Origin of the sequence: Halomonas sp. DP8Y7-1, from assembly GCF_019801685.1 — a bacterium.
Taxonomy (GTDB): Bacteria; Pseudomonadota; Gammaproteobacteria; order Pseudomonadales; family Halomonadaceae; genus Halomonas; species Halomonas litopenaei_A.
The window spans coordinates 167,211-224,005 of record NZ_JAHVIN010000009.1; the positions used below are offsets into that span (position 1 = coordinate 167,211).

Annotated in this window: 53 protein-coding genes (2 of these 53 cut by a window edge); 34 read left to right on the plus strand and 19 right to left on the minus strand. The window is 63.2% G+C overall.

The annotated features are described in order from the left end of the window. Window positions 1-1,302, minus strand: partial view of an insulinase family protein gene (locus tag KUV41_RS12855; RefSeq protein ID WP_261396040.1) — the 5' end (the start) only. It extends 1,635 nt beyond the left edge of the window; only the first 1,302 of its 2,937 coding nucleotides appear in the window; its start codon is at window positions 1,300-1,302; its stop codon lies off the left edge, out of view. 8 nt (window positions 1,303-1,310) lie between these two features. Then, complete coding sequence (locus KUV41_RS12860) at window positions 1,311-1,985, minus strand: SOS response-associated peptidase (RefSeq protein WP_206940457.1); 675 nt, start codon at window positions 1,983-1,985, stop codon at window positions 1,311-1,313. A 189-nt stretch (window positions 1,986-2,174) separates the two neighbouring features. On the opposite strand from KUV41_RS12860, the gene KUV41_RS12865 reads away from it, so the two are divergent. Beyond that, on the plus strand, window positions 2,175-2,795 hold the full coding sequence (locus KUV41_RS12865; protein WP_206940455.1) for a TetR/AcrR family transcriptional regulator: 621 nt from the start codon (window positions 2,175-2,177) through the stop codon (window positions 2,793-2,795). Then, entirely contained in the window at window positions 2,792-3,499 is a 708-nt protein-coding gene (locus KUV41_RS12870) for a 1-acyl-sn-glycerol-3-phosphate acyltransferase (RefSeq protein WP_315857905.1), read from the plus strand. The genes KUV41_RS12865 and KUV41_RS12870 overlap by 4 nt, the downstream gene beginning before the upstream one ends. 166 nt (window positions 3,500-3,665) lie before the next feature. On the opposite strand, the gene KUV41_RS12875 is transcribed toward KUV41_RS12870, so the two are convergent. Together KUV41_RS12875 and KUV41_RS12880 are read right to left on the minus strand one after the other, a co-directional pair. Further along, complete coding sequence (locus KUV41_RS12875) at window positions 3,666-4,955, minus strand: HlyC/CorC family transporter (protein ID WP_222486442.1); 1,290 nt, start codon at window positions 4,953-4,955, stop codon at window positions 3,666-3,668. A gap of 217 nt (window positions 4,956-5,172) precedes the next feature. After that, window positions 5,173-5,973: an inner membrane protein YpjD gene (locus tag KUV41_RS12880; protein WP_206940451.1), complete on the minus strand. Its 801-nt coding sequence runs from the start codon at window positions 5,971-5,973 to the stop codon at window positions 5,173-5,175. Between the two features lie 463 nt (window positions 5,974-6,436). On the opposite strand from KUV41_RS12880, the gene ffh reads away from it, so the two are divergent. The 11 genes from ffh to recJ all read left to right on the plus strand — a co-directional run bounded on the left by ffh (window position 6,437) and on the right by recJ (window position 17,785). Continuing rightward, on the plus strand, window positions 6,437-7,846 hold the full coding sequence (ffh, locus tag KUV41_RS12885) for a signal recognition particle protein (protein ID WP_206940442.1): 1,410 nt from the start codon (window positions 6,437-6,439) through the stop codon (window positions 7,844-7,846). Between the two features lie 206 nt (window positions 7,847-8,052). After that, a complete protein-coding gene (gene rpsP, locus KUV41_RS12890; protein ID WP_206940440.1) occupies window positions 8,053-8,301 on the plus strand; it encodes a 30S ribosomal protein S16 in 249 nt (82 codons plus the stop codon). Window positions 8,302-8,351: 50 nt separating this feature from the next. Beyond that, window positions 8,352-8,921, plus strand: a complete 570-nt coding sequence (rimM, locus tag KUV41_RS12895; RefSeq protein WP_206940438.1) for a ribosome maturation factor RimM — start codon at window positions 8,352-8,354, stop codon at window positions 8,919-8,921. A gap of 42 nt (window positions 8,922-8,963) precedes the next feature. Continuing rightward, the gene (gene trmD / locus KUV41_RS12900) at window positions 8,964-9,770 is read left to right on the plus strand and encodes a tRNA (guanosine(37)-N1)-methyltransferase TrmD (protein ID WP_206940436.1); all 807 of its coding nucleotides are present in this window, start codon (window positions 8,964-8,966) and stop codon (window positions 9,768-9,770) included. 110 nt (window positions 9,771-9,880) lie between these two features. Beyond that, window positions 9,881-10,237, plus strand: a complete 357-nt coding sequence (gene rplS / locus KUV41_RS12905; RefSeq protein WP_045991330.1) for a 50S ribosomal protein L19 — start codon at window positions 9,881-9,883, stop codon at window positions 10,235-10,237. A gap of 283 nt (window positions 10,238-10,520) precedes the next feature. Beyond that, a complete protein-coding gene (gene xerD, locus KUV41_RS12910; protein WP_222486443.1) occupies window positions 10,521-11,417 on the plus strand; it encodes a site-specific tyrosine recombinase XerD in 897 nt (298 codons plus the stop codon). A 3-nt stretch (window positions 11,418-11,420) separates the two neighbouring features. Further along, a complete protein-coding gene (locus KUV41_RS12915; RefSeq protein ID WP_206940432.1) occupies window positions 11,421-12,173 on the plus strand; it encodes a DsbC family protein in 753 nt (250 codons plus the stop codon). 152 nt (window positions 12,174-12,325) lie between these two features. Further along, a complete protein-coding gene (locus KUV41_RS12920) occupies window positions 12,326-13,642 on the plus strand; it encodes a homoserine dehydrogenase (protein WP_206940846.1) in 1,317 nt (438 codons plus the stop codon). Window positions 13,643-13,730: 88 nt separating this feature from the next. Continuing rightward, window positions 13,731-15,122: a threonine synthase gene (gene thrC, locus KUV41_RS12925; RefSeq protein ID WP_206940429.1), complete on the plus strand. Its 1,392-nt coding sequence runs from the start codon at window positions 13,731-13,733 to the stop codon at window positions 15,120-15,122. Window positions 15,123-15,187: 65 nt separating this feature from the next. Beyond that, a complete protein-coding gene (locus tag KUV41_RS12930) occupies window positions 15,188-15,805 on the plus strand; it encodes a glutathione S-transferase family protein (RefSeq protein ID WP_222486444.1) in 618 nt (205 codons plus the stop codon). A 168-nt stretch (window positions 15,806-15,973) separates the two neighbouring features. Next, window positions 15,974-17,785, plus strand: coding sequence for a single-stranded-DNA-specific exonuclease RecJ (gene recJ, locus KUV41_RS12935; protein ID WP_222486445.1), 1,812 nt, complete (start codon window positions 15,974-15,976; stop codon window positions 17,783-17,785). A gap of 166 nt (window positions 17,786-17,951) precedes the next feature. Here recJ and KUV41_RS12940 read toward each other — a convergent pair whose 3' ends face one another. The 3 genes from KUV41_RS12940 to KUV41_RS12950 all read right to left on the minus strand — a co-directional run bounded on the left by KUV41_RS12940 (window position 17,952) and on the right by KUV41_RS12950 (window position 21,747). Beyond that, window positions 17,952-18,392 carry a VOC family protein gene (locus tag KUV41_RS12940; RefSeq protein ID WP_222486446.1) on the minus strand — a complete coding sequence of 147 codons (441 nt, stop codon included), beginning with the start codon at window positions 18,390-18,392 and terminating at the stop codon, window positions 17,952-17,954. 140 nt (window positions 18,393-18,532) lie between these two features. After that, window positions 18,533-21,238, minus strand: a complete 2,706-nt coding sequence (locus KUV41_RS12945) for a heavy metal translocating P-type ATPase (RefSeq protein WP_409995805.1) — start codon at window positions 21,236-21,238, stop codon at window positions 18,533-18,535. Window positions 21,239-21,282: 44 nt separating this feature from the next. Next, window positions 21,283-21,747, minus strand: a complete 465-nt coding sequence (locus KUV41_RS12950; RefSeq protein ID WP_222486447.1) for a MerR family transcriptional regulator — start codon at window positions 21,745-21,747, stop codon at window positions 21,283-21,285. Window positions 21,748-22,062: 315 nt separating this feature from the next. On the opposite strand from KUV41_RS12950, the gene KUV41_RS12955 reads away from it, so the two are divergent. The 3 genes from KUV41_RS12955 (at window position 22,063) to KUV41_RS12965 (ending at window position 26,912) form a co-directional block, all read left to right on the plus strand. Then, complete coding sequence (locus KUV41_RS12955; protein WP_206940419.1) at window positions 22,063-23,385, plus strand: OmpP1/FadL family transporter; 1,323 nt, start codon at window positions 22,063-22,065, stop codon at window positions 23,383-23,385. A gap of 448 nt (window positions 23,386-23,833) precedes the next feature. Next, window positions 23,834-25,771 (plus strand): TonB-dependent receptor domain-containing protein, encoded by a 1,938-nt coding sequence (locus tag KUV41_RS12960; RefSeq protein ID WP_222486448.1) that lies wholly within the window; start codon window positions 23,834-23,836, stop codon window positions 25,769-25,771. A gap of 61 nt (window positions 25,772-25,832) precedes the next feature. After that, entirely contained in the window at window positions 25,833-26,912 is a 1,080-nt protein-coding gene (locus KUV41_RS12965; protein WP_222486449.1) for an MBL fold metallo-hydrolase, read from the plus strand. A gap of 95 nt (window positions 26,913-27,007) precedes the next feature. Here the strand turns inward: KUV41_RS12965 and KUV41_RS12970 are convergent, their stop codons facing one another. From KUV41_RS12970 to KUV41_RS12990, 5 genes are all read right to left on the minus strand, one after another. Continuing rightward, entirely contained in the window at window positions 27,008-28,642 is a 1,635-nt protein-coding gene (locus KUV41_RS12970; protein WP_222486450.1) for an ABC transporter ATP-binding protein, read from the minus strand. Between the two features lie 20 nt (window positions 28,643-28,662). Then, complete coding sequence (locus tag KUV41_RS12975) at window positions 28,663-29,544, minus strand: ABC transporter permease (RefSeq protein ID WP_222486451.1); 882 nt, start codon at window positions 29,542-29,544, stop codon at window positions 28,663-28,665. 9 nt (window positions 29,545-29,553) lie between these two features. Then, window positions 29,554-30,480 carry an oligopeptide ABC transporter permease OppB gene (oppB, locus tag KUV41_RS12980; RefSeq protein WP_222164021.1) on the minus strand — a complete coding sequence of 309 codons (927 nt, stop codon included), beginning with the start codon at window positions 30,478-30,480 and terminating at the stop codon, window positions 29,554-29,556. A gap of 112 nt (window positions 30,481-30,592) precedes the next feature. Further along, window positions 30,593-32,218: a peptide ABC transporter substrate-binding protein gene (locus tag KUV41_RS12985; protein ID WP_222486452.1), complete on the minus strand. Its 1,626-nt coding sequence runs from the start codon at window positions 32,216-32,218 to the stop codon at window positions 30,593-30,595. A gap of 95 nt (window positions 32,219-32,313) precedes the next feature. After that, window positions 32,314-33,945 carry a peptide ABC transporter substrate-binding protein gene (locus tag KUV41_RS12990; RefSeq protein ID WP_222486453.1) on the minus strand — a complete coding sequence of 544 codons (1,632 nt, stop codon included), beginning with the start codon at window positions 33,943-33,945 and terminating at the stop codon, window positions 32,314-32,316. 362 nt (window positions 33,946-34,307) lie between these two features. Between KUV41_RS12990 and prfB the strand changes: the two genes are divergently transcribed. From prfB to KUV41_RS13025, 7 genes are all read left to right on the plus strand, one after another. Beyond that, a protein-coding gene (prfB, locus tag KUV41_RS12995; RefSeq protein ID WP_347401316.1) for a peptide chain release factor 2 occupies window positions 34,308-35,406 on the plus strand; the annotation gives its coding sequence in 2 pieces (ribosomal slippage) (window positions 34,308-34,382 and window positions 34,384-35,406; 1,098 coding nt in all). Window positions 35,407-35,542: 136 nt separating this feature from the next. Then, entirely contained in the window at window positions 35,543-37,072 is a 1,530-nt protein-coding gene (lysS, locus tag KUV41_RS13000; protein ID WP_222164023.1) for a lysine--tRNA ligase, read from the plus strand. Between the two features lie 144 nt (window positions 37,073-37,216). After that, window positions 37,217-37,603 carry a hypothetical protein gene (locus KUV41_RS13005; protein WP_206940401.1) on the plus strand — a complete coding sequence of 129 codons (387 nt, stop codon included), beginning with the start codon at window positions 37,217-37,219 and terminating at the stop codon, window positions 37,601-37,603. Window positions 37,604-37,734: 131 nt separating this feature from the next. After that, a complete protein-coding gene (locus KUV41_RS13010; protein ID WP_222486454.1) occupies window positions 37,735-39,165 on the plus strand; it encodes an MFS transporter in 1,431 nt (476 codons plus the stop codon). A gap of 155 nt (window positions 39,166-39,320) precedes the next feature. Next, window positions 39,321-39,632 carry a BolA family protein gene (locus KUV41_RS13015; RefSeq protein ID WP_222238901.1) on the plus strand — a complete coding sequence of 104 codons (312 nt, stop codon included), beginning with the start codon at window positions 39,321-39,323 and terminating at the stop codon, window positions 39,630-39,632. Then, the gene (locus KUV41_RS13020; RefSeq protein ID WP_222486455.1) at window positions 39,629-40,522 is read left to right on the plus strand and encodes a hypothetical protein; all 894 of its coding nucleotides are present in this window, start codon (window positions 39,629-39,631) and stop codon (window positions 40,520-40,522) included. The genes KUV41_RS13015 and KUV41_RS13020 overlap by 4 nt, the downstream gene beginning before the upstream one ends. Beyond that, the gene (locus KUV41_RS13025) at window positions 40,519-41,046 is read left to right on the plus strand and encodes a GNAT family N-acetyltransferase (protein WP_206940394.1); all 528 of its coding nucleotides are present in this window, start codon (window positions 40,519-40,521) and stop codon (window positions 41,044-41,046) included. Before KUV41_RS13020 ends, KUV41_RS13025 begins: the two co-directional genes overlap by 4 nt. 145 nt (window positions 41,047-41,191) lie before the next feature. Here the strand turns inward: KUV41_RS13025 and zapB are convergent, their stop codons facing one another. Next, entirely contained in the window at window positions 41,192-41,413 is a 222-nt protein-coding gene (gene zapB, locus KUV41_RS13030) for a cell division protein ZapB (RefSeq protein ID WP_222486456.1), read from the minus strand. Between the two features lie 193 nt (window positions 41,414-41,606). Continuing rightward, window positions 41,607-42,233, minus strand: coding sequence for a 16S rRNA (guanine(966)-N(2))-methyltransferase RsmD (gene rsmD, locus KUV41_RS13035; RefSeq protein WP_222486457.1), 627 nt, complete (start codon window positions 42,231-42,233; stop codon window positions 41,607-41,609). 499 nt (window positions 42,234-42,732) lie between these two features. Here rsmD and ftsY point away from each other — a divergent pair, with 499 nt between their 5' ends. From ftsY to rpoH, 4 genes are all read left to right on the plus strand, one after another. Next, the gene (ftsY, locus tag KUV41_RS13040; protein ID WP_409995806.1) at window positions 42,733-44,094 is read left to right on the plus strand and encodes a signal recognition particle-docking protein FtsY; all 1,362 of its coding nucleotides are present in this window, start codon (window positions 42,733-42,735) and stop codon (window positions 44,092-44,094) included. Beyond that, window positions 44,091-44,759 (plus strand): cell division ATP-binding protein FtsE, encoded by a 669-nt coding sequence (gene ftsE, locus KUV41_RS13045; protein ID WP_206940388.1) that lies wholly within the window; start codon window positions 44,091-44,093, stop codon window positions 44,757-44,759. The genes ftsY and ftsE overlap by 4 nt, the downstream gene beginning before the upstream one ends. 2 nt (window positions 44,760-44,761) lie before the next feature. After that, window positions 44,762-45,820 carry a permease-like cell division protein FtsX gene (ftsX, locus tag KUV41_RS13050; RefSeq protein WP_261396043.1) on the plus strand — a complete coding sequence of 353 codons (1,059 nt, stop codon included), beginning with the start codon at window positions 44,762-44,764 and terminating at the stop codon, window positions 45,818-45,820. Window positions 45,821-46,003: 183 nt separating this feature from the next. Next, window positions 46,004-46,870 (plus strand): RNA polymerase sigma factor RpoH, encoded by an 867-nt coding sequence (gene rpoH / locus KUV41_RS13055; protein ID WP_206940385.1) that lies wholly within the window; start codon window positions 46,004-46,006, stop codon window positions 46,868-46,870. 155 nt (window positions 46,871-47,025) lie between these two features. On the opposite strand, the gene slmA is transcribed toward rpoH, so the two are convergent. The 5 genes from slmA to coaBC all read right to left on the minus strand — a co-directional run bounded on the left by slmA (window position 47,026) and on the right by coaBC (window position 52,007). Beyond that, window positions 47,026-47,634, minus strand: a complete 609-nt coding sequence (slmA, locus tag KUV41_RS13060; protein WP_206940382.1) for a nucleoid occlusion factor SlmA — start codon at window positions 47,632-47,634, stop codon at window positions 47,026-47,028. Between the two features lie 129 nt (window positions 47,635-47,763). After that, on the minus strand, window positions 47,764-48,669 hold the full coding sequence (gene argB, locus KUV41_RS13065; RefSeq protein ID WP_206940380.1) for an acetylglutamate kinase: 906 nt from the start codon (window positions 48,667-48,669) through the stop codon (window positions 47,764-47,766). Between the two features lie 22 nt (window positions 48,670-48,691). Then, window positions 48,692-50,074, minus strand: a complete 1,383-nt coding sequence (locus KUV41_RS13070) for a phosphomannomutase/phosphoglucomutase (RefSeq protein WP_206940377.1) — start codon at window positions 50,072-50,074, stop codon at window positions 48,692-48,694. A gap of 48 nt (window positions 50,075-50,122) precedes the next feature. After that, window positions 50,123-50,563, minus strand: a complete 441-nt coding sequence (dut, locus tag KUV41_RS13075; protein ID WP_374107049.1) for a dUTP diphosphatase — start codon at window positions 50,561-50,563, stop codon at window positions 50,123-50,125. Between the two features lie 142 nt (window positions 50,564-50,705). Beyond that, a complete protein-coding gene (coaBC, locus tag KUV41_RS13080; protein WP_222486459.1) occupies window positions 50,706-52,007 on the minus strand; it encodes a bifunctional phosphopantothenoylcysteine decarboxylase/phosphopantothenate--cysteine ligase CoaBC in 1,302 nt (433 codons plus the stop codon). 329 nt (window positions 52,008-52,336) lie between these two features. Here coaBC and radC point away from each other — a divergent pair, with 329 nt between their 5' ends. The 7 genes from radC to KUV41_RS13115 all read left to right on the plus strand — a co-directional run. Further along, window positions 52,337-53,011, plus strand: a complete 675-nt coding sequence (gene radC, locus KUV41_RS13085) for a RadC family protein (RefSeq protein WP_206940371.1) — start codon at window positions 52,337-52,339, stop codon at window positions 53,009-53,011. A gap of 419 nt (window positions 53,012-53,430) precedes the next feature. Further along, a complete protein-coding gene (rpmB, locus tag KUV41_RS13090; protein ID WP_206940369.1) occupies window positions 53,431-53,667 on the plus strand; it encodes a 50S ribosomal protein L28 in 237 nt (78 codons plus the stop codon). Window positions 53,668-53,778: 111 nt separating this feature from the next. Then, complete coding sequence (rpmG, locus tag KUV41_RS13095) at window positions 53,779-53,934, plus strand: 50S ribosomal protein L33 (RefSeq protein ID WP_016856547.1); 156 nt, start codon at window positions 53,779-53,781, stop codon at window positions 53,932-53,934. Between the two features lie 151 nt (window positions 53,935-54,085). Then, entirely contained in the window at window positions 54,086-54,949 is an 864-nt protein-coding gene (gene mutM / locus KUV41_RS13100) for a bifunctional DNA-formamidopyrimidine glycosylase/DNA-(apurinic or apyrimidinic site) lyase (RefSeq protein WP_222486460.1), read from the plus strand. Window positions 54,950-54,997: 48 nt separating this feature from the next. Further along, the gene (locus tag KUV41_RS13105) at window positions 54,998-56,188 is read left to right on the plus strand and encodes a class I SAM-dependent rRNA methyltransferase (protein ID WP_206940365.1); all 1,191 of its coding nucleotides are present in this window, start codon (window positions 54,998-55,000) and stop codon (window positions 56,186-56,188) included. Between the two features lie 182 nt (window positions 56,189-56,370). Beyond that, a complete protein-coding gene (locus tag KUV41_RS13110) occupies window positions 56,371-56,700 on the plus strand; it encodes a DUF2007 domain-containing protein (protein WP_222238910.1) in 330 nt (109 codons plus the stop codon). Beyond that, window positions 56,700-56,795, plus strand: the 5' portion of a protein-coding gene (locus KUV41_RS13115) for an acyl-CoA thioesterase (protein ID WP_222486461.1). It continues 360 nt past the right edge of the window; only the first 96 of its 456 coding nucleotides appear in the window; it begins with the start codon at window positions 56,700-56,702; its stop codon lies beyond the right edge, outside the window. Before KUV41_RS13110 ends, KUV41_RS13115 begins: the two co-directional genes overlap by 1 nt.

A 56,795-nucleotide genomic window follows, 5' to 3' on the forward strand; every position in this document is an offset into this window, starting at 1 on the left:
CATGGCCTCATCCAGCGCATCGCCGTGCTGCTGGAACTGGAACGCTTGTTCCGAAAGACTGGCCTGTTCGTCATAGCGATCATCGCTGACGCCCTCTTCGCGAATGCGCTCGATGGCGGCAAACAGGCTGGCCTGAATGCGCTCGAGCTGCTGGCGGCCTTCCGGTGTCAGGCTGATATCCACCGCCAGCAATGCATGCTGGCCATCACCGCGGGTCACTCCCGCTGACAGGCCATCGGCCCAGCCAGCATCACGCAGTCGACTCAGCAGGCTGCCGGGCCCCTCGTGGCCGATCAGGTTGGCAATATAGCTGGCGGGCTTGCGCTGGTAGCTGAGGACCGGGTCGGGGACCGGAAACAAGAAGCTGACGCGACGGGCGTCACGCAACGAGTGGACCTCTGCCGCCAGCGGCAGTTTGGCCGTATCCACCAGCGGTGTGGTGATCTCGGGCGCCGTCAGGCCGCGATTTGGCACCTCAGCGAAGCGCTCTGCCACCATCCCCTGCAATTGATCGAGGGGCATCGGCGCGACCACCGCCAAATGCATGACGTTGGCGCCGTAGTGGTTCTGGTAGAAGCTCATGACCCGCTCTCGCAGGCTTGGCTCGCCCTCGGGGCGCTCTGCCAAGGTGTCCTTGCTGCCGACGGAGAAGCCAACGGTCGGGTTTGCCGGGTTAAGCAAGCCGTCGAGTACCTCGTTCTCACGACGGGCATCGTCGCGCAGCCGTGCCTGGTACTCGGAGTGGACGACATTGCGCTCACTGCCTAGCTGGTCTGCATTGAACAGCGGGTCGACGAAGAATCGGCTGAAGCGGTCCAGGGCGCCCTCAAAGGCGTCCGCTTCCACATCAAAGAAGTAGTTGGTGTTGAGCGACGCAGTGAAGGCGTTATGACGGCCACCGTGGCGACTGATGTAGCCCTGGTAGGCGTCTGCTTCAGGATAGGCCTCGGTGCCGAGAAACAGCATGTGCTCCAGCAGGTGAGCCAGTCCCTGCAGGTCGTCTGGATCCTGGGCACTGCCGACGGAGACGTTCAGCGACGCGGCGGCCTTGTCGGCCTCCGGGTCACTGACCAGCAGCACTTCGAGTCCGTTGTCGAGGGTCAGGACGCGATAATCCCGGTCGTCGTGAGGGCTGACGATGGGCGAGGTGGCCGCCGCAATGGACGTGGTGGCGGTAGCTGTCTCGGCGCTGCTGGACGGGGAAGCCTGATCCCCCGGAGCAGCCTGTGCCATGGGTAGCCAAATGCACGCCAGGGCGGTGGCGAGGCAGGGGGCGCCTCGCCTGATACGGATCGAAGCCATCACGTCTCCTAAAGTGTCTGTCGCCACATCTGCCCGATGGGGTGGGCGCAGGACGGATCCTGTTCCAATGGATTGTTCACTCGTCTTGATACCGGAAAAGCGCCCAACAGTTCCCCGGGAGGCGTGCGCAGCATCTGTTCCAGCGGCTCGCTGTCGCTGGCCGGGTCGAGCCAGGCCCGCGCCTGGTGCCGTTCGATGATGGCCGGCACGCGGTCGGTCAGCGGAGTCAACAGCTCGGGGCTGGGAACGGTGATCAAGGCGAACGAATCTGTATAGTCGGTCAAGGTAGTGTGAAACCTACACCAAAGCCCCGCCAACAGCAGTGGTCCCCGGTCCGCCCGGGTGATCAGAAAAGGCTGCTTGTAGTGGGGGCGGGGTTGCCAGGCATAGGCGCCGGACGCGGGCACCAGACAGCGCCGTGCCCGGAAGGCGTCGCGAAACATCGGCCGGGACTCGAGGCTTTCGGCGCGGGCGCAGTGCGGCGCGTGGTCGAGGACCTTGAGCCATGGCGGTGTCAGGCCCCAGAAGCCGGTGCCCAAGGTAAAGCGCCCTGCCTCCAGGCGGATGATCGACAAGGGGCGCCTTGGTGCCATGTTGACGCCGCTGATGGCCTGCACCGGTGCATCGAGGTCATCGAGCGCATGTTCGATGGCGCGAGCGGGGATATAGAGGCGGCCGGTCATGAGGACTCCTGCGATCTGGACGGTCAGCCTACCCAAGAGCTAGACGCCGCGAAAGTCTCGTTGACTGTGGTGAGCCGTGCATACCTCAACGTTCTGTCGAAAACAGTGTTCGATTAATGTATGCTCAGGAAAACGCCGCTTACCCAAGGTCGCCGATGCTCGGCGCGAGTGATACAGCGAGGAAGAGCAATGGCTCGTCCCAGACAGCACGCCCCCGAGGAGCTCCATGCCCAGGTGATGGCCGCCTGTGATGCCTGGCTGGCAGATCAGCCCGTGCATGCGCTGTCGCTGCGCTCGCTGGCACGCGAGGTAGGCTGTGCACCAAGCACCTTGCTCAAGCTTTACGGCAGCTTCAACAACCTGTTGCAACACGTCAATGTCGAGAGTCTTGCTCGACTGCGCACGGTGATGGAGCCGCTGCTGGTCGATACCACCGAGCCGGAGGCGCGCCTGCGCGCCCTCGCCCAGGGGTATTGGACTTTCGCCCGGGAGGACGCGCATCGCTGGCAGCTGATGTTCGACTATCCCCTGGCCCAGGAAGGTGAGCTGGATCAGCGTCAGACGGACATGATCGGCGCGCTCTTTGCGCGGGTCGAGGACACCTTGACCGAGTATCAGCCGGGTCTTCAGACCATCGAGGCCCAGCGCCTGGCCCGTACCCTGTGGGGCAGCGTGCATGGACTGGTTCAGCTGGGATTGAATGATCGACTCGGCTATTCCCAGGGCGGCGCCTTTGAAGTCGAGGAGCTGCTGGATCAGCTGCTATCCACCACCCTGGCGGGCCTTACGCAGACGAACAGGGTGTCGTGATCGAAATCTTCCTTTGGGGCCTGGTTGGCCTTATTGCCTGTCTCGCCGTCTGGCGCTTCTCTCGGACCCCCGCCGTCTACATCCGACGCCTGGTCTTTGCTCTCATTCACCTGCTGTATCGGCTTCGCTTCCAGGGGCGACGTTTCGTTCCTCCCCGTGGACCCGCCTTGGTAGTGTGCAATCACGTCAGTTTCATGGATGCCCTGGTGATGGGGGGCGGGAGCCCTCGGCCCCTGCGCTTCTTGATGGACCGGCCGATCTACGAGTCGATCTGGCTCAACTGGCTGTTCCGCATGGTGGGTGCCATTCCGGTGGAGTCGGATCGTCGCGACCCCGGCAACGTGCGGCGCGCGCTTGATGAAGTCAGTCGCGCGCTGCGCAATGGCGATGTGGTGATGCTGTTTCCGGAGGGGCGGCTTACCTCGGACGGCGAGATTCGGACCTTTCGTCGAGGATTGGATCTCATTCTGGCCAAGGATCCGGTGCCGGTGATACCGGCGGCGCTGTCCGGCCTGTGGGGGTCATGGACCTCCAATCGGCACGGCAAGGCGCTGGCCCACCTGCCCAGACGCTGCCGCGCCCGCGTCGCGCTGTACTTCGGAGAGCCCGTGCCCCCGGGGCAGGCCAGTCGCCAGCTGCTGGAAGCCCAGGTGCGTGAGTTGAAGGCCGAGGCCGACCGTTGGGTCGAGACAGGCAAGCCTTAGGGCGGCCGCCCTCCATTGAGGCTGAGCGGCCGCCCTCCATCGGGGCTAAGCGGTCGCCCTCCATCGGGGCTCGCTGTTGCGGGTCCTCTGGCAAAGGCGCTGGTAGACACGCAAAGGGACGGCCATGGCCGTCCCTTTCTGGTTGCGTTGTTGTCGCGGGCCTGTCTCAGGCGTCGGTATCGCTAAGCACGCGGCGGGTGCTGGGCCAGCAGCAGACCGAGGTGATCAGGTTGTCGCGCATCTCGAGAATTTCCATGCGGATATTGCCGATCTGCAGACAGGCGGGGCCGTCGGGGAAGGATTCCAGGTGCTCAAGGATGACGCCGTTGAGCGTTTTAGGGCCATCCGTGGGCAGATGCCACCCCAGCGACTTGTTGATATCGCGAATGTTGGCGGTGCCGTCGATCACATGGCTGCCGTCACTCTGGGGCAGCATGTCCTGCTCCTGGCCGGCCACGTCAGTGGTGAACTCCCCGACGATCTCCTCGAGGATATCTTCCAGCGTTACCAGCCCCTCCACGTCACCGTATTCGTCCACGACGATGCCGATGCGGCGTTTCTGCTTCTGGAAGTTCAGCAGCTGCGTGTGCAGTGGCGTTGATTCGGGGATGAAGTAGGGCTCCCGCGCCTCCTGAACGATGGCCGCCTTGGTCACTTCGGGCCGGGACAGAAAACGTGCGGCATTGCGCAGGTGCAGCATGCCAATGATGTTGTTGATGTCGCCCTTGAATACCGGCAGTCGCGTATGCTGGCTGGTGCGGATCTGGGTCAGGATATCTTCCAGACTGTCGTCCAGATCGATGCCCACCACCTCATGACGCGGGACCATGATGTCGTTCACCGTGACATTCTCCAGGTCCAGAATGGACAGCAGCATGGCCTGGTGGCGGTGGGGAATCAGGGTGCCCGCTTCGTGCACGACCGTACGTAGCTCGTCGCGGGTCAAGTGGTCGCCGCCGCCGTCAATGCTCTTGACGCCAAGGAGCCGGAGCAGTCCATTGGAGATCACGTTGACCACCCATACCAGCGGGTACAGGAGCTTGAGCAGGGGCTCGAGGATCATCGACGCCGGGTAGGCAATGCGCTCGGGTTTGACGGCGGCAAAGGTCTTGGGCGTGACCTCGGCGAAGATCAGCACCACGATGGTGAGGATGGCCGTTGAAATGGCCGGGCCGCTGACATCGCCGAAGAAGTGAATGGCGATGATGGTGGCAATCGACGCCGCCAGGTTATTGACGAAGTTGTTACCGATCAGGATGACGCCAATCAGCCTGTCTGGCCGTGCCAGCAGGCGCAGGACGCGCTTGGCGTTGCGTTGTCCGCTGTTGGCCTGGTGGCTTAGCCGGTAGCGGTTGATCGACATCATTCCCGTCTCGGAGCTGGAGAAGAAGCCCGACAGGGTGATCAGCAGAAAGAGCAGGCCGAACAGCAGGCCTACCGGAAAGTCGTCGTTCAAGACGTTGGATCCTTGGTCGCGGGTAAGGGACGAGTTGTAGGGGGTCGCTCAGGGAGTGTCAAGGTCGCCCCGGTCACGGCAAGGGCGGGTGCGTCGCCCTCGCAGGCCTTGTCAGGCTGTGCCAAGGCCCTGGCAGGATGCCGGATGTTTAGGCCTAACCCCATGTTTGTAGCACTCTTTATTCTTGGTGGTCAGCGTCGGGGTGACAGTCCTGCCATCAACTGTGCGCGAGCAGGATTTCCAGCACAAACTTGCTTCCGAAATAGGCGAGCAACAGGGCCAGGTAGCCCCCTAGGGTCCAGCGAACCGCACGCATGCCCCGCCACCCCAGACGATAGTGGCACAGCAGCAGGACCGCGAACACCAGCCACGCCAGCAGAGACAGGACCGTCTTGTGGACCAGGTGTTGGGCAAACATGTTGTCGAGGAACACGAAACCGCTGGCGATGGCCAGGGTCAGCAAGGCCTGGCCAACCCAGATCATCTCGAACAGTACCCGCTCCATGGTGGTGAGGGGCGGCAGCGCCTGCACCACTCCGCGTATCTTGTGGTGTTTCAGCGCCTTGTTCTGAATGCCCACCAAAATCGCCTGCAACGCAGCGATGGCCAGTACGGCAAAGGCGAGGGCGGAGCTGACGGCGTGAAAGGCGATACCCGGCGTCATGCCGTTCTGCCCGGTGGGTGTCGGGAGCTCGATGCCCAGCAGCAACACGATGCCGGCAAAGGGGAACAGCACCGCGGCGATATTGAGTACCGGCTTGAACAGGCTGGCACCGAGCAGGACGACGACGGCCAGCGCTGTCACCAGCACGGCGCTGGTGGATAGGCCAGGCAGCATCGAGCCTTCCAGCCCGATAAGGCCTCCCGCCACGACCAGGTGCAAGGCGGCAGCCAGGGTGCCAAAGCTGCGCACCAGAAGATCGCGAGGGGGAACTCGGCGAATCAGCGTCAAGCCTTGCCAGGAAGCGGCTGCCAGATAAAAGACAAAGGCCAGTAGGGCCAGAGGTAACGCCTGCATGCTGTGCTGTCCGTGCGCCACGCTGGCGCCAATGGGTAAGAAGTGAACCGTCGGGGCAGGGCGCTCTCCCTGTCCCCTGGCAATGACTATACCGGATCGTACCTCTTCTGACAGCCAGGGGCCGTGCGCCACGGCCTGGTGGCCAAGACCGGGCCGCCAGTGTCACTCGACAGAGCCAGTCAGCAGAGCCAGTCAATAGAGCCAGCCAACAGAGTCAGGGCGTCTGGCGCTGGTCGTCAACGCCAACCAGCGGGGCTCCCCGTCAGCAGAGGGGATGCGAGACCGGTCACGAGTCAGCGCATGGAGAGTCGGCGCCACAAGGCGTATAATTTGCCCCAACGTCAAGGCCGCGCAGGCATGCGGCCGCCTCGGAGGGTGGTTTGCGAGGCGCATAAGGCCGGTCGCACCAGCCATGTCGCGTCGCGCACGAGGCCAACGCATTCCGCGTATTTTGGAGAGTTCCATGTTTCAGAACTTGAGCGAGCGTCTTTCCCAGACGCTGAAGTCGATCAAGGGCCAGGCCCGCCTGACCGACGATAACATCAAGGACACCCTGCGCGAGGTGCGCAAGGCGCTGCTCGAGGCCGATGTCGCGCTGCCCGTGGTCAAGGCGTTCATCGAACGCGTGCGTGAGCGCGCTGTCGGCCAGGAAGTGTCGCGCAGCCTGTCGCCGGGCCAGCAATTCATCAAGATCGTCCAGCAAGAGCTCGAAGTCACCATGGGGGAGGCCAATGAAGGGCTTTCTCTCAAGGGGACGCCCGCGGTCGTGCTGATGGCGGGTCTGCAGGGGGCGGGTAAGACCACCTCCGTGGCCAAGCTCGGCAAGTACCTGCGCGAGCGTGAGAAGAAAAAGGTGCTGGTGGTATCCACCGACGTCTATCGTCCGGCGGCCATCGACCAGCTCGAGACATTGGCCAAGGAAGTCGACGTCGATTTCTTTCCGTCTCGCTCGGACCAGGCGCCGGTGGACATCGCCAACGCCGCCCTGAAGCACGCCAAGATCCAGTTCCACGACGTCGTGCTGGTCGATACCGCCGGCCGTTTGGCCATCGACGAAGCCATGATGGAGGAGATCAAGGGTCTCCATCAGGCCATCGAGCCGTCAGAGACGCTGTTCGTGGTCGACTCCATGACCGGCCAGGATGCTGCCAATACGGCCCGCGCCTTTGCCGACGCCCTGCCGCTTACCGGCGTGGTGTTGACCAAGGCCGACGGTGATGCCCGTGGCGGTGCGGCGCTGTCGGTGCGCCACGTGACGGGGCGCCCGATCAAGTTCATGGGGGTGGGCGAAAAGGTCGATGCCCTCGAGCCGTTCCATCCGGACCGGGTGGCCTCGCGCATTCTCGGCATGGGGGATGTGCTGTCCCTGATCGAGGAAGCCGAGCGTACCGTCGACAAGGGCAAGGCCGAACAGCTCGCCAAGAAGGTCAAGAAAGGCCAGGGCTTTGACCTTGAGGACTTTCGTGAACAGCTGCAGCAGCTCAAGAAGATGGGCGGCATGAGCGGACTGCTGGGCAAGTTGCCGGGCATGGGGCAGATGGCCGATATGGCTCAGGGCCCTGGACCCGAGAAGGAGCTGGGCAAGCTTGAGGCCCTGATCAACTCGATGACCCCCAAGGAGCGCCGCAACCCAGACATCATCAACGGGTCGCGCAAGCGCCGTATCGCTGCCGGTGCGGGCTTGCAGGTGCCCGACCTCAACCGCTTGCTGAAGCAGCACAAGCAGATGCAGAAGATGATGAAGAAGGCAGGCAAGAAGGGCGGCATGCAGAAAATGATGAGAGGCATGTCCGGAATGATGGGTGGCGGTGGCCCAGGCGGTCCCGGTGGTATGGGCGGAATGGGCGGCCCCGGCGGCATGCCCTGGCGCTGAGACCGCATTGATACCTGCTCCTGCCGGTGCCGGCCGTCAAGGCCGGTGAGGCAAAAAAGGTTCCCAAGGGGGGCGGTTTTCCGTAGAATACTGCCTCTTCGTTCGAGGACCGTGCATTGGCGCGGCCCTCGTCGTGAGCAAAACATCGGTGGCAGACCCGTCCGTCGCCGTTATCCGTAAAATCCCAACCGAAGGACAGTCAACGTATGGTTACCATTCGTCTGGCACGTGGTGGCGCCAAGAAGCGTCCCTTCTACCACCTCGCCGTGACCGACTCCCGCAATGCCCGTGATGGCCGTTTCATCGAGCGTCTGGGCTTCTTCAACCCGGTAGCACGTGGTCAGGAAGAGCGTCTGCGCATCGACCTGGATCGCATTGCTCACTGGCAGTCTCAGGGCGCGCAGCTGTCTGATCGCGTTGCCGAGCTGGTCAAGGAAGCACGCAAGCAGGCCTGAGGCGAACGCCTTGCCTGTGACAGTCCCGGTGTGAATGAGGTTTGACCCAGATGGCATCGCCCCAAGGCAACAACGCGTCGCCAGCGGCGCAAGACGATCGCCACAGCGATGATTACGTCGTGCTGGGCAAGCTGACCAGTCCTTACGGCATCAAGGGCTGGATGAAGGTGTATTCGTACACCTCGCCCATGGAAGGCATTCTTGATTATGCCGAGTGGGTGGTCCGTCACGACGGACAGCTTTCACGCCACCGCCTCAAGCAGGGGCGCAAGCAGGGACAAGGGCTGGTCGCCCAGCTGGAAGGCATCGATGACCGTGACCGGGCCGAAGTGATGGCCGGGGCGGACATTCTGCTGGCCAAGCAGGACCTGCCCGAGCTCGACAGTGAAGAGTACTACTGGCACCAGCTGGAAGGCCTGCGGGTCGTGACCCTCGAGGGGGTTGTGCTGGGCAAGGTGGCTTATCTGTTCGAGACCGGTGCCAATGACGTGATGGTCGTGAAGGGTAGCGATGCCCCGGACGACCGTGAACGTCTTCTCCCCTATCTGCCCGATGACGTGATCAAGCGCGTCGACCTGGGCGCTGGGGACATACTGGTCGACTGGGACCCGGAGTTTTGATCGCCTGGCGATCGAGCAGCGCGTTGACGGGAGATCAGTGAGATGTGGATTGGGGTGGTGTCACTCTTTCCGGACATGTTCGAGGCGATCACTCGCCACGGTGTGACCGGCAGGGCTGTAGACAAAGGCCAGGTGACGCTGGAGTTCTGGAATCCCCGGGACTACGCCACCGACCGCCATCGTACCGTGGATGACCGCCCCTACGGCGGAGGTCCGGGGATGCTGATGAAGGTCGACACCCTGCGTTGTGCAATCCACGCTGCTCGCGACCGGGCGCACGTCGCGACCGGGCAGCGACCCCGAGTGATCTATCTGTCGCCCCAGGGCCGCAGGCTGGATCAACAGGGCGCGCGTGAGTTGGCGTCAGGCCCGCCCCTGGTGGTAGTGGCAGGACGCTATGAAGGCATCGATGAACGTGTGGTCGAAGCGGACATCGATGAGGAGTGGTCCATTGGCGACTATGTGCTGAGTGGAGGTGAACTCCCGGCCATGGTGCTGATCGACACAGCGGCAAGGCTGGTGCCGGGTGTACTGGGGCATCAGGATTCCGCGGTCGAGGACTCCTTCAATGACGGTCTGCTGGACTGTCCGCACTATACCCGTCCGGAGGAAATCGACGGACGCAAGGTGCCGGATGTGCTGCTCAGCGGTCACCATGGACAGATTCGCCAGTGGCGAATGAAGCAGTCCCTGGGGCGTACCTGGTTGAGACGGCCTGACCTGCTCGAGGGCAGGGCTCTGTCAAAGGAGCAGCAGCGTCTGTTGAACGAGTTCATCGACGAATACGCCGACAAGGCGGAGGTGCAGGACGACGGTCACGAGGTCGACCGGGCGGCCAATCGCCGCTGACGGACCTGCGTCATCAACGACCCGAGCGCTCGAGCTTCGAGTGCCGGGATCACGATCCATCGGCATCCACGACCGATCGATGGATCACAACGATTTCAGGAGCAAGTGAAATGAGCAGCAAGAACAAGGTGATCCAGGCGCTCGAAGCCGAGCAGATGAGCAAGCAGGTGCCGGACTTCGCCCCGGGCGACACTATCGTCGTTCAGGTCAAGGTCAAGGAAGGTAACCGCGAGCGTCTGCAGGCGTTCGAGGGCGTTGTCATTGGCAAGCGTAACCGCGGTCTGAACTCCGCTTTCACCGTGCGCAAGATTTCTCACGGTGTTGGCGTCGAGCGTACTTTCCAGACCTACAGCCCGCTGGTTGACTCCATCAGCGTCAAGCGTCGCGGTGACGTGCGTCAGGCCAAGCTGTACTACCTCCGTGAGCGTAGCGGCAAGTCTGCACGTATCAAGGAAAAGCTGGCCTAAGACGCCTGAGGAAGCGCTGAATACATCAGCCGAGCGGATTGAGGCGCCAGGCGCCCGCAGCGCAGAACCCGGAGCCTATGCGGTATAGGTGAGGAGTTCGAGCAGCGCGCAACGCAGCGATTCGTCCGCGCAGGCATTTATGCAGTGTTTCCCCTAAGCGTCAGTCAGTCCGAGGGAGGACCTTCCTCCCTCTCCCGACACCCCGTCACCACCTCTGTGGGGCGGGGTGTTTGTGCATTGAGGCCCTGGCATTCGTCCGGTCGCCCAGGCAGCGAGGCAGGCAATGAGCGCAGGCCACGGTCAGATCATCGACACCTTTCTCGACACCCTGTGGCTGGAACAAGGGGTGAGCGACCATACCCTGAGTGCCTATCGTCATGACCTCGAGGCCTGGCAGGACTGGTTGGACGAGGCCGCTCTGACGCTGTTGGCACCGGGGGCAGAGAGTCTGCCGGCCTGGTTGGATCAGCGTCGCGAGGGAGGCTATCAGCTCAGCAGCAATGCCAGGCTGCTGTCGAGTCTCAGGCGGTTCTACCGCTGGGCCCTGGCGGAAGGCCTGATCGACGAGGACCCGTTGGTCAAGGTGCGTCTGCCCCGGGTGCGTCCCGCGTTACCGGATACCCTGGATGAGGACGAGGTCGAGCGCCTGCTGCAGGCGCCAGATGTGACCGCCGCCCTGGGGTTACGCGACCGGGCCATGCTCGAGGTGCTGTACGGTGCTGGGCTCAGGGTCAGCGAGCTGATCGGCCTGACCACAGATGCCATCAACCTGCGGCAAGGCGTGGTGCGCGTGCGCGGAAAGGGCCAGAAGGACAGGCTGGTGCCGCTGGGCGAAGAGGCATGCGACTGGCTGGAACGCTATCTGCGCCAGGGCAGATCTGAACTGATGAGCGATATCCAGAAGCCAGCGCTGTTTCCCGGAAGGCGGGACAACGCCATGACGCGCCAGACCTTTTGGCACCGAATCAAGCATTACGCCAGTGTTGCGGGTATCGACCGCCCCCTCTCTCCCCATACACTGAGGCATGCCTTTGCCACCCATCTTTTGAATCATGGGGCAAACTTGCGTGTCGTACAGATGCTGCTGGGGCACTCGGACCTGTCGACGACCCAGATATACACCCATGTGGCGCAGGCGCGACTGGAAGCCCTGCATGCCGATCATCATCCTCGAGGCTGACTCATGAATCGCCCCTCCTTCGCGACCCTGCTGACCAGCGTGCTTCCCGCCACGCTGCTCGCCACGTCCCTGGCCGCCGGCAGTGCCGTTGCCGCGCCGCCCGCTGCGCTCAACGAGCTGTCCGTGAATGGCCAGAAGATGCCGGTGAGCCAAGTGCTCGACACCCCGATGAGCGGGATCTACGAGGTTCGTCTGGAAACCGGTGAAACGTTCTACACCAACGCCAGCGGTAGCCATTTTCTGGTGGGCGATCTCTACGAGAATGCCGAGGACGGCCTGGTCAACTTGTCCGAGCAGAGCCGCAACGCCAGCCGCGCCGAGCGTCTGGCCGCCGTCGCCGAGTCCGACCAGATCGTCTACCGTGGGGTGGACGAGCCGAAGGCCACCATCCACGTCTTTACCGATTCGACCTGTCCCTATTGCCGCAAGCTGCACGAAGAGGTGCCGCGCTTGAACGAGCTGGGGATTCAGGTCAACTATCTGGCCTTCCCGCGCGGGGGCATGCAGAGCGAGGGTGCGCGTCAGCTCACTCAGGTGTGGTGTAGCGACAATCGCTCTGAAGCCATGACCGCGGCCAAAGAGGGAGAGGTTCCGAGCGACGCTGCAAGCTGCGACAATCCGGTCGAGCAGCAGTATCATCTGGGGCTCGAGCTCGGGGTCCAGGGGACGCCTGCCATCGTGTTGCCGGACGGCACCATGGTGCCTGGCTACGTTCCGGCGGAGCGCCTGGCCGAACGCCTGGGCATCGACGGCTGATCGCCAGCTGTCTGCAAGACGGACCAATAATGAGCGGGAGCGCTGGCGCGGCCGGTGCCTCGCGCATCGACAAGGCTCGACGCAGATTCGGGCCACCACGCATCGCTGACACAACTGCCGCCCGTGGCGGCAGCGAGTAAGGGAGAATGACATTGAAACCGGTAAGAGTGGGAATCTGTGGGCTAGGTACCGTCGGCGGCGGTACCTTCAACGTACTGACACGAAACGCCGATGAAATTGCCCGCAGGGCAGGGCGTCCGCTTGTCATTGAGCAGGTCGCCCATCGCAGCATCAACCCCGACTGTGATCTTACCGGTATCCGTACCACCAAGGATGTCTTCGAAGTCGCGACCAACCCGAACGTGGACGTGGTGGTCGAGCTGATCGGTGGCTACGAGGTGGCGCGTGACCTGGTCATGACGGCGATCGACAATGGCAAGCACGTGGTGACGGCCAACAAGGCGCTGATCGCCGTGCACGGCAACGAGATCTTCAAGGCCGCCCACGACAAGGGCGTGATTGTGGCGTTCGAAGCGGCGGTGGCCGGCGGCATCCCGGTCATCAAGTCCCTGCGTGAAGGTCTTGGGGCCAACCGCATCAGCTGGGTGGCTGGCATCATCAACGGTACCGGCAACTACATCCTGACCCACATGCGCGACGAAGGCCGTGCCTTTGAAGATGTGCTGGCCGAGGCCCAGGCGCTTGGCTATGCCGAGGCGGACCCGACCTTCGACGTCGAGGGCATCGATGCCGCGCACAAGCTGACCATTCTGGCGTCGATCGCCTACGGCGTGCCGCTGCAGTTCGAGAAGGCCTACACCGAAGGTATCTCGCGGATCACCGCAGAGGACGTCGAGCAGGCCGATAACCTGGGCTACATCATCAAGCACCTGGGGATTTCCAAGCGCACCGGCTGTGGCCTTGAGCTGCGGGTGCATCCGACCCTGATCCCCAAGGAGCGCCTGCTGGCCAGCGTGCACGGCGTGAAGAACGCCATCGCGGTGATGGGAGATGCGGTAGGCCCGACCCTGTATTACGGCGCGGGTGCCGGCGACGAGCCGACCGCCTCCGCCGTGGTCGCGGACTTGCTGGACGTTGCCCGCGATATCTCCACCGAGCACCGCTACCGGACCCCGTACCTGGCCTTCAGTGGCGTCAGCGACGACTGTGACGAGCTGCCGATCATGCCGATGGAGGAGATCACCACCGCCTACTATCTGCGTCTGCTGGCGGTTGATCGTCCCGGTGTGCTGGCTCGGGTGGCCACCATCCTGTCCGAGGAAGGCATCTCCATCGAGGCGCTGATCCAGAAGGAAGCGACCGAAGGTGAGCTGGTGCCGATTATCCTGATGACGCACCGCACCCTCGAGAAGCAGATGAACGAGGCCATCCGCCGGATCGAGGCCCTGGCCGACATCGCGGGTTCGGTGACCCGAATCCGTGTCGAGAGCCTCGACGAGCAGGATTGACGATGTCCATGGGGCGGCCGCGGCCATGCCCCATGGCGCTTCGCTGGACCCCTCAGGCCGCGCTGCAGCGGCGGCAAGGAATCACAAGATGCGCTATATCAGCACCCGTGGGCAGGCGCCCGCGCTGTCCTTTGAAGATGTCGTTCTCACCGGCATGGCCACTGATGGCGGCCTTTACGTGCCCGAGGACTTTCCCCAACTCAGCGCGGATGATCTGGCCGACATGGCCGGTCTCTCCTATGCCGAGATCGCCTTTCGTGTGATGAAGCCGTTTGTCGGCGGTGAGATCGACGACGACACCTTCCGCGGCCTGGTCCGGGACGCCTACGCCACCTTCAGCCACGATGCGGTCGTTCCGCTCAACCAGCTGGATGCCAACCACTTCCTGCTTGAGTTGTTCCACGGGCCGACGCTGGCGTTCAAGGACGTGGCACTGCAGCTGTTGGGCCGCATTCTCGATCACTTCCTGCAGAAGCGCGGCGAGCGCGCGGTGATCATGGGCGCCACGTCCGGGGATACCGGCTCTGCGGCCATTGAAGGCTGCCGCCACTGTGACAACCTGGATATCTTCATTCTTCACCCCCACAACCGGGTGTCGGAGGTGCAGCGCCGTCAGATGACCACGGTGCTGGCCGACAACGTCTTCAATGTCGCTATCGAAGGCAACTTCGATGACGCCCAGGCCATGGTCAAGGCGAGCTTCGCTGACCAGAGCTTCCTCGAGGGGACGCGGCTGGTAGCCGTCAACTCGATCAACTGGGCGCGTATCATGGCTCAGGTGGTGTATTACGTGGCGTCGGCGGTGGCCGTCGGGGCGCCCCAGCGCCAGGTCAGCTTCTGCGTGCCCTCGGCCAACTTCGGCAATGTCTTTGCCGGCTATGTGGCCTATCGCATGGGACTGCCGGTCAAGCAGTTCATCATCGCGACCAATGCCAACGACATTCTTCACCGCACCCTGGCCGACAATGACTTCTCCAAGAAGGACCTGCTGGCCACCCTGGCACCGTCCATGGACATCGTGGTGTCGTCCAACTTCGAGCGTCTGCTGTTTGAAGCCTACGAGCGGGACGGCGCAGCCGTCGATGCGCTGCTCACACGCTTCCAGCAGGAGCCGACCGCGTTGGCCGACGCGCCCCTGGGCCGACTGCGCGACATCTTCGCCAGCCATAGCGTCGATGACGCTACCATTCTGGAGGTGATCCGCGAGGCTCATCACCGGACCCAGGAAATTCTCGACCCGCATACCGCTACCGGCTACCGTGCCGCCGAGCGCGAGCGCAGGGATGCCGCCACGCCGATGATTACCCTGGCGACGGCCCATCCGGCCAAGTTCGCCGAGGCAGTGGTCAAGGCGGGCTTCCCTGGTGTGCCGCTTCCGCCACATATGGAAGACCTGCTGGAGCGTGAGGAACGCTACGAGGTGCTTCCCGCTAGACTCGAAGCGGTACAGGCCTTCGTGGCCGAGCATCGCCGCCGCTAGGCTTGCCCGTTCCGGTCGAGGCGAGGATCTTGCTTCGACCATTCCGTTTCGCCAGGGAGACAATCATGAAGCTTTGGGGACGCAGCAATTCGGTCAACGTGAAGAAGCCCATGTGGTGTGCCGCCGAGCTCGGTATCACGCTCGAACGGATCGACGTGGGAGGGCCCTTCGGAGGGCTGGATACGCCGGACTATCTGGCCAAGAATCCGAACGGGCTGATTCCCTGCCTCGAAGACGGCGACCTCGTCCTGTGGGAGTCCAATGCCATCGTGCGCTACCTGGCGGATGCCTACGGTAACGCTCAGCTGAACACGGCGACCCCGGCCGAGCGCGGTCGCTCGGGCATGTGGATGGACTGGGCCCTGGCCAGCTTGGCGGGGCCCTATCGTGACCTCATCATGAATCTGGTGCGGGGAACGCCCGAGACCCGTGATGATGCCGCGATCGAGCGCGGGCTGTCGGGGTTCGAAAAAGCACTGCGCCTGGCGGACGGGGTGCTGGCCAAGCAACCCTGGCTATCGGGTGATGCCTTTGGGTTGGCCGATATTCCGTTGGGGGCCTATGTCTATCTGTGGTTTGAGCTGGACATCGAACGCCCCACGCTTCCCCACCTGGAGGCCTGGTACGGCAAGCTGACCCAGCGCAGCGCCTACCGCGAACATGTGATGCTGCCGATCAGCTGAGGCCGATGACGCCTATCGCGTCCGGACGTCGGCACCACCATCGGGATACCCGGTGGTGGTGCCGGCGTCGCCTGCTGAGGGAGTGGCTGACCTGCCGAGGGGCCAATTTGTCCCGCTGACCCCGGATAGACGCCAGAACGTCACCTACCCCCATATCCCGAGAGTCCGATGTCTGAGTCTTCTGTGATCGACAGTGCCCCGCGCCCCTTTGTCGAGCCACGTCCGAGAATACAGCGCCGCCAGCGCAATGAATCCCTCTACCGTCAGGGCCTGGACGCTGGCCTGTCCGAGCTGCAGGCTCGCCTGCTGGCTGGCCGCCTGGTGGACTACGAAGGTGAGCTCGAGCCCCTGGTCGATCCCAGTCTGCGCTACCTGGTACACCCTGAACGCCTGGCCGATGCTCCGCGTGCCGCCGAGCGCATCGCCAGGGCGGTGGCCGAAGGGGAGCATATCGGTATTCTTACCGACTACGATGTCGACGGCATCACGTCCCACGTGGTGATCCGGCGCACCTTGAACGAGCTGTTTGGCGTACCGGCATCACGACTTCACAGCCTGATTGGTCACCGCATTCATGATGGGTATGGCATCAGCCTGCCGCTGGTGGAGCGTACCCTGCGGCTCAGTCCCCGCCCAAGCCTGGTGATCACCGCCGATTGCGGCAGTAGTGATGAAGCGCGTATTGCCCGGCTGAAGCAGGCCGGCATTGACGTGGTGGTGAGCGACCACCACGCATTGCCCGTGGAGGGTCCGCCGCCGTCGGCCTATGCCACGGTCAACCCGACCCGACAGGACTGTGACTATCCCGATGCCACCATCGCCGGCTGCATGGTGGCGTGGCTGTTGATGTCGCTGACGCGCCAGGCATTGATCGAGCAGGCGGTGCTGTCACCGTCGACGCCCAAGCTGTCGCCCTGGCTGTCCTATGTGGCCTTGGGCACGGTGGCCGATTGTGTCTCCCTGGGCGCAAGCGCCATCAATCGTGCTGTGGTTCGTCACGGTCTGGCCGTGATCAATCGCATGGGCGAGCCGTGCTGGCGAGTGATGGCCGAGCGGCTGGGAGCGGATAGCGTGCCCTTCGATGCCGAGACCCTGGGCTTCCAGATGGGGCCCCGCATCAACGCACGCTCGCGCCTGGATGATCCTTACGCCGCGTTGCATTTCATGCTGGCCAGCGATGACAGCGTGGCGCGGCGCCATCTTGAGACGCTGGATGCCGACAACCAGTCACGCAAGGCCATCGAGGCGGAGATGGTGGCTGATGCCAAGGCATTGGCCAGAGTGGCGCTGGAGGCCGATGACCCGATGATCATCGTGCATCTGGAGGAGGGGCATCCTGGCGTTCAGGGGATTGTCGCATCGCGCCTGGTGCAGGCCTATGGTCGTCCCACGCTGGTGCTCACTCCTGCGGCAGAAGCCGGTATGCTGACAGGTTCCGGGCGTTCAGTAGACGCCTTGCATCTGCGTGATGCGCTGCAACGTGCCTATCAGCTTGCCCCCGATGCTCTGGTCCGTTTTGGCGGCCATCGCGGTGCGGCTGGGGTCGGTGTGGTGCAGTCGCGTCTCGACGCCTTTCGAGGTGCGATGCTGACCGCGGTACGCGAACAGTTGGGCGAGCGGGAATTGGTACCCTGTATCGACACCGACGGGGAGCTCTCTGAACAGCAGTTACGTCTCGAGACCCTGGTCGAGATCGAGGGGCTCGGTCCCTTCGGTCGCGAGTTCGAGGCACCCCTGTTCGAGGGACGCTTTGTGGTGGAGCGGCTCAAGCCGGTAGGGGATGGCAGTCACCTGTCACTCGAACTGTCGTGTCAGGGGCTGACGCTGAAGGCCATCTGGTTTCGCTGTCTGACGCCCGGCCAACTGCCCGACTTTGATGTGGGGGCGACGTTGCACTGTGCCTACAAGCTCAATCGCAATCGCTACCGTGGGCGCGAAACCCTGCAGCTGATGGTCGAACACGCAGACCCCGTCGATTGATACCTTCCAAGCACAGGCCAGCGTCGAGCCCTGAACCGCGCCAGCTAGCTAAGTGAAACGGCTGTGATTGAGGTGGAACGGCCGTGATTGAGGTGGAACGGTCGTTCCCTGGGGGGACAGTGACGGGACAGTGAGGGGCTCGCCCCGGTGCTCAACGATGTCGCCGTCAGTAATGGGGCCAGACTCCCGGGGTCGCCAGTTCCAGCAGATGGCCATCCGGGTCTCGGAAGTAGAGGCTTTCTCCGCCACGCGACCAGCGCGTTCGGCCTTCGATCTCGACACCATGGGCATGGAGTCGGGACTCCCATGCCGCCAACTCTGCGTGGCGAATGGCAAAGGCCATATGGACCCAGCCGCGACCGTCGTGGGGCGGAATGGTGCCCCCGTTGTCCGGCAGTACGACGGTTTCGAGGGTTCCCCCTTCCAGAAACAACAACAGTACCGAGGGCCCCACCTGATAGGCGGTAAAGCGATGGTCTGCGGTAAAGGGGGACAGGCCCAGTGCCGACTCGAAGAACTGTCGTGCCTTGGCCATGTTGGCCACATACAGCGCCGTTTCCAGCACTCGATCGAGGGTGGGGCCCGTGGGCGATTCCGCTTGGCTCATGGTCTTGCCTCCTTTTCCCGTCTTCACGCCTGTATGGCCCAGCGATGTGGTCCTTACGCTGGGAGTGCTCTTTCAGGATAGCCAGAACCACCAGATGATCAGCGCGATGAGCGCCAGCCCCGCCAATGTCACGATGATACTCATGAAGAGACTCCTGACGCTGTAGAAGAGTCGGCGTCTGCCGAGGGCTGCGTCACAGCACCCTGCAGCCGTTTAAGACGCAGTCGGTTGGCGTTGGCGACCACGGTGATGGAAGAAGCGGACATTGCCGCGCCGGCGATCATCGGTGACAGCAGGGTGCCTGTCAGCGGATACAGCAGACCTGCAGCGATGGGGATACACAGGGCGTTGTAGCCAAGGGCGCCCCACAGGTTCTGGCGAATGTTGCTCAAGGTTGCCTGGCTGATCTCGATGGCCGCTGCGATCCCGTGGAGAGAGGGCCGCATCAGCGTGATGCCGGCGCTTTCAATGGCCACGTCGGTGCCCTGGCCCATGGCAAAGCCCACGTTGGCGCGGGCCAGCGCTGGCGCGTCGTTGATGCCGTCACCTACCATGCCGACGATCTCCCCTTGGGCCTGGCGTCGTTCGATGTCGGCATGCTTGTCACTGGGCGACAGCTCCGCATGGACCTCGTCGATGCCGACGGCTTCGCCGATGGCTGTTGCGGTGGCGGCGTTGTCGCCGGTTAGCATGACCACCTTGACGCCATCGGCCTGGAGGCGAGCGATGGCGTCTCGGCTGTCCTGGCGCAGCGGATCCTCGATCGCGAAGGCTGCTGTCAGTTGATCGTCTAGCGCAGCATAGACCAGGGTGCGTGCCTGCTGTTGCCAGTCAGGCAGCGTGTCAACAACGGCGTGCAGATCGACGCCTCGTGCCTCCATCAATGCCCCGTTACCGATCGCCAGCGTAGGCCCTTGCGCTGTACGGGCCTTGACCCCCTGACCGGTGATGCTCTCGAAGTCGTCGATGGTGACGTCGCCGTGGTGGGCGGAGGCGGCTTGCTGCTCGGCGAAACGCGCCAGCGCTTCCCCCACCGGGTGTTCGGACCGGCTCTCGAGATTCGCGATGAGTGCCAGCAGCGATGAGCGTTCGAGCCCACGCGAATCGAACCAGTGCACGTCGGTCACTCTGGGACGTCCCTCGGTCAGTGTACCGGTCTTGTCGACCACCAGGGTGGTCAGTGTACTGGCCGTCTGCAGCGCCTCGCCCGAGCGGATCAGTACGCCGTGGTCGGCCGCCTTGCCTACCCCGATCATGGTCGACAGCGGCGTGGCCAGCCCAAGGGCGCAGGGACAGGCGATGATCAGCACCGTGGTGGCAGTGACCAGCATGTGAATCACCGCTGGCTCGGGGCCCAGGTGGTACCAGGCCAGGGCGGTCAACACCGCGATAATCATGACGCTGGGCACGAAGACCGCAGATACCCGGTCCGCGAGATTGCCGATGGGCGGCTTCGACCCCTGGGCCGTCGCCACCTGTTCGGTGATCCGCCCCAGCCGCGTGTCCGCGCCAATGCGGGTGGCGCGGAATACCAGTGAGCCGCGTCCGTTGACGGTGCCGGCGCTGACCTCGTCCCCTGGCCCGCGGGCGACGGGGGCGGGCTCCCCTGACAGCATCGATTCGTCGATGTAGCTGCTGCCTTCGGTCACCTGGCCGTCCACCGGCAGGCGTTCGCCGGGTCGTACCCGGATCAGGTCGCCCTCGGTGACGTCGTCGATGGCGACTTCTTGATCACCTTGCTGGGTCACCAGGCGGGCGGTTTGACTCTGCAGATCGAGCAACCGATGCAGCGCCTCGGAGGTATGCCCCTGGGCGCGTAGCTCCAGCGCCTTGCCCAGCAGCACCAGACCGATGACCATGGCGGACGCCTCGAAATAGAGACCTCGGGCGGCCTCGGGTAGCCAGGGTGCCGCCAGCACCACCACCATGGAATACAGCCAGGCGGTACCGGTGCCCAGGGCAATCAGGGTGTCCATATTGGCCTGATGATGACGCAGGGCTTTCCAGGCGCCACGGAAGAACTGGCGCCCCGGGCCGATCAGCACTGCCAGGGTCGCCAGACCGACCAGTCCCCAGCCAAGACGCGCCACGCCGGTTGGGGCCGGGTGATGGAACAGCATCATGATCATCAGGGGGACGGCGAGCCCCAGGGAGGCGATGCTGCCCTTAAGCATGTGCCGGTAGTCCTGCTGGTTGCGCTGTGCTCGCTGCTTTTCCGCCTCGCGCAGGTCGACAATGGGCGTGGCGCCATATCCCACCGACTCGACCGCTTGTACCAGTGCCTGGGGATCGACGCTGCCCCGCACCCGTGCCGTATGAGAGGCAAAGTTGACGTCTGCCTGTTCGACACCGGGGGTATGCGCCAGAGCCTTTTGAACGCTAGCGACACAGCCTGCGCAGGTCATTCCGTGAATGGCCAGGCGAGTGGCCTTGCTCGCACCGGCGTCCGAGGACGCCGCCTGAGAAGAGGCGGATGGCTCGGGCGCGACTGTCGACGTTTCGCCATGGGATGACGCGGAGGCCTCTGACGGGTTCGTCTCTGTGCTTTTTGTCTCTGTGCTACCGGTCTCGGTGCTCTCTGACTCTGCCCCCGTGGATGCGGCCGGCATTGGCTGAGCGGGATAACCGGCCTCGTCCAGTCGCTGCAGGATGTCGTCGAGCGGCAGTCGTGAGGTCACCGTCAGTTTCGCGCTGGCAGGGTCGCCGGAGACCTCGGCCCCCTCATCGCCTGCCTCGACGGCGCGACGCATGCGTCCGACGCAGCCCTGGCACGACATACCGCTGACCTGAAGTTGTCTCGTCTCTGCGCGGTTTCCCGCGGGTTCCCTGCTGGCTGCGCTGTCCATGTCAGTGGAGCGGCTGTCACAGGAAGACGGGCGGCTGGGGAGTGTCATGGCGCCTCCTGCCGATGGGCTAGGGAAGGACAGGAAGAGCCCCCTGTTGCCGGGGCGTCTGCGGGGACGCTCTCGATCAGTCGACACAGGCTGTGGCCATTGGGCATGCCGTCCGGCATGTCCTGCCAGCTGGTCATGGCGTCTTCCATGCGCTGAGCCAGCGCTTCCAGTTCCGCAATACGCTGGCGTATCTTCGGCAGCCGCTCCGCCAACAGGTCGCGGACTAGTGGGCAGGGAGAGTCACCCTGGTCCGCATGAACCAGGATCTGGCGGATGTCGGCCAGGCTGAAGCCCAGGGTGCGCGCACGCTGAATAAAACTCAGGCGTTCGCGATCCTGCTCCGAGTAGCGGTGATAGCCGTTCGCTGGGTCCTTGCTCGGGGACAGCAAGCCCTCTCGGGTGTAGTGACGAACGGTCTCGGACGTGACCCCTACGGATATGGCCAGTTCACTGACTTTCATCTTGTCTCCTTGGGCGGGGTGGCGCGGGACAGGGAGCGATGTGGTGCAATGTCAGTGTAAAACCTTTGTGTTACCCAATGGTCAAGGGGATATTTTGTATGCCGTAAACAACAAAGCATGAAGTCCTAAGTCACTGAATTGACGTTATCAGCAAAATTCGTTGGACCAAAGTATGAGCAAATTAGCTATTAAAACGAACGTTTGGCCTTGAACTCTCGCCCGCCTTCGCAAACACTGCGATCAAGCCCGCTAACAAAGGCGGTGCCAGCCGATAATAAATGCGCCGACACGCTTGCTGATATTAAGGACGTCGAGATGATCTATAACAAAGTCAAGCCGTTGACCCTGGCGGTTGCCGTGGCCGCCTCCGCTCTTTCTGGTCAAGCCATGGCCGGTGCCTTCCAGCTGAATGAGCAAGGTGTCAGCGGGCAGGGCACTTCCAATGCGGGCCGCGCCTCTACCGTCAATGATGCCAGCATCGTGTTCGGCAACCCCGCCGGCATGTCGTTTCTAGATCGCGCTCAGGTCACCGCCGGTGCCGCCTTCCTGACCGTGGATACCGATATCAAGAATGCCGATGGCAGCGCGACGGGTTCCAACGAAGGCGATATGGTGCCCAACAGTGTGATTCCGTTCGGTTTCTACGTGCAGCCGATCAATGACAACCTGCACTTCGGTCTCGGTGTGTATGCGCCCTTCGGTTTGATCACCGACTACGAAGGTCAGTTCCAGGGCCGCTTCTTTGGCGATCGCAGCAAGGTTGAGGTGGTGACCGTCCAGCCGACCATCTCGGTCAAGTTCAGCGAACAGTTCTCGGCGGGCTTCGGTCTGACCTATAACCAGATCGACGGCGAGCTGACCGCCAATACCCAGGGTGGCCCCGTAGGCCTGTTCGACGCCGCAACCGGTGCGCCTCTGGGCGGCAATGGTATCGCGGGTGAAGGCGATGTCGACATTGAGGGTGATGACAACGCCTGGGGCTATACCCTGGGCGCCATGTACAAGCCCTGGGAACACACCACCTTCGGCTTCGCCTATCACTCCGAAGTAGAATATGACCTGGAGGGCAAGGCGCGCTTTACCAACGTCCGTGGTGCGCAGGCCGGCCCCTTCCCTGGCACAATCGCGGCAGGTACGCGGACCCAGGCTGCGGACGCCGCCCTGTCCATTACCCTGCCTGCCGTCTGGGATTTCTCGGCCACTCACCAGATCAACGACCGATGGACGGTGATGGCCGGTGCCGCCATGACCAACTGGAGCGAGTTTGACGAGCTGCGCGTCGAGAATGATGTGCGTGAAATCGTCGAGGCCCAGAATTACGAGGACAGCTGGCAGTACTCCGTGGGTACTACCTACCAGCTGAATCCCCAGTGGGTCCTGCGTACTGGCCTGGCCTACGACGAGACCCCGATCAAGGACGAATATCGCAGCGTGCGGGTGCCGTCCGATGATCGCATCATCTTCTCACTCGGTGCCGGCTGGACGCCGATGCCGGATCTGACCGTGGACGTGGCCTACAGCTACATTCATGAGTCCGACGCGGAACTGTCCCAGGAAGAGGAAAACCGCGGCACCTACGAGGCGGACTTCGAGAACACCGCCCAGGCCTTTGGTGCCCAGGTCACCTACCGCTTCTGATCCGTTTGGTCGCAAGACCACGGCCACTGACACTGACATTGCCCCCACAGCGCCCCTCCCTGGAGGGGCGCTGTCGTTGGTAGGTAGCTAAGGAACCACGGTAGAAACGGCTGCGCGGACGATTCGCTACGTTGCGCGATGCTCTCATTCTTCACCTGTATCACATAGGCGCCATGGACTGTGCTGCGGGCGCCTGGCCTCTCATTGCGCTCAGCGCTTTCCCGAGGGTTCGCATTGCCGCTTGGCGCAACCGTCAACGTGGCGCTGTGGACGAGGGCGATAGCCATCTGCGGCGATGGGTACGAGCGGCATGGTTGCGGAAAATAGAACATGCCGTTGTGACGAAAGCATGGCCAAAAGGCCGCTTAACGCTGTTTGGACGGCATCGACCTCTCTAGAATTGAGAACTAATAACGTTCAATACGAATTGACGATACTGGTGTTCTCCATGCTTTCACGATCTTTGCTCCCTTGGGTGGTTGTTCCTCTTAGTGGCGCTGCCCCGCTGGTGGTCCACGCTCAGGATGACATCAATCTCGACGATATCGTCGTCACTGCCGCGGGTTACGAGCAGACCGTCAGCAATGCCCCAGCTTCCGTCAGTGTTGTCACTCGCGAGTCCTTGGAGAGGCGTGCGTATCGTGACATCACCGATGCTCTCCAGGATGTTCCAGGGGTTGTCGTCACGGGAGGTGGCGACGGTGAAGATATCAGCTTGCGGGGTATGCCCCCCCAATACACGCTGTGGTTGGTGGATGGCCGCCGCCAAACCTCTCGGGAATCCCAGCCCAGTGGTGGTGGCGGCTTTCAGAAGGACTGGCTGCCGCCGCTCAGCGCCATCGAGCGTATCGAGGTCATCCGGGGGCCCATGTCGACTCTTTACGGCTCCGACGCGATAGGAGGTGTGATCAACGTCATCACCCGCAAGGTCAGTGATGAATGGGTCACCAGCGTGCGCAGCGAAGCGACAATTCAGGAAGACAGCGATTCCGGCAACGAATTCAACAACCAGCTATATGTGTCGGGACCTTTGATCAACGATGTGCTCGGTGTGCAGCTTAGTGGCCAATACCAGCATCGTCAGGAAGACAAGATCGAGCGGGGCTATGCCAAGCGCGAGTTCGACAATCTGGCGGCTCGCCTCTCCTGGCAGGCAAGCGACGAGCACGCCTTTTCCTTTGATGCCAGTCGGCGCAAGCAGGAGCGCACCAGCCGGGCGGGATTTTCATTGCCAGAGCGATCAAGCGACAGCGAAACCGAGAACCGGCACAAGACGCTAGCGCTCTCCCATCAGGGCAGGTGGGGCGCCATGACCTCCGATTCTTACCTCCAGCGGGAAGAGACCGACAACGTTGGGCGCGATATCGAGATCCGCAACACCGTAGCCGATTCGCGCTGGGTGCTGCCGTTGGCCGATCACTTCGTCACCTTTGGCGCTACCTGGGAAGACGAAAGGCTTCAGGATACGACGACCAATGCGCTCTCCGATACCGACGAGATCACCGTCTATCAGTACGCGTTGTTTGTCGAGGATGAGTGGTTTCTGACGGACCGCGTTGCCCTCACCGCAGGTCTTCGCATGGATGATCACGAGTTCTTCGGCGACCACTACAGCCCCCGTCTTTATGGTGTTTGGGACTTTGCCGACGAATGGACGATGAAAGGTGGCATGTCCACTGGTTTTCGTGCGCCTAACCTGCGTGAGCTGTCAGGGGAGTGGGTCCAGGAGAGTCGTGGGGGCGATATTTACGGCAACCCGGATCTGGATGCGGAAGAGTCTCGCAGCTACGAGATGGGGCTGGTCCATGATGGCGCCGGAGGCCTGCAGGCCAGCCTGACCCTGTTCTACAACGACTTCGATGACAAGATTGCCACCGTGGGCTGCGGGGGCCGTGACTGCGGCGATGCGGCGACGGGGGATCCGGATGCTCGCACCAACGTCAACATTGATGACGCTATTACCCAGGGAGTGGAAGCTAGTCTCACCATGCCAGTAGGGCAGCGAGTTCAGGCCCTGGCGTCATACACCTACACCGACTCCGAGCAGAAGAGCGGTGACAACGAGGGACAGCCTCTGACCCAGGTGCCGCGCCACCTGTTCACAACCACGCTGAACTGGCAGGCCAGTGACAGCTTAGCGCCCTGGCTGCGCTTCACCTTCCGTGGTGAGGAAAGCCAGCCGGTCAACTTGTCGAGTAACAGCAGTACCTCCATTCGTGCCCCATCCTATGCCACCTGGGACACCGGCCTGGGATGGCAGGCGACGCCTCGGCTAGAGCTATTGGCAGGCATCTACAACCTGACTGACAAGGATATCGACTACGACAATTTCGGCCATGTTGATGATGGACGACGCTATTGGGTTGGGCTGGAGATGGAATTCTGAGCACGTGATGACCGGCCTCTATCGAATCGATACCGCCCTGATTTTGTTTAAGGAACTGAAAATGAAGCACCTATCCAATCCGACTCGGCGAAACGTGGCACGGCAGGCGATCACGCTGGGTCTAGGTCTGCCGGTGGCGCTGATCAGCCTGTCAGCAGTGGCGGACGTTGCTGACATCGAAGCGCCCGATACCCTGGCTCAGGCGATCGCCGAACGGGGCCTGGCTGCCGGTCAGGCGTTTCCGGGGTTGGCTAGCCTGTGTGACCTGTCCACTCGTCTCAAGGTGGCAGGGCAGCGTCCCAAGGGCAGTGGCGCCGAGCACGAGCATCGTGAGTCCCACCGGGAAAACCGGCGCGGCCCGGCAGAACCAATGCCGACCCGGGTGTTTGACAACCTCTACTATGTCGGTACTCCGGGCGTCGCGAGCTGGGCGGTCACCACCAGTGAGGGCATCATTCTGATCGATGCCCTGAACAACAATGAGGAAGCCGAGCGTTTTATCGAGCGAGGGCTCGTCGATCTCGGGCTTGATCCTGGCGACATCACTACCCTGATCGTGACCCATGCCCATGGTGATCACTATGGTGGTCAGCAATATCTGGTCGACGCCTACGGTGCCCAGGTAGTGATGAGCGATGCTGACTGGACAGCGCTGGAGCAGCCGGAGCTGGCGATCGATAACCCGCGCTGGGGCGAGCCTCCGGTCCGTGATGTCACCGTGGCCGATGGCGAAGCGATCACCCTTGGTGATACCTCTATCGACGCCTACGTTACCCCTGGTCATACGCCGGGCACACTGTCGCTGGTCATTCCACTCAAGGATGGTGAGTCGACCCACCACGCCGTGCTGTGGGGAGGCACCGGTTTCAATTTCGGGCCGGATGAAGCTCGCTTGCGTGAGTACTCAGCCTCAGCCGCGCGGATGAAGGCGATCGCCGCAGAACATGACGTCGATGTCTTTCTCTCCAACCATCCCACCCGGGACAACTCTCTTCAGCGTATCGAGGCCTTGAAGCAGCGTGAGGAAGGCGCTCCACACCCCTTCGTCAGCGACCAGTCGCTGGGTGCCCTGGACCTGCTGATGAGCTGCTCGCTGGCCCAGGCCGAGCGCGTCTACGCAGGTGAGCACCCGGCAGAGTAAGGACACCAAGCGAGCAATAGCGAAGGCGGCGACCGCTGCCATCGCACACCAGGCGCTGTCTAGGCAGAGCCTGGTGTCATGCTGGCGACCCTTCGTTACGCCACCTGGTCGAGCATGGCGGCGGCCAGCAGGCGCTTGGTGTACTCGGTCTTGGGGGCAGCAAACAAGTCCTCGGCGCTGCCCTGTTCCACCACCTGGCCGTCCTTCATCACCAGCACGGTGTCGGCCAGCGCCCGCACCACGGCCAGGTCATGGCTGATAAACAGATAAGTCAGCCCATGCTTTTGCTGCAGCTCGCGCAGAAGGTCGATGACGGTGACCTGTACCGAGCGATCCAGCGCCGAGGTGGGCTCATCCAGCAGCAGGAACTCGGGCTTGAGGACCAGCGCCCGAGCGATGGCGATGCGCTGGCGCTGGCCGCCGGAAAACTCGTGGGGGTAGCGGTTGCGCATGGCAGGGTCCAGCGAGACTTCCTTCAGGCTGGCCATCACTTGGGCGTCGCGCTCTGCCCGGGACAGGTGCGGAGCATGGACCTTGAGCCCCTCGCCGATGATGTCGCCCACGGTCAGGCGTGGCGACAGCGAGCCGTAGGGATCCTGGAACACTACCTGCAGCTTCGAGCGGATCGGCCTCATGGCGGTCTTGTCGAGCACGTCGAGTCGGGTGTCGTGGAAGCGTATCTCGCCCTGACTCTTGAGTAGCCTGAGCAGGGCACGCCCCAGGGTCGACTTGCCCGAGCCGGATTCACCGACGATGCCCACCGTCTGACCGCAGCGGATAGTGACATCGATACCGCGCACCGCCTCGAAATACTCGCTGGGCCCGAACAGGCGCTTCTTGAGGGCGAAGCGCACGCGCATGTCCTTGGCTTCCAGCACCATGGGCTCGCTGTCAGGCACCGTGGCCTTGCGTCCTCGCGGCTCGGCGTCGATCAGCATGCGCGTGTAGTCATGGTGTGGGTTGGCGAAGACCTCGGCGGTGACGCCCTGTTCCACCAGCTCGCCGTGGCGCATCACGCAGACCCGGTCAGCGAAGTGCTTGACGATGGTCAGGTCGTGGGTGATGAACAGGATCGCCATGCCATAACGGCGCTGGAGGTCCTTGAGCAGATCCAGAATCTGGGCCTGGACGGTCACGTCCAGCGCGGTGGTGGGCTCATCGGCGATCAACAGCTCCGGCTCGCCGGCCAGCGCCATGGCGATCATCACCCGCTGGCGCTGGCCGCCGGACAGCTCATGGGGATAGCTCGCGATGCGCCGCTCTGGCTCGGGAATACCGACCTGCTCGAGCAGGTCGATGGCCTTGGCGGTCGCTGCCTTGCCTTTCACGTTCTGGTGGCGGTCGAGCACTTCCTTGATCTGGTCGCCGATGCGGTGCAGCGGATTGAGCGAGGTCATCGGCTCCTGGAAGATCATGGCGATGTTGCCACCGCGAATCCGGCGCATGCGCTTGGGCGTGGCGCCCAGCAGTTCCTCGCCCTTGAAGCGAATCACCCCCTCGGCCCGGGCCAGCTCCGGCAACAGGCGCATGGCAGCGGTGGAGGTCACCGACTTGCCCGAGCCGGATTCACCGACCAGCGCCAGGGTCTCGCCGGGGCTGATGGCAAAGCTCACGTCCTTGACCGCCTGGACGGTGCCGTGAGGCAGCTCGAAGCTGACGCTGAGCCCCTCGATCTCGAGCAGCGCCTCGCGGGCGGGACGACGGGGTGGCTTATGTTGTGTGTCGGTCATGGTCGCGTCTCCGTCGTCACTTAGCGGGTCTTGGGGTCCAGGGCGTCACGCAGGCCGTCGCCGAGGAAGTTCAGGCAGAACAGCGTCAGCGCCAGGAACACCGAGGGCACCAGCAACATCCACGGTGAGGTCTGCATCATGTCGGCCCCCTCGGAGATCAGCACGCCCCAGCTGGTCAGCGGCTCCTGCACGCCGAGGCCGAGAAACGACAGGAAGCTCTCCAGCAGGATGACCTTGGGCACCGTCAGGGTGACGTAGACGATCACCGGGCCGATGGCGTTCGGAATCAGGTGACGGGTGACGATCTTGCCGTCCTTGACGCCCAGCGCGTGTGCCGCCTCGACGAACTCCCGCTGCTTGAGCGCCAGGGTCTGGCCGCGCACGATGCGGGCCATGTCGAGCCACTCCACCGCGCCGATGGCGGCGTAGATCAGGAAGATGTTGCGGCCGAACACCACCATCAACAGGATCACCAGGAACATGAAGGGCAGCGAGTACATGATGTCGACGAAGCGCATCATCAGGTTGTCCAGGCGACCGCCGACATAGCCGGAGATGGCGCCATACAGCACGCCGATGATCAGGCTGACGAAGGTCGCCACCAGCGCCACCGACAGCGACACCTGGCCCCCGTAGAGGGTGCGGCTCAGCAGATCGCGGCCGTTGGCGTCGGTGCCGAGCCAGTGGCCACCCTCCAGGGTGGGCCCAACGTCAAAGGCGTTCCAGTCAACGTCGGCCAGCCCCCAGGGGGTTAGCCAGGGGCCGATAAAGCAGGCCAGGGTCATGGCGCCCAATAGCCACAGGCTGACCATGGCGGCGCGGTTTTGAGTCAGGCGCCGCCAGGCGTCGCGGCCAAGGCTGTCGCCGGTAGGGGCGCTGGGGGCGAGGGTATCGGTGGTCATGGCGTCGCCTCAGTCGTCGTAGCGGATTTGGGGATCGAGGGCGGAATAGATCAGGTCGACGATCAGGTTCATCAGCACGATCAGCGCGCCGTAGAACACCACCGTGCCCATCACCAGGGTGTAGTCCCGGTTGAGCGCGCCCTGGACGAAGTAACGCCCGATCCCGGGGATGCCGAAGATCTGTTCGATCACCACCGAGCCGGTGATGATGCCGGCGATGGCCGGACCCAAGTAGGAGGTCACCGGCAGCAACGCCGGACGCAGCGCGTGGCGCCAGACCACCTCGGCCTCGGTCAGGCCCTTGGCCCGGGCGGTGCGAATATAGTGACTGCCCATCACCTCGATCATGCTGGCGCGCATCATGCGGGCGATGTAGGCGATCTGCTGGATCGACAGGGCGATCACCGGCAGGATCAGATTGGGCAGGGCGCCGTCGTTCCAGCCACCGGCAGGCAGCCAGCCCAGCATGACCCCGAAGACCAGCGCCAGCACCGGGGCGACCACGAAATTGGGCACCGCTATCCCGGCCAGGGCCGTGCCCATGACCGCGTAGTCCACGGCGGTATTGCGTTTCAGCGCGGCAATGATGCCCAGCGGCAGCCCGATCGCCAGCGCCAGCAGCATCGCCAGACCGCCGATCTGAAGGCTGACCGGAAAGCCCTGCATGATCAGCTCGGTGACGGTGAAGTCCTTGTACTTGAACGAGGGGCCGAAGTCGCCCTGGGCCAGGTTGCCCAGATAGCGGAAGTACTGCTGCCACAGCGGCTCGTCCAGGTGGTAGGCGGCCATCAGGTTGGCCTCGATCTCTGGTGGCAGCGCGCGTTCGCCGTCGAAGGGGCCGCCGGGAGCGATGCGCATCAGAAAGAAGGCGATGGTGATGACGATCAGCATCGTCGGAATGGCCTGAGCCAGGCGCTTGAGGGTATAGCTCAGCATGGTGCCGTTCCTCGCTTGCGGCGGCGGGCGGGGCGTTCGCGGCCGCGCCCAATGGGTTCATGGATCGGGGCTGGGCGAGGGTGTCCCAGCGGTAGGGTGGGGCCGGGCTTGCTCATTTTGCGGCTGCCTCGTCCACGGACACGTAGCGCAGCGGATGCACATCGAGCGCCGTGGGCTGCCAGCCCTCGACGTCCGGCGAGACCAGATTGACGACCACGTAGTCGTAGATCGGCAGCATCACGTCGGCTTCCAGCAGGCGCTGCTCGGCCTCGGTCATCAGCGCGGCGCGTCGAGCCACGTCGAGCTCATGGGTGCTGGCCTCGACCAGGGCGTCGTACTCGGGATCCGCGTAGCCGGTGCTGGCCGCCGCCGAGCCGCCCGCCGCGTAGGCGTTGAGGAAGTCGTAGGGGTCGTTGACCGTGGCCACGAAACCGTAGCGGGCGATCTCGAAGTCGCCCTGGCGCAGGCCGGCGAAGTGCACCGCCGCCTCGCGATTGACCAGCTCGATCTCCACACCCAGCGGGCGCCACATGGCGGCGATGGCCACGGCGATCTTCTTGTGGTCTTCCAGGGTGTTGTAGGAAAGCTCCAGTTCAAGCGGTCGATCGGGCCCGTAGCCGGCCTGATCCAGCAGCTCGCTGGCACGGGCCCGGCGGCTGTCCATGTCCTGGTCATGGAAGTCGAGGCGGGCCGAGGTGGGCGAAGCGATGGTGCGCGGCACGAACCAGTAGGACGGCGTCTGGCCCATGCCCAGCAGGCGTTCGGTGATCACCTCGCGGTCGAGCGCCAGATTCAGTGCCTCGCGCACCCGCTTATCGCTGAGCGGCGTGCCGTCGCGCAGGTTGAGCATATAGAAGTAGCTGCCGATCAGCGGACCCACCCGCAGCGATTCGCTCAGGTTCTCCTGGGCCCAGTCGAACCGCGCGGAAGGCACCGCGCCGTAGGCGATGTCGAGTTCGCCCGAGCGAAAACGGTTCATCAGCGCCGAGGTGTCCTCGATGGCGTGGAAGTCGACGCCGTCGAGGGTCACCTCGTCGGCGGCGTAGTAGTGGGGGTTGCGGGTCACTTCCACCTTGTCCTGGGGCTTCCAGTCGGCCAGCACGAAGGGGCCGCTGGCCACCAGGGTGCCTGGCCGGGTCCAGTCCTCGACGCCGCTTGTCAGCAGGTGACGGGGCAGTGGGGCGGCCTCGGTCATCGCCATGGCCTGAAGAAAATAGGCGGTGGGCTCGGACAGCCGGATTTCCAGGGTGTGGGTGTCCAGCGCGCTGACGCCGAGGCTCTCCGGCTCGGCCTCCCCGGTGTTGATCGCCCGGGCGTTGACGATGGGGTAGTAGAGGTTGGCGTTGTGATTGGCGGTGGTCGGCGTCACCAGACGTTGCAGCGCGAAGACGGCATCGTCGGCGGTGATCGGCTCGCCGTCGGACCAGTAAGCCTGGCGCAGTGTGAAGGTGTAGACCAGGCCGTCGTCGGACAGCGTCCAGGATTCGGCCAGGCCCGGTTCCAGTGAGCCGTCGGGGCCGTAATTGATCAGCCGATCAAACAGCTCCCGGGTGATCCGGCTCTCCCAGTTGCCGTTGACCTTCTGCGGATCCAGGGTACTGGGCTCGGCACCGTTGCCTACCTGCAGCGTGGCGGCTTGAGCGCCGAGGGCCAGTGAGGCGGACGCCAGCGTGAAGATCGCACGGGCCACGGACCGCAAGGTCGAGAACGAGCCAGCACGAGAATCGGCATGCAACATGGGGGGTATCCTTTGCGGAGCGGCGAGGAGACAGTGGCCCGGTCCCGAGAGGGCCTCGGGACCGGGGAAGCTCAGGTTGTCGGTGACAGCCTTGTCTATTCCTCGAAGGAAACCCAGCGTGAGGGATGGTCGTCCTCGATGTTGTCTTCCCAACCGCTGATCGCCGGGTTCACCAGGTTGCGTGAGACGTAGTACAGCATCGGGATCAGCGCGTCGTCGTCCATGGCCAGGGCCTCGGCACGTTCCATGATGGCCTTGCGCTCATCCAGGTCGAGGGTCGTGGCCGCCTCGTCGTACAGGGTATCGAACGCCTCGTTGGCATAGGCCCCGTAGTTGTTGCCGACGCCGGAGCGCAGCAGCGCCAGGAAGTTCTCGGCGTCGTTGTAGTCGGCAATCCAGCCGGCCCTGGCCACGTCGAAGTCGCCCTCGGCGATGGTCTGGTAGTGCACCGTGGCCTCGGCGTTGACCAGCTCCACCTCGACCCCCAGCGGTCGCCACATGGAGGACACTGCCACCGCGATCTTCTTGTGCTCGTCAGTGGTGTTATAGCGCAGGCGTAGGGTCAGCGGGTTACCCTGATCGTAGCCGGCGTCTTCGAGAAGTTCCTTGGCGCGGGCCATGCGGGCGTTCAAATCGCCGGTGATGTCGTTGCCCTCGGCGTCGTCGAAGGCTGCGTTCTGGACCTGGTAGTGATCGATGCCATCGGGCACGAAGGACAGTGATTTCTGGAAGGTGCCGCCCATGATGTTGTCGGCGATGACGTCGCGGCGTACGGCCATGTTGAGCGCCTCGCGCACCCTGGGGTCGGCGGTGGGATGGCCGTCGCGATGGTTGAACACGTAGTAGTAGCTGCCCAGGTAGGTGGCCATGTGGGTGGCCTCGGGGATCTCTTCCTTCAACAGCGGATACATGCTCGAGGAATACTCGCGCATGATGTCCAGCTCGCCCGCGCGAAAGCGCGAGACGCCGGCGTTGCGATCCTCGATGGTGTGGTAGCGCACGCCGTCCAGCGCCACCTGGTCGGCCTCGTAGTACTCGGGGTTCTTGACCGTGGTGATGCGTGACTGGGAGATCCACTCGGTAGGGGTAAAGGCGCCATTGGTGACGATGTGCTCGAGATCCACGTACTCCTTGCCGTACTGCTCGAAGGTGTGCTGCGGCTGTGGGTAGGCGGTGTAGTGGGTCAACAGCTGCAGGAAGTAAGGCGTGGACTGGTTCAGCTGGACGACCAGAGTGCGGCCATCGTCGCGGCTTTCCACACCCAGTTCTTCCAGTGCAAGCTCGCCGGTGTTGACCTCCCGGGCATTGACCAGCGGATACAGCATGTAGGCGTACTTGGAAGCGTTGGCCGGGTCCAGCAGGTGGCGCCAGCCGAACACGAAGTCCTCGGCGGTGACCGGTTCGCCGTCGGACCAGCGGGCATCCTCGCGCAGGCTGAAGGTCCAGGTCTTGCCGTCCTCGGAGACCTGCCAGTCGCTGGCCATGCCGGGCAGGACTTTACCTTCCGGAGACTTTTTGACCAGGCCCTCGTAGACGTCCATCAGGATCTGGGATTCCCAGATACCGCCCGAGATCTGGGAGGTGTCGAAGGAGGCGAGTTCGCCGGTGACGCCCAGGTCGAGAGTCTCGGCCATGGCCGGTGCGGCGATGACGGCAGCCAGTGTGGACAGGGTCAGGCCAGAGGCCAGCCCTAGCTGGCGCACCCAGCGAGGACGGATCGCGATCATGTCAGTTCCTTGTTGATGTTGGCATTGTTGTGGCGGGCAGGGCCGTTGGTAGCGCCTGCGGCTAGCCTGAGAAGGTCGCACAAGGTGTACGACATCGGCTAAGCCCGCTTAGTCGCTAATGACCATCGCGCTGAGTCGCTGGTGCTGTCCAGACGAAAATTTTCATAGCGTCTTGCGTTTCGTCGATAGCCCGGCGCGAGCCCTTTTGCCATGAGGGGTGGCCGCCCTGGTCAGGATGACGGGGTTAGACGTTTTGGCTACAATGCTCCCCCTTTATCGCGTTGCCCCTGGCGACGTTCGACCAAAGCCCATTTCACGTGCCCTGGCCGCCCTGTGGCGAGGGACAACACAAGGCGAGCACCATGTTGGAAACCAATCCGATTCACAACCAGATCAAGGACCTGTCTGAGCGGACAGATGTTCTTAGGGGGTATCTTTGACTATGCCGAAAAGAAAGATCGGCTAGAAGAAGTGACCCGCGAGCTCGAGGATCCGGCGGTCTGGAACGACCCGGACTACGCTCAGAAGCTCGGTAAGGAGCGCGCCTCGCTGGAGCTGGTGGTCGCCACCATCGACGAGCTGGACCAGGGGCTCGGCGACAGCCGTGACCTGCTGGAACTGGCCGAGATGGAAGACGACGAAGCGACCGTGGCGGAAGTTGAGAAGGAGCTTGATTCGCTTCAGGCCAATCTCGAGAAGCTTGAGTTTCGTCGCATGTTCTCCGGTGAGATGGACGAGAACAGCGCGTACCTGGACATTCAGGCAGGCTCTGGCGGCACCGAGGCTCAGGATTGGGCCAACATGCTGTTGCGTATGTATCTGCGCTGGGCCGAGGCCCACGGTTTCAAGGCCGAGATCACTGAGCTGTCTGCCGGTGAAGTGGCGGGGATCAAGTCGGCGACGGTGCATATTCAGGGCGAGTACGCCTTTGGCTGGCTGCGCACCGAGACCGGCGTACACCGCCTGGTGCGCAAGAGTCCGTTTGACTCTGGCGGTCGCCGCCACACCTCGTTTGCGTCGGTGTTTCTGTCGCCTGAAATCGACGACAGCTTCGAGATCGAGATCAATCCGGCGGACCTGCGGGTCGACACCTATCGCTCCAGTGGCGCCGGTGGTCAGCACGTCAACACCACCGACTCAGCGGTGCGCATCACCCATGAGCCGTCCGGCGTGGTGGTGTCCTGCCAGAGCCAGCGTAGCCAGCACGCCAACCGCGACTTCGCCATGAAGCAGTTGAAGGCGAAGCTGTGGGAGCTGGAGATGCAGAAGCGCAACGCCGCCAAGCAGGAAGCGGAAGACTCCAAGGCCGACATCGGCTGGGGCAGCCAGATTCGCTCCTATGTGCTGGATGACCAGCGCATCAAGGATCTGCGTACCGGCGTGCAGTCCAGCAACTGCGACAAGGTGCTCGACGGCGACCTCGACCAGTACATCGTCGCCAGCCTCAAGCAGGGGCTCTAAGCGACCGTCGACGCCGCCACCCAGCCCCAGGCGCTCGTGCCTGGGGCCTTTCGCCACCATCATTCATGGGTCCCTGCCGGGACCATCCGGGAAGGTCGCTCGTTGGCCTTCCCCTTCGTGACAGAGACGACTAGCCATGGCCCAACAGGATACGCCTTCCCCTCAGGACGCCGCCGCCGAAGAAAACCGTCTGATCGCGGAACGCCGCGCCAAGCTTGCCGCCCGTCGCAAGCTGGCCGAGGCCGAAGGTGGCAGTGCTTTTCCCAATAACTTTCGCCGTGACAGCCTGGCGGCCGAACTCGATGCCGAGCTTGGCGACAAGGACAAGGAAGCGCTGGAATCGCTGGGGCGTGAGGCGGCCGTGGCCGGGCGCATCATGCGCAAGCGTGGTCCCTTCATCGTGATTCAGGATGTCAGCGGCCAGATTCAGCTCTACGTCGACAAGAAGGGGCTCGATCCCGCCCTGCTCGAGGACATCAAGAGCTGGGACATCGGCGACATCGTGGCTGGCCATGGCCCGGTGCACAAATCCGGCAAGGGCGACCTGTACGTGATGATGCGTGAGGCCAAGCTCCTGACCAAGAGCCTGCGTCCGCTGCCGGACAAGTTCCACGGCCTGACCGACATGGAAGCGCGCTACCGCCAGCGCTATGTCGACCTGATCATGAACCCGGACTCGCGTCGGGTGTTCGAGACTCGCGCCGGCATCATCAGCGCCATGCGCCGCTTCTTCGAGGATCGCGGCTTCATGGAGGTGGAAACCCCGATGCTGCAGCCGATTCCCGGTGGGGCCACCGCGCGTCCCTTCGTTACCCACCATAATGCGCTGGACATCGACATGTACCTGCGTATCGCGCCGGAGCTTTATCTCAAGCGCCTGGTGGTAGGCGGCTTCGAGCGAGTCTTCGAGATCAACCGTAACTTCCGCAACGAAGGGCTTTCCACCCGCCACAACCCTGAGTTCACCATGGTCGAGTTCTACTGGGCCTACGTGGACTACCAGGCGTTGATGGACCTGACCGAAACCATGCTGCGGGAGATCGCTCAGAAGGTGCTGGGCACCACCACCCTGACTTACCAGGGTTCCACCTACGATCTCGGTCAGCCGTTCGTGCGCATGACCCTGCGTGAGGCGATTCTGGCCCACGGCGAGGGCATCGAGGCAGCGGACATCGACGAACTCGAGCCTGCCCGCGCCCTGGCCGGCCGACTGGGTATCAAGGTCAAGGACGGCTGGGGGCTTGGCAAGCTGCAGACCGAGATCTTCGAGGAAGTGGCCGAGTCGCGTCTGGATCAGCCGACCTTCATCACCGAATATCCGGCGGAGGTGAGCCCGTTGGCACGCCGCAACGACGCCAACCCGTTCGTCACCGATCGCTTCGAGTTCTTCGTCGGCGGCCGCGAGATTGCCAATGGATTCTCGGAGCTCAATGATGCCGAGGACCAGGCCGAGCGCTTCCGTGCCCAGGCTGCCGAGAAGGATGCCGGCGATCTGGAGGCAATGTACTACGACGCCGACTACGTGCGCGCACTGGAAGTCGGGCTGCCGCCCACCGCTGGTGAGGGTATCGGGATTGACCGTCTGGTCATGCTGTTCACCGACAGCCCGTCGATTCGCGACGTGCTGCTGTTCCCGGCCATGCGCCCGGAAGCCGGCGACGCGTGAACCAAACGGGCGGCCGCTGGGAGCCTTTCCGAGCGGCCGCAGGCGAAACCGCGCCGCAGCGGCCGGGTTTTATTGGCAAGGGACGCCCATAGCACCCATAATGGCTGCGATTCGAGACTGCGATTCGACGTCGAGGAGATCGCGATGAAACTGCTCAACCGCTCCGCACTGAGCGTCAGACCCACCCAGCACTTTGTTGACTGGATCAATGCCCTGGAACCGACCATGGGCGATGACGATCTCAACCTGTCCGACGTCGACCGCGAGAGTACGGTCTACCTGATTCCAGAAATGGATACTCCCGAGGCGTTGGAAGCCTTCGTTCGCGAGCGATATCTCGAGGTGCTCGAGAACGAGCTGCGCGCCTGGGAAGAGGACGAGCGGCAGTGGCCTGAATCGCTGGACTGGGCACTGTTCCAGCGTTTCCTTCAAGTCGAGCACAGCTATCTGGCCATCGATCTGGATAGCGAGGCGGCGCTTGAAATCTCCGAGGTTGACGACGAGTTGCTGGCCGACCTCGAACAGGACTGAGCTCGGCACCCAGCGGCAGGCCTGCTTGCCGCATGTGCAACGCGCCTCTTTGCTGACAGGACCGGCCCAGGCCGGTCCTGTCAGCGTTCGCGTTGGTTCCCCATGACGCCCCAGGACGGGACGATACCTGCATGAGTCGACTGTTCTCTACCCGTGACGGCGACGATGGCCTGCCCGGGCCGGAACGTCGTCTGGCGGTCATCGCCCTGGTGTTGGGCACCTTGATGGCGGTGGTCGACACCACCATGATCAATATCGCGCTGCCCTCCATGGCTCGCGATCTCGGCGTGTCGGACGCCCGTGCCGTATGGATCACCAACCTGTTTCAGGTGGTCTGCGCGGCGATGCTGCTGGTATTTGCAGCGGCCAGCGAGCTGCTCAGTCGGCGCAAGGTCTACGTCGCCGGGCTGTCGCTGTTTGTGCTGGCCGCCCTGGGCAGCGCGCTGTCGCCTAACTTCGAGACCCTGCTGGTGTTTCGTGCCTTGCAAGGCATTGGAGCCGCAGCCACGTTGTCCATCGGGCCAAGCCTGTACCGCTCGATTTTCCCCTCGCGCCTGTTGGGTAGCGCACTTGGCCTGTCGTCGCTGGTGGTGGCCGGTGGCTATGCTGCAGGTCCTTCTATCGGCGGGCTGGTACTGTCGGTGGCCAACTGGCCATGGCTGTTTGCGCTGAACGTGCCGTTGGGGATCGCCGCGGCCTTCATGGCGTGGAAGGCGCTGCCCAGGGAGACTCGCCGCGAGGGAAGCTTCGATGGACCTGGCGCGCTGGCGTCCATGGCCATGCTGGCGGGGTTGTTCATGGCCATGGATGCCATTGGCCATCGTGCGCCGATGCTGGATATCGCGTTGTGGCTGGCAGTGACGCTGGGGTCTGCGTGGGCCTTCATCCATCGCCAGGGGCGAGCGCCGCATCCGCTGCTGCCGCTGGGACTGTTTCGCGAGCCACGCTTCAGCCTGGCCGTGTCGGCCCAGGGTACGGCCTTTATCGGCCAGGGGCTGACCTTCGTCGCGCTGTCGTTTCTGTATCAGCAGCAGATGGGCTACTCGGCCCTGCACACCGCCTGGTTGTTCACTCCCTGGCCACTGACCATCATGATTGTCGGTCCGTTGGCCGGGCGTCTGGCAGATCGCTTCAATCCCGGTCTGGTCGCTAGTGTCGGCCTTGCCGTACTGCTGGTGGGGTTGCTCAGCCTGGCCAGCCTGGACAGCGATGCGACGGCCCTCGATAGCCTATGGCGCACGGCCCTGTGTGGCGCTGGCTTTGGCCTGTTTCAGCCGCCTAACAATCGTGAGTTGATGACCAGCGTGCCGAAGTCTCGCAGTGCCAACGCCTCTGGCGTGATGAGTACCACCCGCACGGTGGGGCAGTCGCTGGGGGTGGCGTTGGTGGGCCTGTGTCTGGCGGTCGGTGCGGGGGTTCAGCAGTCGTTGTGGGTGGGCGCTGCCACCACCTTGCTGGCGCTGGTGATCAGCCTGGTGCGACTGCCGATGGCCCAGCGTGCGTACCGTATCGCCCGAGAAGAAAAGAAGGCGGCCCGCCGCGAGGCATCAGGTCAAGCTTAGTCAGCCAGGCTGTGAACGCGTACAATGGCATAGTACTGAGGACAGCCCGCAAGGTTTGTCGTGCCTTCGCGACAATCATGCAGGGGTGCGTCGAATTGACGTCCATCGTAGCCATGTTTGCCGTCTCTACCGAGGCAATGACAAGAGATTTCATCATGAGTATTCAGGCGACCATTGAACACAAGCTCGCGGCTCTCGAACCCACCGAAATGGTGGTCGAGAATGAAAGCCACATGCATAGCGTGCCGCCGAATTCGGAAACCCACTTCAAGGTGACGCTGGTGTCTGAGCGTTTCGCCGGCCTGATGCCGGTCAAGCGTCACCAGCAGATCTACTCGTTGCTGGCCGATGAGCTGTCCGGCCCGGTGCATGCCCTGGCCCTCCACCTCTACACCCCTGGCGAGTGGCAGAGCCGTGGCGCGGCACGCCCTGACTCGCCCAACTGCATGGGTGGCTCGCGCTCGTGACGCCTGAGCCGACACGACTGGCCTATCTGGATGCCATGGGGTTGACCGCTTGGGTCGCCCGGTATCAGTTTCCCAATGCGCGGGAAACCGAGGTCTGTGACTGGCCTGAGCTGGAGCCTCAGCAGCCGCCGGAAACGGGGGCCCGAGGCTTGCACGCGCTGTTGGATGAGGTGCCTGCAGCGCGCAGCCACGAAGCTGCCCAGGACAGCAGCGTCGCCGTCGCGGCGGCGTCCACTGCCCAGGCGCCGTCTCCAGAGCCGTCTCAGCCTGCAGCGCCGGTCGCCCGCAAGGCGAGAGCACTGCTGGGCGATATGGTGCCTGATGATGAGGCGACCAGCGCCATACCGGCACTGGACAGCGAAGAAGAGGGTGTCGAGGACGCCGAGCCGCTGCGCTTTGTCTGCCAGGTGGCCTGTCTCGATGGACGCTGGTTGTTGTTGGTGGCCCAGCAGGCGCCGTTGGGCGTGGAGCATCAGCGGCTGCTGTTCAACATTCTGCACTGCAGTGGAGTGACGGCCGAGCAGCGTCCGGTATTCGAGACGCTGACCTGGCCTCTGGCGGAAGGGTTGCCGGTCAGGCGTCCTCTGGAAGAGGCTCGTCAAGGGCTCAAGGCCTTCGTGGCTGGTCGAGCCCGGCGGGGCTGGGCGCCTGAACGCGTGCTGGTATTCGGCCACGAAGACGCCTTGATGCAGGTCCTGGGTGAAGCTGGGCAGGCTGCCGGCGCCGAACCGACAGCGGCCGGCGAACCAGGGCATTCCAGCACCCTGGCACTCCCCCAATGGAGTGGGCCAGGCCTTGATGAGCTGCTGACCAGTGCGACGGCCAAGCGCCGTTTGTGGGTATCGAGTGCCGACTGGCAAGCCCTATGGCAACAGGGCCGCGAGGCATGACGACCGGATCCGCCGGGCGGGGTGCTGGGCAGCAGCCTGGACGGGACACCGAGCCCTTCGTGGTGCGCCAGTTGAGGCCTGATGACCTGGCTGCTCTCGAGGCTCTCGAGGCGTCCCAGACCCATCGACTGTCTCGGCCACAGGCCCTTGAGCAGGCCTTCGTCGATGAGCAGCGCCTGCTGCTGGGAGTCGAGGATAGCAACGGAGGTCTAGCCGCCTACGCGCTGGTGTCGCGGCTGCCCTTTGAAGCCGAACTGGAGGCCATACTGGTGGCCACAGATGCGCGGCGCCAGGGGCTCGGTCGTTTGTTGCTGTCGCAGTTGGTAGAGCAAGCAAGAGATTGGGGGGCAGAAAGGCTGCTGCTGGAAGTCCGCGCGGATAACGCTGAGGCGATCGCCCTCTATCGTGCGCTCGGCTTCACCCAGGATGGGCTGCGTCGCGCTTACTATGCTGCTCACTGCGCCGCCCACGAGCCGGGTGGTGAACGCGTCGACGCGGTGCTGATGTCGTTGACGCTGGCCTAAGCGCGCGAGATGCAAGGGGCTCTCTTTAAGGGCCTCTCTTCAAGGGGCTCTCTTCAAGGGCTCCTCTTGGAGCCCTCGGATCGGGCGGTGTGGCTTATGGTGCTTAGATCGCGGTGCTTAGATCGTGGTGCCTGGATGGTGATGCTTAGACGCTGTGCGCCGGTGCTGGCTGCGTGCTGCCCTGTTCTGCATCCACGTCGTCGAGTTGGCCCAGGATAGCCGTCAGACGGCGCTCCCACTCCTCACGCTCCTGCTTCAGTCGAGCGTTTTCCTCGCGCAACTCCTCAGCTTCCAGTTTCAGCAATTCCAGGGCCTCCAGCGCGCTGGTGACCTTCTTTTCGAGTTGGTTGAAGAGTTCCGTGCTCATCCTCGTCTCCTGACATGACGTGGGGTGAGGGCGCAACGCGCGCCCCGATGGCACGAGCGTAACGCCGAGTTCGTCGGTGGACAAGCGTCGCGACGCGGCGACGCTGTCTGATAGAGAGTGCCAGCATCCTTCCTGGGCACAGCGCACTGGTCGAGAGGCCCGGAAAGCACGTCGCAAGGGGCGGTAAGAGGGCTCAGCTCGACGTCGTATGACGCCGATAGAGTCGCCCAAAACTGTCGCCCGCCTTGACCTCCCGGTGTAGATGCCAGTGCTTCGGTACGCTCAGCTCCAGTCCGCTTTCCACCTCGACATAGATCCAGGCATCGTCGGTCAGCCAGCCTTGCTCCAGCGCAGCACAGCAGGGTTCGGCCAGTGCCTGGCGGAAGGGCGGGTCGATAAACGCGATGTCAAACGGTACCTCGGGCGGGTTCGAGAGCATCGTCAAGGTATCTTGAGTGATCACCTCGGCGCTGCTGATGGAGAGCGTGGCCAGGTTGTCGTTGATGGCCTTGGCGACCTGGCCATCACGCTCGACGAAGGTGGCGGCCCTGGCGCCGCGTGATAGCGCTTCCAGGCCCAGGGCGCCGGTGCCGGCGAACAGGTCCAGCACTCGCTTGCCGTAGAGCGTACCGCCAAGCCAGTTGAACAGCGTTTCGCGCACGCGATCGGGCGTCGGGCGCAGGCCTGGTTTGTCGAGGACTGGCAGCAGTCGGCGTCGGTGGTCGCCACCGATGATACGCAGCTGGCCAGGGGCGCGGCCTGTGGCTGCTGTTTTGGCGCCGGGACGGGGGCGCGGTCGAGAAGGGCGATGTCGGCTCATGGCGAGAGATTTTACCCGTGCCGAGTGGCTGCGTCATGCCAAGGACGGCCTCAGCGTCATCTTTGTTCGTCGGGTGGTGGTTGGGTTGGACCTTGAACGGCGCATAAAGCCGCTGACAGGTCCGCCAGTGAGTTCGACAGCCTGCCTTGCGAGTCCACAGAAGACGGGCAGGGTGGTAGGATGTGGCGGTTCGTTCACCGGCTGAGGCGGCAGGTCATCCATGTTCGGTATTTTCAAGCGCAAGAAGAAGCAGTCGGGTGAAACACCCGTTGAGGATCAGCAGTCACAGGACCTGGCATCCCGCGAGGAAGAGACGCGGTCGAGCGAGGGTCCTGCTGAGACGCCGGATCACGCTGAGTCGTCCCCCGATGCGGCACCTCGGGCTGATGAGGAAAGGTCGACTCCGGCCGCTGAGCACGGGGCAGACTCGGATGTCACATCGGCGCAACAGCACAGCGAGTCTCAGCAGCAAGCAGCTGGCGAGCCTGCCGAGGCGCTGGTGCCGGAGCCCATCGAGCCTGACGCCTTGCGTGAGGCCAGCCCCTCGCAGGCCGAGCCCGAGGCCGCAGCCACGCCTGCGGCCCAACCAGAGCGCGAGCCGGGTGCTGAGACAGGGGCTGAGACAGGGGTTGAGACAGGGGTTGAGACAGCGGCTGGGCAAAAGACCGAGCGAGATCTTCAGGCAGCGTCGGAGGCCTCCGAAACAAGGACGCCTGCCGCTGATGCCGCTCCCCAGCGACCCGTCGAGACCGAAGCGGGGCACGAGAATGCGCCGACGGTCGAGGCGTCGCCAGAGCCAGAGCTAGAGCCCTCCTCTCAGCGTCTCGAGCACGCCGAGGTCATCGAGCCCAACCGCTCCAGCGGGCCTGCGCTGCAGGAAAAGCCGAGGGTCGCGGCTGCCGATAAAGGTGCAGAGAAAAAGGGGTGGTTTGCCCGCATGCGGGCGGGGCTGGGCAAGACCCGGGCCAATCTTAGCGATGGGCTGGCCGACCTGTTCATGGGGGCCAAGCAGATCGATGACGACCTCATCGAGGATATCGAAACCCAGCTGCTGATGGCGGATGTAGGGATCGAGGCGACCAGTGAGATTATCGAGGCACTGACCGAGCGAGTGTCGCGCAAGGAGCTGAAGGATCCCGAGGCGCTGTATCGTGCCCTGCAGCAGGAGCTGGCCAGTATGCTGGGGGCGGTCAGCGATCCGCTGACCCTGACCACGGAAGATGGCGGACCCTTTGTGATTCTCGTGGTGGGCGTCAACGGGGTGGGCAAGACCACCACCATCGGCAAGTTGACCCAGCGCTTCCAGCGCGAGGGCAAGAGCGTGATGCTGGCGGCGGGAGATACCTTCCGTGCCGCCGCGGTCGAGCAGCTCAAGGTCTGGGGCGAGCGCAACAGCGTTCCCGTGGTGGCTCAGCACACTGGTGCCGACAGTGCCTCGGTCATCTACGACGCGGTGGCCGCTGCGCGGGCTCGCGGAGTCGACGTGCTGATCGCCGATACGGCGGGCCGTCTGCACAACAAGTCCCACCTGATGGAAGAGCTGAAAAAGGTTCACCGCGTGATGGGCAAGCTGGATGCCAATGCGCCCCATGAGGTCATGCTGGTACTGGATGCAGGCACTGGCCAGAACGCTCTGTCCCAGGCGGCGACCTTCAACGAGGCCGTGCCGGTCAGCGGGATTACTCTGACTAAGCTCGATGGCACCGCCAAGGGCGGCGTCATCTTTGCCCTGGCGAAGCAACTCAAGACGCCGATTCGTTTTATCGGTGTCGGCGAGAGCCTCGATGACCTGCGACCGTTCAAGGCAGAGGATTTTGTCGATGCCTTGTTTGATCGTCGCTCGAGTGACGGCGACGAATGATCGCCTTCGAGCACGTCGGCAAGCGCTATGGAGGGCGCTTCGAGGCGCTCTCCAATATCGACTTCCGTGTTTCCCGCGGAGAAATGGTGTTTCTCACCGGGCATTCCGGGGCCGGCAAGAGCTCGTTGCTGCGTTTGATCATGCGCCTGGAGCGCCCGAGTCGAGGGCGCGTGCTGGTGGCCGGACACGACATCGACAAGCTGCACTCGAGCCAGCTGCCCTTCTACCGGCGTCAGATTGGTGTGGTGTTTCAGGATCACCAGCTGCTGTTTGATCGCTCCATCTATCACAATGTGGCGCTGCCGCTGGAAATCCGCGGACTACCGCCGCGAGATACGGCTCGACGTGTGCGTGCCGCCCTCGACAAGGTCGGCCTGTTGCACCGTGAGAAGGCCTTGCCGATCGAATTGTCCGGTGGTGAGCAGCAGCGTGTTGGAATCGCCCGTGCCGTCGTCAACAAGCCGGCCCTGCTGCTGGCCGACGAACCCACCGGTAATCTGGACCCCCAGTTATCCGCTGACATCATGGGCTTGTTCGAAGATTTCCATCGCATCGGCACCACCGTGATGATTGCCAGCCACGACCTGGCACTGATTGCGCGCCTGCGTCACCGGACCCTGCGCCTGAGCGAGGGACGGCTGGTGGGTGATGAGGAGGCTGCGTGAGTCTGGATCCCCCCCGTAGAAGAGCGGCCACGCCGCGCAGCACTGGAGCCCGCAGTCGGGGTGCCGCCAGGTCGGACCGACCAGCCGGTCGAACCGCGGGTACGCCGGCCCAGGGTGGTGCCCGTCAGCAGTCCGCCAGGCCGCAAGGACAGTGGCGGTCATGGCTGCGTCATCACCGGGCCATGTGCCTCGACAGCCTGCGCCGGCTGATTCGCCAGCCGGTGGGCAGCCTGCTGACCATGCTGGCCATCGCCATTGCCTTGGTGCTCCCTAGTGCGCTGTGGCTATCCCTGGACAGTGCCAAGCTGGTCGATGCAGAGCTCGATGCCAGCGCCACCTTGACCGCTTATCTGGACAAGAGCGTGGATGAGGCCCAGGCCCAGCGTATTCTCGAGGCCATAGAGGCACAGTCGAATATCGCCAGTACGCGCTTGATTACCGCGGCTGAGGGCATGGCGGAGTTCCAGCAGGCGCTTGGTCTTGACGACGCGCTGGCCCGACTCGAGACCAATCCACTGCCCGCTTCGGTGGTGATATCGCCGCAGTCGCCGTCACCCGAGGCAATGACGGCGTTGTCCGAACGGCTGACGGCCATGCCGGGCATTGCGGAGGTACGCCTTGATCTGGCCTGGATCGAACGCTTGCGGCAGTTGGCCGAGGTGGGACGGCGTGTCACGCTGGCGTTAGGCGTACTGTTCGGACTGGGGGTGTTGCTGGTGGTCGGCAACACGATCCGGCTGGCGGTGGAGAATCGCCGCAAGGAAATCGAAGTGGTGACGCTGATTGGTGCCACCCATGCCTTCGTGCGCCGCCCGTTCCTTTACAGCGGTGCCTGGTATGGGCTCGGCGGTGGCCTGCTGGCCTGGGCATTGCTCACCCTTGGCAGTGACTGGCTGTCAGCCCCGGTAGCGTCGCTGGCTGCGAGCTATGGGGCACACTACCAGCTGCCCGCGCTGGGGGCGGCTGGTTCTACAATATTGCTGAGTTGTAGTACACTATTGGGCTGGTTAGGTGCCTGGATCGCCGTCAGTCGTCATCTGGCGGGCATCAAGCCCCGCTAGGTCATCACGTTGCGCACGGTCATCTCATAGCGCACGTGAGTCGTCAGCGAAGCCTGAGGCGCCACCAGGTGGTTTCGTCGGATGCACCCTGAAGGGCTATACGACGAAAGGGGAACTTTTTGAGCGTGTGTTTCTCCAAGGTGCATTCGAAATCTTGTTGGTCTTCGAGGAGACAATCTGCACATGAGCAACAGTCTTCTGCCGGTGGGTCATCTATCACCGGGGCACGACCTGAACGGCTACATTCAAGCCGTCAACCGCATTCCCCTGCTGACGGTGGAAGAAGAGCAGGATCTGGCCCATCGCCTCCAACAGGAAGGTGATCTGGAAGCCGCCCGCCGTCTGGTCATGTCCCATCTTCGTTTTGTCGTGCACATCGCACGCAGTTACTCCGGCTATGGGCTTCCCCAGGCTGACCTGATTCAGGAAGGTAATGTTGGCCTGATGAAGGCGGTCAAGCGTTTCGATCCGACCCAGGGCGTCAGGCTGGTGTCCTTCGCCGTGCACTGGATCAAGGCGGAAATCCACGAGTTCGTGCTGCGCAACTGGCGCATCGTCAAGATCGCCACCACCAAGGCCCAGCGCAAGTTGTTCTTCAACCTGCGTGGTGCCAAGAAGCGTCTGGCCTGGCTGAACAGCGACGAAGTCGATGCGATTGCCAAGGATCTGGACGTCAAGCCAGAGGTGGTGCGGGAAATGGAAGGCCGGCTGGCCTCCCACGATGCCGGCTTCGATGCTGCTCCGTCCGATGACGAGGAAAGCGCGTATCAGGCCCCGGTGCATTATCTGGATGATGCCAGCCAGGATCCGGCGACTCAGCTTGAGGACAGCGACTGGGAAGAAGACGCCACCCGTCGCCTGCAAGGGGCGCTGGCGGACCTGGATGAGCGTTCCCGGGATATCCTGACCCAGCGCTGGCTAGCCGAGAACAAGGCGACGCTGCACGAGCTGGCGGACGTCTATGGGGTATCGGCTGAGCGGATTCGTCAGCTTGAGAAAAACGCCATGAAGAAGATTCGTGAGCGTCTTGGCGATGCCCTGGCTGCCTAAGCGGCGGTAGGGGAGGTCCCTTCGGCACTGGCCTGAACGCAAGCCTGAACGCAAGCTATGTTCAGCAGCAGTGCCAGCCCACGAAAAGAAGCGCCCGAACCGTCAGGTTCGGGCGCTTTGCGTAAAGACCGGTCCGTTCGCGGCAGCCCTCAGAATCAGGCAGGCACCGCGCTGTCTCTGAGCAACTGAGACGACAGCGCAGGCCACTGATCTTCCCAGTACTCGGTGGGACGGTGGCGATAGTCGCTGCGCACGTACTGGGCGATACGCCCCTCGATCTGTGCTGTCAGTAGATTCGCGCTGGCGCTCGCCGGCATGGCCAGGCGACGTCCCTCACGAAGTTCCGCCTCGCGGAGTACCTGCTTGAACTGGGTTTCCAGGCGCTCGAACAGCTGGTGAATGCGCAGGCGTAGCCTGGCGGTTTCACCGGTCAGTACATCGCCGCCGAGCAGGCGCGACAGTCCGGGGTTCTTCTCGGCAAAGGCCAGCACCAGGGTCATGATCTGATGGCAGCGTGGCAGCGCCTCCTGCTGCTCGTCGAGGATACGCGTGATGCGTTCAAACAAGGTTTCCTCGATAAAGCTGATCAGACCTTCATACATCCTGGCCTTGCTCGGAAAGTGGCGATAGAGCGCGGCTTCCGAGACGCCCACCTGTCGGGCCAGGGCAGCAATGGTGATGCGCTTGCCGCTGTCTTCCTCCAGCATCAGGGCCAGGGCCTGCAGAATCTGGTCCCGCCGGCTTGGGGTGTTTTCCTGCGTCATGGTGTCGAGTTCTTTATCGTTGATGGCCCGCCAGGCTATCCGGCGGGCGAGTTCCCTTGCGATTCGACGATCTGGCTGGCGAACCGCATCTTCCTTGCGTGTCAGTCTTGTTGGCGCCGCTGGGCGGTATCAGTCAGGTGCGTGGTTGGTGATCAGGGTGCCGACGCCGGCATTGGTGAAAATTTCCAGCAGGGTGGCGTGGGGCACGCGGCCATCGACGATATGGGCGCTGACCACGCCGCCCTTTACCGCATCCAGCGCGCAGCGGATCTTGGGCAGCATACCACCATGAATGGTGCCATCGGCGATCAATTCGTCGACCTGCGCGGTAGACAACCCTGTCATCACCTCGCCGTCACGGTTCATCAGGCCTGCCACATTGGTCAGCAGCATCAGCTTTTCAGCACCCAGTGCTTCGGCCACCTTTCCCGCGACCAGGTCGGCGTTGATATTGTAGCTATGGCCTTCGCCATCGACGCCGATAGGGGCGATGACGGGAATGAAGTCCCGCGCGGCCAGCATTTCGATCAGGTCCGTGGAGACATGCTCCACTTCACCCACGTGGCCGATATCGATGATTTCTGGAGCGGTCATTTCCGGGCTCTGGTGTTCCACCTTGAGCTGGCGAGCCCGAATCTGCGCGCCGTCCTTGCCGGTGAGGCCGATGGCCTTGCCGCCGCACTGGTTGATCTGATTGACGATGTCCTTGTTGACCAGGCCGCCCAGCACCATTTCCACCACGTCCATGGTCTCGGCGTCGGTCACCCGCATGCCACCGACAAAGCGTGACTCGATGTTGAGCTTCGCCAGCAACTCGCCGATCTGAGGGCCTCCGCCGTGGACCACGACGGGGTTGATCCCTACTTCCTTCATCAACACCATGTCCCGTGCGAAGGAGTCGATAAGGGCATCTTCGGTCATGGCGTTGCCGCCGTACTTGACCACTACGGTCTTGCCGGAAAACTTCTGGATGTAGGGGAGGGCCTCAGAGAGGACCTCCACCACCAGGCGCGGATCGTGAGCCTGTTCGCTCATTGGCGTAGTGTCTCCTGCGGGTTCAGTTCGGAAGGGTGAGCGAGGCGTCTACCGCCGCCAGAGCCTTGGCAAAACGCTCGCGAATGCGTGCCAGGGCATCACCATCATTGCCCTCGAAACGCAGCACCAGCATCGGCGTGGTGTTCGACGCGCGGCACAGGCCCCAGCCGTCAGCGTAGTCCACACGGATGCCATCGAGGGTAGTCTTGACGCCGTCGTCACCGAAATCCCCCTCCCGAGCCAGGCGATCGACCAGATCGAACTTGGTCTCGTCGGTCACTTCGATATTGATCTCCGGCGTGCTGATGTTCTGCGGATAGCGATCAAAGAAAGTGTCGGCGTCACCGTCGAAGCGGGACAGGATTTCGAGCAGGCGGGCCGCGCCGTAGAGACCGTCGTCAAAGCCGTACCAGCGCTCCTTGAAGAAGATGTGGCCGCTCATCTCGCCGGCCAGCAGGGCGCCGGTTTCCTTCATGCGAGCCTTGATCAGAGAATGACCGGTCCGCCACATCTCAGGCGTGCCGCCGGCTTGCTCGATCACCTCGATCAGCTTGCCGGTGCACTTGACGTCGAAGATGACGCGGGCGTCCGGATTGCGGCTCAGCATGTCTTCGGCAAAGGCCATCAGCAGGTGGTCGGGGTAGATCAGTCGCCCCTTGGGGGTGATCACACCCAGGCGATCGCCATCGCCGTCGAAGGCCAGGCCGATATCGGCGCCGTGCTCGGCCACTGCCTTGATCAGGTCCTTGAGGTTTTCTGGCTTGCCCGGATCCGGGTGATGGTTCGGGAAGGTGCCATCGATCTCATCAAACAGGGGGATGGTGTCAGCGCCCAGTGCCTTGACCAGCTGTGGGCCAAGCTCACCTGCGACACCGTTGCCACAGTCGACCACCGCCTTGATCTTGCCGGATACCGAAACGTCACCAAGGATGCGTGCGAGATAGGCCTCGCGAACGTCCTGCTCGGAGACCTGGCCCTGACCTGAACGCAGATCACCGTTCTCAAGACGCGTGTAGAGCGCGGTGATCGCGTCGCCGGACAGCGTCTCGCCGCCAAGGACCATCTTCAGACCGTTGTAATCCGGCGGGTTGTGGCTGCCGGTCAACATGACCCCGGAACTGGTGCCGTCGAGAGTATGGGTCGCGAAATACAGCACCGGGGTCGGCACCATGCCGATGTCGATGACATCGCAGCCGCTGGCGGTGAGGCCGCGGGTCAGGGCCTGGATCAGTCGGGGGCCGGACAGCCGCCCGTCACGGGCGACGACCACCCGGGTTTCCCCGCGGTCCTGGGCCTCGCTGCCGATGGCCTGGCCAATGGCTTCGACCCCCGCCTCGGTCAGGGTGTCGTCGACGATGCCGCGAATGTCATAGGCACGAAAGATCGTGGAAGGTACGTGTGTCATGGGCAGGTCCTTTCCTTTTGACGTAGCGCTGGGTCAGGTGAGTCGCGATCAGTGACGGCCAGAACTGCCGAAGCCGCCATCACCGCGCAGGCTGGCGGAGAAGTCGTCGACCACTTCCAGGTTGGCTTGAACCACCGGCACCAGCACGTACTGGGCGAGGCGTTCAAAGGGTTCCAGGGTGAAGGAGCGGTCCGAGCGGTTCCACACGGACACCATCAGTTCGCCCTGGTAGTCAGAGTCGATCAGGCCGACCAGATTGCCGAGCACGATCCCGTGCTTGTGGCCGAGGCCAGAGCGCGGCAGGATCAACCCGGCCAGTGCCGGGTCGGCAATGTGGATGGCGAGGCCGGTACGCACCAGCTCGCAGTCTCCTGGCGCCAGCGTCAACGGCGCATCGAGCAGCGCATGCAGGTCCATGCCGGCGGAGCCTTCAGTGGCATAGCGCGGCATGCGGTCCTTGATGCGCTCGTCGAGTATCCTGACCGCCATGGTGGGGCGAGTGGTTGTGCTGGACATGCAAAATCCTTGAGTCGTGAGAGCGCTTCCGGCCCCCGTGTTGAGCGTAGTGCAGCGACCGCATGGTCGGCCGCAGTGATACAGTGCCACGGCACCGCTCGACCGGCGCGAAGTGTCAGTCGTGGTGCTGGCGAGCGGCAAGACAGGCGCTGGCCTGGGCGATGACAGCCTCGGCCAGGCGCGTCTTGTCCTGTTCGGCTTCGTGGCGTGTGTTGACCTGGTCGCCGTCGCGCCACATCAATAATGCCGCATTGCGATCGGAGCCAAAGCCGAGACCTGCGCGGGAAACGTCATTGGCCACGATCATGTCAAGATTCTTGCGTCTGAGCTTGTCCTCGGCGTAGCGCTCGAGGTCACGGGTCTCGGCGGCGAAGCCGACAATCAGGGGGCGTGGGTGGCGACTCGCCAAGGTGGCAATGATGTCCGGGTTTTTGACCAGCGTCAGCGTCAGACCGTCCTCGCCTTCCTGCTTCTTGATCTTGTGTTCGGCGGGTGCCGCGGCGCGGTAATCGGCTACCGCTGCACAGCCAATGAAGATGTCGCAATCGGCGACTAGGCCTTCGGCCGCGGCGAGCATCTGCTCAGCGGTATCCACATCCATGCGAGTCACTCCGGCCGGGGTAGGCAGGCTGACAGGCCCAGCGATCAGCGTGACCCGGGCGCCGCTGTCGCGAGCTGCCTGCGCCAGCGCAAATCCCATCTTGCCCGAGCTGTGATTGCTCAGGTAGCGCACCGGATCCAGGGGCTCGCGCGTCGGCCCTGCGGTGATCACGATATGGGGCGCCACTGGGGAAGGCGGTGTGTTCGTTTCACTCTGTGCCGCGACAGTCGCCTCTGTGGTATCCCCGAACAAGGCCGTGACGATCTGCTCGGGCTCCATCATGCGCCCAGGGCCTACATCACCGCAGGCTTGATCGCCTTGATCGGGGCCCAGCAACTGCCATCCATCGTCGCGCAGCTGGGCGGCATTGCGCGCCGTAGCCGGATGGCGCCACATGGCCTGGTTCATGGCCGGTGCCACTACCCGTGGCGCATCGCTAGCCAGACAGGCGGTCGTCAGCAGGTCGTTGGCCATGCCCTGGGCCAGGCGTGCCATGAGGTCGGCAGTTGCGGGGGCGATCAGGATCAGGTCGGCCCAGCGTGCCAGCTCGATGTGCCCCATGCCCAGTTCCGCATCCGGATCCAGCAGCGATGTCCTCACCGCACGTCCCGTCAGCGCCTGCAGCGTCAGCGGCGTGATGAAGGCCTGTGCCCCTTCCGTCATGACAACCTGGACCTCGCAGCCCGCCTGCACCAGCAAGCGAGCCAACACAGCACTTTTATAGGCAGCAATGCCAGCGCTGATACCAAGCAGCACACGCTGTCCTGCGCGCAGCGCCGGAGGGCCATAGCGCGTAGAGGAAGATGGTTGAAGCATGCAAAACGATCCACGACCGGGGTAAGAGTCCTACCTTACCACCGGTGTCGGATCATGCGTAGCCGCGCACCCCCGTCCCAGGTCATCGCTGATGCCACTAGACTCATCAGGTATGTCGGCGCTCGCCGACACTGGCGCGCATCGCTACCCAGGGAAAGGCCGCCACCCACAGCGGGACAAGGCAGCGGGAGGGCGGTCAGACAGGCAGACAAGAAGGGCAGTCAACAAGAGCTGACTAGAAAGGCTGACAACAGCGGGCGGCCAGAGGGGCGGATAACACAGGCTGACCAGAAAGCGCGGCAAGAGCGCTGTTCATAAAGGAGACAGGGATGTCGATACGGGATTGGCCTGAAGGAGAAAGGCCCAGGGAAAAGCTTTTAACCATGGGGCCCGGTGCGCTGTCAGATGCCGAGCTGCTGGCGATACTGCTGCGCGTCGGTGTGGCAGGGCGCTCCGCCGTGGACCTGGCTCGGGATGTACTGGTGGCGTTTGGTGGCCTGCGCGCGCTGCTTGAAGCTCGCCAGCAAGAGGTCTGCGCCCAGCGCGGCCTGGGGGTGGCGACGTTCGTCCAGCTGCAGGCTGCCCAGGAGATGTCGCGCCGGCATCTTGCGAGCCACCTTGAACGGGGTCAGCCGTTGGATTCCCCCAGTCGAGTGAGGGCCTTCCTTGCCGCCCAGCTGCGCCACCTTGACCACGAAGTCTTCGCCGCGCTGTTTCTCGATAGCCAGCACCGAGTGATTCGATTCGAGGTGTTGTTCCATGGCACGTTGGACAGCGCCTCGGTGTATCCGCGAGAAGTCGCCAAGAGGGCGCTCGCCCTGGGAGCCGGAGCGCTGATCCTGTGTCATAACCATCCGTCCGGCGTTGCCGAGCCCAGCGGCGCAGATCGACGAATCACCGAACGACTGAGGGAGGCGCTGGGGCTGTTCGATATCCGTGTGCTGGATCATTTTGTGGTGGGAGACGCAGAAGTGGTGTCATTTGCCGAGCGAGGGTGGGTATAATACGCCGCGCGCAGGAACCGGGTGGTTATCGGCGGCGTCTACGACGCATGACGACACCGGGATCCTCTACCATCGACAACGCCACGCCACGCCACCGCCGTGAACGCACCCTTGCCGCTTCGATGCAACACACGAGACAGGCAACGGCGCGAACGGGATGGCGAAGCTTGGCGTAACTCTTGCCCAGGCGGCAGGGTTCTGGTATAAAGTGCACCCTTTGAATTCCCTTGGGTTGAAAGCACGGGGCTCATGACAGGGCTTGAGGTTGCTGAGGCTTGATGACTGCGGATCTGCGTCGACACCGCGCGGCGGGTTTGCGACACAGGCTGACAGGCACGCCACTTATTCAGTTAAGGTTCTCGCCCTTCCCGGTTTGCCCGACAGGTTTTGAACAACTCGCCACGCGGTTGGAGGCTCTCATGTCCAAAGTATGTCAGGTTACCGGCAAGCGCCCGGTGACTGGTAACAACGTTTCACACTCCCAGCGCAAGACACGTCGTCGTTTCTTGCCGAATCTTCACAGCCATCGCTTCTGGGTCGAGTCCGAAAAGCGTTTCGTGACTCTGCGCGTCTCTTCCAAGGGCATGCGCATCATCGACAAGAAGGGCATCGACGAGGTGCTCAGCGATATTCGTAAGCGCGGCGACGCCATCTAAGGATGTCGTCACTCGGAGCCTGTAGAGCGTAGCTCGTGCACAGGTTCCGGCCGACTTGAAAGACTGGCCTGGTGTGGCGAACGTGCCAGGCAGCAATCTGGGAGAATTCTCATGCGTGACAAGATTCGTCTGGTGTCCAGCGCCGGTACCGGCCACTTCTACACCACCGACAAGAACAAGCGTAACACTCCGGACAAGATGGAAATGAAGAAGTTTGATCCGGTGGTTCGCAAGCACGTGATGTACAAGGAAGCCAAGATCAAGTAAGGCTTGATCTCGCTTCCACCGCAGGCGAGCCGCCTGTCGACGAGAACCCGGCCCCGAGGTCGGGTTCTTGCGTATCAAGGTGCTGACGCGGCGCCTGGCGAGAATGTGTCGCCTGACGTCCGGATATCAGCCTCACTGCCGCAGGTGCAACATGCCCGAGTTGCCTGAAGTCGAGACGACCCGGCGCGGTATCGCTCCCCATGTGGAAGGGCGAGAAGTGCGCGAGGTGCTGGTGCGTCAGTCGCGCCTGAGAGTGCCCGTGCCCGAGACCCTTGCCGAGCGCCTGGTAGGGGCGCGGATTGGTCAGATTCGTCGTCGCGCCAAGTACTTGCTGTTGCCTGTCCTGTCTCCCTCGGATAGCGCTACGGTGGACGAGGTGGAAGCGCCCCGGGAACGGGGTACCTTGCTCTGGCACCTGGGCATGTCGGGCAGCCTGCGGATCGCTCGTCTTGGCGATCTGCCGAAGAAGCATGACCACGTCGACCTGGTGCTCGAAGGCGGCGCGATTCTGCGCTACCACGATCCTCGCCGTTTTGGCTTTGTCGATTGGCTACGCGAGGACGAGTCTCAGGATACGCGATTGTCGCGTCTCGGCCCTGAGCCGCTATCGCCAGCGTTTGATGGTGCTCGTCTTTACGCCCTTTCTCGTGGGCGGCAAGCCGCGGTGAAGCCGTTTTTGATGGACAATGCTGTGGTCGTTGGCGTGGGCAATATCTATGCCAGCGAAGCGTTGTTTCTGGCGGGAATCGACCCTCGGCGAGCAGCCGGGCGCATCGGCCGCGAGCGCTATGACAGGCTCGCCGCGGCTGCCAAGGATGTACTTGCCGCAGCCATCACCCAAGGGGGCACGACGCTGCGTGACTTTGTCAGCGGCACTGGCGAGCCCGGCTATTTCGCTCAGCGCCTCAATGTCTATGGACGCGCTGGAGCGCCCTGTCGCCGCTGCGGCGGCGAACTCAAGCATGTGACCCTGGGGCAGAGGGCCAGTGTCTTTTGTCCTCGCTGTCAGCGCTGATAGCACTGGCACCTCCACACCTTAGATATCTTGAAGAGAGTGATCACCGTGACTCGACCGCTGCGCTTGAAAAAGAATGCCGATCGTCGCCTCAAGTCTGGCCATCTATGGCTGTATTCCAACGAGGTCGATACCACCGAGACACCGCTCAAGGCATTTGAGGTTGGCGAACAGGTCATCGTCGAAGCCGCCAATGGCAAGCCCATGGGGCTGGCCTATATCAACCCGAACTCGCTGATCTGTGCACGTATCGTGTCGCGTGATCCGAGCCAGCGCCTGGATCGCTCGCTGCTGGTGCATCGCCTCAACCAGGCGCTGGCCCTGCGTGATCGCCTGTTCGACAAGCCTTTCTACCGTCTGGTGCATGGTGAAGCCGACCTGCTGCCCGGTCTGGTGATCGATCGCTATGCCGACGTGCTGGTGGTACAGCTGAACACGGCAGGCATGGAAGCGGTGAAGGACGAGCTGCTGGATGCCCTCGACAAGGTGGTATCGCCAGGGTGTGTGGTGTTGCGCAATGACACCAGTGGCCGTCGTCAGGAAGGTCTTGGCGAAACTATTGAAGTGGTCAAGGGCGCGCTTCCCGACCAGGTGCTGCTGGAAGAAAATGGCGTGCAGTTTATCGCCCCCGTCATGGACGGGCAGAAGACCGGTTGGTTCTATGACCATCGCGTCAACCGTGCCTGGTTGAACCAGCAGGTCGCCGGCAAGCGAGTGCTGGACCTGTTCAGTTACGTCGGTGGCTGGGGTGTCCAGGCGGCGGCCCATGGCGCCAGCGAGGTCTTGTGTATCGATGCCAGCGAGTCCGCACTGGACCGAGTTGCGGAGAACGCTGCCCTCAACGGTCAGCACGAACGCGTCGCCGTCGGTCATGGTGACGCCTTCGAGGCCCTGGCCGCGCTCAAGGCAGATGGCGAGAAGTTCGACGTGATCGTGCTCGACCCTCCCGCCTTCATCAAGCGCCGCAAGGATATTGCCAACGGTGAGCGTGCCTATGCCCGCTTGAATCGCGATGCCATGCGTCTGCTGGGGCGCGATGGTCTGCTGCTGTCAGCCTCCTGCTCCATGCACCTGGCGCCGGAGCGTTTGACCGACGTCGTGCGCGGCGCAGTGCGCCATCAGGATCGCCATGGCCAGATCCTGTTCCAGGGGCATCAGGGCCCGGACCATCCGGTGCATCCCGCCATCCCCGAGACCGCCTATCTGAAGGCGCTGGGCGTTCGCGTGTTTCGTGATTGAGGGCGGTGCGATACCCCCTTCCACGACGTCTGCTCCAAGGAGGGCGGGCGACATGATCGACCCTCGTTAAGGCGGGGGGATCAAGTGTCGTTCGGGTATCGATCAGGGCTTGTCCTTGTGGCGGGGTTGGGCGCATCGTGGCCAGTAAGGCTGCGGCCCTTGCAACGATAAGGATATCCGCCATGAACGACGTGCCCTGGACGATGATCTTCTCCGACAGCAATGCTCTGATGGTGGGGCATGTGCGTAACCTGCTCAATGGGGCAGGCATACCCACTGAGCTTCGCAACATGACCCTGGGGGGTGGTGCCGGCGAGTTGCCACCGCTCGAGTGTGAACCCCAGGTGTGGGTGGCCGAGCACAATCGCCAGCGCGCCGAGGCGGTCATTCATCAGGCGTTGCGCGCATCCTCCCCTGGGGGCGAGTGGCGCTGCCGGGTGTGTGGTGAGGAGCTGGAGGTCGCCTTCGATACCTGCTGGTACTGTGGTACCGAGCGCGAGGATCAGAAATAGTGTCTGTCTGCAGCCAGCCCAACTGGGACCTGCCTAATCCCTTCGTCATCGACATCCTTGTGACAGCGGATGCCATCGACCACTACGGCCACGTC

Excerpts from the sequence above, each read along its gene's own strand:
- KUV41_RS13070 (WP_206940377.1), bottom strand. The coding sequence starts at position 50,074 with ATGACACACGTACCTTCCACGATCTTTCGTGCCTATGACATTCGCGGC.
- radC (WP_206940371.1), top strand. The coding sequence starts at position 52,337 with ATGTCGATACGGGATTGGCCTGAAGGAGAAAGGCCCAGGGAAAAGCTT.
- slmA (WP_206940382.1), bottom strand. The coding sequence starts at position 47,634 with ATGACGCAGGAAAACACCCCAAGCCGGCGGGACCAGATTCTGCAGGCC.
- KUV41_RS12970 (WP_222486450.1), bottom strand. The coding sequence starts at position 28,642 with ATGACCGACACACAACATAAGCCACCCCGTCGTCCCGCCCGCGAGGCG.
- rimM (WP_206940438.1), top strand. The coding sequence starts at position 8,352 with ATGGCATCGCCCCAAGGCAACAACGCGTCGCCAGCGGCGCAAGACGAT.
- KUV41_RS12945 (WP_409995805.1), bottom strand. The coding sequence starts at position 21,238 with ATGGACAGCGCAGCCAGCAGGGAACCCGCGGGAAACCGCGCAGAGACG.
- oppB (WP_222164021.1), bottom strand. The coding sequence starts at position 30,480 with ATGCTGAGCTATACCCTCAAGCGCCTGGCTCAGGCCATTCCGACGATG.
- dut (WP_374107049.1), bottom strand. The coding sequence starts at position 50,563 with ATGGCGGTCAGGATACTCGACGAGCGCATCAAGGACCGCATGCCGCGC.
- trmD (WP_206940436.1), top strand. The coding sequence starts at position 8,964 with ATGTGGATTGGGGTGGTGTCACTCTTTCCGGACATGTTCGAGGCGATC.
- xerD (WP_222486443.1), top strand. The coding sequence starts at position 10,521 with ATGAGCGCAGGCCACGGTCAGATCATCGACACCTTTCTCGACACCCTG.
- KUV41_RS12915 (WP_206940432.1), top strand. The coding sequence starts at position 11,421 with ATGAATCGCCCCTCCTTCGCGACCCTGCTGACCAGCGTGCTTCCCGCC.
- KUV41_RS12985 (WP_222486452.1), bottom strand. The coding sequence starts at position 32,218 with ATGTTGCATGCCGATTCTCGTGCTGGCTCGTTCTCGACCTTGCGGTCC.
- ffh (WP_206940442.1), top strand. The coding sequence starts at position 6,437 with ATGTTTCAGAACTTGAGCGAGCGTCTTTCCCAGACGCTGAAGTCGATC.
- mutM (WP_222486460.1), top strand. The coding sequence starts at position 54,086 with ATGCCCGAGTTGCCTGAAGTCGAGACGACCCGGCGCGGTATCGCTCCC.
- KUV41_RS12860 (WP_206940457.1), bottom strand. The coding sequence starts at position 1,985 with ATGACCGGCCGCCTCTATATCCCCGCTCGCGCCATCGAACATGCGCTC.
- rpmG (WP_016856547.1), top strand. The coding sequence starts at position 53,779 with ATGCGTGACAAGATTCGTCTGGTGTCCAGCGCCGGTACCGGCCACTTC.
- rsmD (WP_222486457.1), bottom strand. The coding sequence starts at position 42,233 with ATGAGCCGACATCGCCCTTCTCGACCGCGCCCCCGTCCCGGCGCCAAA.
- argB (WP_206940380.1), bottom strand. The coding sequence starts at position 48,669 with ATGAGCGAACAGGCTCACGATCCGCGCCTGGTGGTGGAGGTCCTCTCT.
- KUV41_RS12940 (WP_222486446.1), bottom strand. The coding sequence starts at position 18,392 with ATGAGCCAAGCGGAATCGCCCACGGGCCCCACCCTCGATCGAGTGCTG.
- rpoH (WP_206940385.1), top strand. The coding sequence starts at position 46,004 with ATGAGCAACAGTCTTCTGCCGGTGGGTCATCTATCACCGGGGCACGAC.
- KUV41_RS12975 (WP_222486451.1), bottom strand. The coding sequence starts at position 29,544 with ATGACCACCGATACCCTCGCCCCCAGCGCCCCTACCGGCGACAGCCTT.
- recJ (WP_222486445.1), top strand. The coding sequence starts at position 15,974 with ATGTCTGAGTCTTCTGTGATCGACAGTGCCCCGCGCCCCTTTGTCGAG.
- zapB (WP_222486456.1), bottom strand. The coding sequence starts at position 41,413 with ATGAGCACGGAACTCTTCAACCAACTCGAAAAGAAGGTCACCAGCGCG.
- KUV41_RS13010 (WP_222486454.1), top strand. The coding sequence starts at position 37,735 with ATGAGTCGACTGTTCTCTACCCGTGACGGCGACGATGGCCTGCCCGGG.
- KUV41_RS12960 (WP_222486448.1), top strand. The coding sequence starts at position 23,834 with ATGCTTTCACGATCTTTGCTCCCTTGGGTGGTTGTTCCTCTTAGTGGC.
- KUV41_RS12950 (WP_222486447.1), bottom strand. The coding sequence starts at position 21,747 with ATGAAAGTCAGTGAACTGGCCATATCCGTAGGGGTCACGTCCGAGACC.
- KUV41_RS13015 (WP_222238901.1), top strand. The coding sequence starts at position 39,321 with ATGAGTATTCAGGCGACCATTGAACACAAGCTCGCGGCTCTCGAACCC.
- rpmB (WP_206940369.1), top strand. The coding sequence starts at position 53,431 with ATGTCCAAAGTATGTCAGGTTACCGGCAAGCGCCCGGTGACTGGTAAC.
- rpsP (WP_206940440.1), top strand. The coding sequence starts at position 8,053 with ATGGTTACCATTCGTCTGGCACGTGGTGGCGCCAAGAAGCGTCCCTTC.
- thrC (WP_206940429.1), top strand. The coding sequence starts at position 13,731 with ATGCGCTATATCAGCACCCGTGGGCAGGCGCCCGCGCTGTCCTTTGAA.
- KUV41_RS12865 (WP_206940455.1), top strand. The coding sequence starts at position 2,175 with ATGGCTCGTCCCAGACAGCACGCCCCCGAGGAGCTCCATGCCCAGGTG.
- KUV41_RS12990 (WP_222486453.1), bottom strand. The coding sequence starts at position 33,945 with ATGATCGCGATCCGTCCTCGCTGGGTGCGCCAGCTAGGGCTGGCCTCT.
- rplS (WP_045991330.1), top strand. The coding sequence starts at position 9,881 with ATGAGCAGCAAGAACAAGGTGATCCAGGCGCTCGAAGCCGAGCAGATG.
- KUV41_RS12930 (WP_222486444.1), top strand. The coding sequence starts at position 15,188 with ATGAAGCTTTGGGGACGCAGCAATTCGGTCAACGTGAAGAAGCCCATG.
- KUV41_RS12880 (WP_206940451.1), bottom strand. The coding sequence starts at position 5,973 with ATGCAGGCGTTACCTCTGGCCCTACTGGCCTTTGTCTTTTATCTGGCA.
- coaBC (WP_222486459.1), bottom strand. The coding sequence starts at position 52,007 with ATGCTTCAACCATCTTCCTCTACGCGCTATGGCCCTCCGGCGCTGCGC.
- KUV41_RS12965 (WP_222486449.1), top strand. The coding sequence starts at position 25,833 with ATGAAGCACCTATCCAATCCGACTCGGCGAAACGTGGCACGGCAGGCG.
- KUV41_RS12955 (WP_206940419.1), top strand. The coding sequence starts at position 22,063 with ATGATCTATAACAAAGTCAAGCCGTTGACCCTGGCGGTTGCCGTGGCC.
- lysS (WP_222164023.1), top strand. The coding sequence starts at position 35,543 with ATGGCCCAACAGGATACGCCTTCCCCTCAGGACGCCGCCGCCGAAGAA.
- KUV41_RS13110 (WP_222238910.1), top strand. The coding sequence starts at position 56,371 with ATGAACGACGTGCCCTGGACGATGATCTTCTCCGACAGCAATGCTCTG.
- KUV41_RS13025 (WP_206940394.1), top strand. The coding sequence starts at position 40,519 with ATGACGACCGGATCCGCCGGGCGGGGTGCTGGGCAGCAGCCTGGACGG.
- KUV41_RS13005 (WP_206940401.1), top strand. The coding sequence starts at position 37,217 with ATGAAACTGCTCAACCGCTCCGCACTGAGCGTCAGACCCACCCAGCAC.
- ftsE (WP_206940388.1), top strand. The coding sequence starts at position 44,091 with ATGATCGCCTTCGAGCACGTCGGCAAGCGCTATGGAGGGCGCTTCGAG.